This is a genomic window from Barrientosiimonas endolithica (assembly GCF_030296655.1).
Classification (GTDB): Bacteria; Actinomycetota; Actinomycetes; order Actinomycetales; family Dermatophilaceae; genus Barrientosiimonas; species Barrientosiimonas humi.
On record NZ_AP027735.1, the window covers coordinates 2370053 to 2427723 of the forward strand.

Consider the following 57671-nt stretch of genomic DNA (forward strand, 5'->3'; position numbering starts at 1 on the left):
GGGCGACGAACTCGCTCATGCCGAAGACCTCCCGGGCCACGACGTACGCCCGCATCACCTGCTCGGGGTCGGCGGCGGTCTCCTCGAGCGCCCGGTAGGCGAAGGTGATGCCGCCGCGGTTGACCAGCGAGTTGACGACCGAGTTGACGACGATGTCGTCGCGCAGCGGGTGCTCGCGCAGCGCGTCGGCGTAACGCTCGCGCAGCGGCTCGGGGAAGTAGTGCGCCAGGGTGCGGTCGAACCACGGGTCGGAGGTGAGCGCGCTGCCGTCGAGGTCGGCCTTGAGCGCCAGCTTGGCGTAGGACAGCAGCACCGACAGCTCGGGCGAGGTGAGGCCCTTGCCCTGCGCCGCGCGGGCGGCGATCTCGTCGTCGGAGGGCAGGAACTCCAGCTCGCGGTCGAGCTCGCCGCGCTCCTCGAGCCAGTGGATCAGCCGCTGGTGCACGGTGACCATGGCGCCCTCCTGGGCGCGCGCGTTGCCGAGCAGGGTGTTCTGCTCGTAGTTGTCGCGCAGGACCTGCACGGCGACCTCGTCGGTCATCGACTCCAGCAGCTCGTTGCGCTGCTCCAGCGACAGCTCGCCCGAGCGCATCTGCTCGGTGAGCAGGATCTTGATGTTGACCTCGTGGTCGGAGGTGTCGACGCCGGCGGAGTTGTCGATGGCGTCGGTGTTGACGCGCACGCCCGCCTGGGCGGCCTCGATGCGGCCGAGCTGGCTGGCGCCGAGGTTGCCGCCCTCGCCGATGACCTTGACCCGCAGGTCGCGCCCGTCGACGCGGATGGCGTCGTTGGCGCGGTCGCCGATCTGGTCGTTGCTCTCGACGGCCGACTTCACGTAGGTGCCGATGCCGCCGTTCCACAGCAGGTCGACCGGCGCCAGCAGCACCGCCTTCATCAGCTCGGCCGGGGTCATCGAGGTGGTGCCCTCGGCGAGCCCGAGCGCGGTGACCATCTGCGGGCTGACCGGGATCGACTTCGCGGTGCGCGGCCAGACGCCGCCGCCCTCGGAGATCAGGTCCGCGTCGTAGTCGGCCCACGAGCTGCGCGGCAGGTCGAACAGCCGGCGCCGCTCGGCGAACGAGGTCGCCGCGTCGGGGTCGGGGTCGACGAAGATGTGCCGGTGGTCGAAGGCCGCGACCAGCCGGATGTGCTCCGACAGCAGCATGCCGTTGCCGAACACGTCGCCGCTCATGTCTCCGACGCCGACCGCGGTGAAGTCCTCGGTCTGGGAGTCCACGCCCATGTCGCGGAAGTGCCGCTTGACCGACTCCCACGCCCCGCGGGCGGTGATGCCCATGGCCTTGTGGTCGTAGCCGGCCGAGCCGCCGCTGGCGAACGCGTCGTCGAGCCAGAAGCCGTAGTCCTGGGCGACGCCGTTGGCGATGTCGGAGAAGGTCGCGGTGCCCTTGTCGGCGGCGACGACGAGGTAGGTGTCGTCGGGGTCGTGGCGCACGACCTGCTCGGGGGTACGACCTCGCCGGACACCAGGTTGTCGGTCACGTCGAGCAGGCCGGAGATGAACCCCTTGTAGGCCTCGATCCCCTCGGCCTGCCAGGCCTCGCGGTCGCTGGCGTCGGGCAGCTGCTTGGCGACGAAGCCGCCCTTGGAGCCGGTCGGCACGATGACGGCGTTCTTGACCATCTGCGCCTTGACGAGGCCCAGGATCTCGGTGCGGAAGTCCTCGCGCCGGTCGCTCCAGCGCAGACCGCCGCGCGCGACCTTGCCGAAGCGCAGGTGCACGCCCTCGACCCGGGGGCTGTAGACCCAGATCTCGAACATCGGCTTCGGGCTGGGCAGCCCCGGGACGGCCTTGCAGTCGATCTTGAAGCTGACGACCGGACGGTGCGCACCGTCGCCGTCGACCTGAAAAGCGTTGGTGCGCAACGTCGCTCGGATGACACCGACGAACGAACGGATGATCCGGTCGTGGTCGAGGCTCGCGACGTCGTCGAGTGCGGCGTCGATGCGGTCGAGCACCTGCTGCTCGGCGTCGTCGCGACCCTGGTCGGGGCGCTCGGGGTCGAAGCGGGTCTCGAACAGCTCGACCAGCGCGCGGGCCAGGTCGAGGTTGGAGGTGAGCGCCTCGATGAGGTAGTTGTCGCTGAACGTGCTGCCGATCTGGCGCAGGTACTTCGCGACCGCGCGCAGGATGACGACCTGCCGCCAGGTCAGCCCGCCGGCGAGCACCAGCTCGTTGAACCGGTCGCTCTCGGCCCGGCCCTCCCAGACCGCGGAGAAGGCGTCCTGGAACACCTCGCGGATCGCCGCGACGCCCTGCTCGCCGGAGCCCCACACGCGCGCGTCGCGCGCCCGCAGGCCGAAGTCGTAGATGAAGACCGTCTCGCCGTCGGCGCGCTTCATCTCGTACGGCCGCTCGTCGGTGACCGAGACGCCGAGGTCGGTGAAGACCGGCATCACGTCGGTGAGGATCAGCGGCGAGCGGCGGAACAGCTTGAACCGCCGCTCCCGCTCGTCGGCGCCCGGCTCGCGGTAGAGGGTGAGCAGCGTGTCGTCGGCACCCTGCAGCGCCTCGAGCCGCTTGAGGTCGGCCACGCCCTGGCGCGGGGAGAAGTCTTCCTTGTACGCCTCGGGGAACGCCCGGGAGTACAGCGAGGTCATGCGGGCCGCGGCGTCGTCGCCGTCCTCCTTGCGCGACTGCTCGGCCAGCCGCTCGCTCCAGGAGTGGGTGGCCTCGATGATCTTGTCCTGCAGCTTGCTCTCGTCGACCTCGTCGATCGAGGTGCCCGGCTTCACCCGGACGACGAAGTGCAGTCGGGCCAAAGAGGATTCGCCGACCGACGTGGTGTAGTCGACGCTCTCGGCGTCGTACGCGTCGCGCAGGATCTGCTCCATGCGCAGCCGTGCGGCGGTGTTGTAGCGGTCGCGCGGGATGTAGACCATCGCCGAGACGAACCGGCCGTAGTCGTCCCGGCGCAGGAACAGCCGCGACTGCCGCCGCTCGCCGAGCCGCGCCACGCCGGTGGCCATCCGGTGCAGCTGCTCGGAGGAGGTCTGCAGCAGCTCGTCCCGCGGATAGGTCTCCAGCACCTGCATGAGGTCCTTGCCGGAGTGGCTGTGCGGGTCGAACCCGCTGCGGGCGAGCACCTTGTCGACGCGCTCGCGCACGACCGGCACCCGGCGTACGGGGTCGGTGTAGGCCGTCGAGGTGTAGAGGCCGAGGAAGCGCTTCTCGCCGACGACCCGGCCGGCCTCGTCGAACGTCTTGATGCCGACGTAGTCGAGGTAGGCCGGGCGGTGCACGGTGGCCCGCGAGTTGGCCTTGGTGAGGATCAGCAGCTCGGGCTCACGGGCGCGGGCGCGGGCCTCACCGGTGAGCCGGCTGAAGCTCTGCGACTTGTTGGCGCCGTCCCAGCGCAGCACCCCCAGGCCGGTGCCGGGCACCGAGCGCAGCACGTCCTCGCCGTCGACGACGTCGAGGACGTACTCCTTGTAGCCGAGGAACGTGAAGTGGTTGTCGGCCAGCCAGCGCAGGAACTCCTGGGTGCGGTCGGTGATGTCCTGCGGCACCTCGCGCGGCGGGTGCTCGCCCAGGTCCTCGACGATCGACAGCGCGGCCGCGCGCATCTTGGGCCAGTCCTCGACGGCCTCGCGCACGTCGCCGAGCACGCGGCGCAGGTCGCGCTCGAGGCGCTCGTCGGCCTCGTCGTTGAGCGCGAGGTCGATCTCCATGTGGATCCACGACTCCTCGCGCACCCCGGTGTCGTCACCGTCGGTCGCGGGGTCGATCTCGAGCAGCTCGCCGGTCGGGCCGCGCCGCACCCGCAGCTGCGGGTGGACGAGCAGGCGCACGTCGCGGTCGTGCCGGGTCAGCTCGGCCATCACCGAGTCGACGAGGAAGGGCATGTCGTCGGTGACGACCTCGAGCACGGCGTAGGAGTTGGTCCAGCCGTCGGTGCCGCGGGTGGGGCGGAAGACGCGCACCTTGGCCTCGCCGTCGCCGCGCTGCTGGGCGAGCGAGACGTGGCTGCGGACGATGCCGCTGAGGTGCTCGGGGCCCGCCGTGCGCAGCTCGTCGTCGTCGAGGTGGCGGAAGTAGGTCTCGCACACCTGGGAGGCGGGGCCCGGCGGAGACTTCTCGCTGGTGGCCTTGATGATGTCGGACCGGGACTGATCGACAGATGTCATCGAACGCGCTTACCTCAGGGACGCGGAGTGGACAGCCCACGTCGTTGTGGGCCCGCCCCGATGCTACGGCAGTGGCTCGCCGCCCATGACCCGCCCTCGGGTCGCTGTCCGGGATCCCCACGTACGCCCGCCGGCCGCGCCGGGACGACCGCGGGCAGGGCGTGGGCCGGGTTGTGCACAGTGCGCCCGCGCAGTGTCCTGCGCGCGCCTAGGCTGGCCGGATGACCCCCGTGGATCCCGCAGCGCCGACGCGTCTCGCGGGGATCGCCACCCGGCTGCTCTCGGTGCACCTCGACGGTGCCGACCCGCGCACGGCGGAGGCGTTCGCGGGTGCGGTCGAGCGGCTCGCCGGCGCCGTCCTCGACTGGCACGACGCGCTGCGCGCCGGCGCTGGCACGACGGACGAGGTCGCGACGGACGGGGTCCCGGGCGCCCCGGTCCGGGCCGGTGACGACGCGGCCGCTCCCCGCCTCTCCCCTCGCGCGCGACACCGCGGCCGAGCGCGCGTCGGCCGTCGAGCGGCTGCGCGGCGGATCGCTGCCGGCGCTGGCGAGCAGCGCGCAGGCCGCCGCCGGCGACCTCGCCGGAGCCGCACGCGATCTGCGATCGACCGCGAGCAGCGTTGCCGCGCAAGCAGACTCACGCGGCGAGCTCCTCGCTGCGAGCGCCGAGCGGCTGGCCGAGTCCGTCGCCGAGCTCGGCGCGACGGTCGCCGACGAGCGCGACCGGGCGGCGCGCGGCGGGCCGCTCGACGGCGGCTCCGACGAGGACGAGGCGACCCGGGCCGCCTCCGCGCTGCGGCGCGCCGAGCGCGCGGTCGAGCAGGTGGCCCGCACTACGCTGCCCGGATGAAGATCACCGAGACCTGGACCTACGCCGCCACCCCCGACCGCGTCTGGGCGATGATCACCGACCCGGCGTTCCAGGAGCGCAAGTGCGCGGCCTCGGGGGCTCTTTCGTTCGACGTGTCGGTCGAGCAGGCGGCCGGCGACGGCGCCACCGTCGTCACCTCCCGGCGGATGCCGACCGACGGGCTGCCCAGCCAGTTCCAGAAGTTCGTCAAGGACGGCCTGGAGGTCGTCGAGACCCAGACCTGGGAGCCCGCCGCCGGTGACGGCTCGCGCTCGGGCCGCGCCGACGTACAGATCAAGGGCACGCCCGTCACGATGAAGGGCACGCTCACGATGACCCCCGCCGGCGAGGGCACCACGCTGCGCCTCGACGCGGACGTCAAGGCGGGAATCCCGTTGGTGGGCGGGCAGATCGAGAAGGCCGTCGCCCCCGCGGTGGTGCACGGCATCAAGGTCGAGGAGCGCGAGGGCGCGGCCTACCTCACCGGCGCCTGAGCGCCGGTGAGGTAGCGCGCCGCCCGGCTCAGCCCATGTGCGGGTACTCGTAGCTCGTCGGCGGGACGAACGTCTCCTTGATCGAGCGGGTGCTGGTCCAGCGCATCAGGTTCTGCGCGGCGCCGGCCTTGTCGTTGGTGCCGCTGCCCCGGCCGCCGCCGAACGGCTGCTGCCCGACGACCGCACCGGTCGGCTTGTCGTTGACGTAGAAGTTGCCGGCGGCGAACCGCAGACGGTGCGCGGCCTCGGCGATGGCCGCCCGGTCCTGGGCGATGATCGAGCCGGTGAGGGCGTACGGCGCGACGGACTCCATCTGGTCGAGCACCTTGTCGTACTCCCGGTCGGGGAAGACGTGCACCGCGAGGATCGGGCCGAAGTACTCCGTGGAGAACAGCTCGTGGTCGGGGTTGCCGACCTCGAGCACGGTGGGCCGCACGAAGTAGCCGACGCTGTCGTCGTACGTGCCGCCCGCGAGGACCTGCACGTCGCGGTGCGAGTGGGCCATGTCGATCGCGGCCTTGTGCTTGGCGAACGCGCGGTCGTCGATGACGGCGCCCATGAAGTTGCTGAAGTCGGTGACGTCACCCTGGCTGATGGCCTGGGTCAGGTCGACCAGGTCGCCCTTGATCTGCTTCCACAGCGACGCGGGGACGTACGCGCGCGAGGCGGCCGAGCACTTCTGGCCCTGGTACTCGAACGCGCCCCGGATCATCGCCGTGCGCAGCACGTCGGGGTCGGCCGAGGGGTGGGCCATGATGAAGTCCTTGCCGCCGGTCTCGCCGACCAGGCGCGGGTAGGACCGGTAGGCCTGCAGGTTGTTGCCGACCTCCTGCCACAGGTGCTGGAAGGTCGGGGTCGAGCCGGTGAAGTGGATGCCGGCGAGGTCGGGGTCGGCCAGGGCGACCTTGGAGACGTTGAGCCCGTCGCCGGTGACCAGGTTGATGACGCCGTCGGGCAGGCCGGCCGCCTGCAGCAGCTCCATGATCAGCACGGCCGCGCGGGTCTGGGTGGGCGAGGGCTTCCAGACGACCGTGTTGCCCATCAGCGCCGGGGCGGTGGGCAGGTTGCCGGCGATCGCGGTGAAGTTGAACGGGGTGACCGCATAGACGAAGCCCTCGAGCGGGCGGTGGTCGGTGCGGTTCCAGACGCCGCGCGCGTTGGCCGGCGGCTGCTCGGCGAGGATCTGCCGCGCGAAGTGCACGTTGAAGCGCCAGAAGTCGATGAGCTCGCAGGCGCTGTCGATCTCGGCCTGGAAGCAGGTCTTGCTCTGGCCGAGCATGGTCGCGGCGTTGAGCTTCTGGCGCCACGGGCCGGACAGCAGGTCGGCGGCCTTGAGCAGCACCGACGCCCGGTCGTCGAAGGACAGGTCGCGCCAGGCCGGCGCCGCCTGCTTGGCCGCCTCGACCGCGGACTCCGCGTCGGAGACGGTGGCGTTCTTCATGGTCCCCAGGACCAACTTGTGCGCGTGCGGCTGGCGCACCTTGATGCTCTTGCCGCCGCCCATGACCTGCTTGCCGCCGATCGTGTGCGGCAGGTCGACCTGCTCGCTGCCGATCTCGACCAGCGCGACCTCGAGCGCGGCGCGCTCGGGGCTGCCCGGCGCGTAGTCGAGGACCGGTTCGTTGATCGGGGCGGGGACCTGGGTCACAGCGTCCATCGATGGCTCCTTCGGGTGACGTCGTCGGCATCCCTTGTGGGGGTCACCTCATCGTGTCATGCGCCCGCAGGAGGTACGCCCGCCCCACCGCGCGTGGTCACGCGCTCGACGACGGACCGCTCACGCCCCCGACGCGATAACCGGCGAACAGCGCGCCGCCGCAGTGCTCGAGCACCCCGCGCACCGCGGCGTCGAGGGCGGCCGGGCCGGCGGTGAGGCCCTGGGTGAGCCGGGCGCCGAGGTCGTCGCCGAGCGCCCGGTCGCGCGCCTGCAGCGCGCGCAGCAGCCCCTTGCCGGAGCCCTGCCACTGCTGGTCGTGGCCGAGCAGCAGCCGAGCCGCCTGCTCCCACAGCGCCGCGACGAGCACCGCGCGCTCGGTCTCGTCGACGGCGCCCTCGAGGTCGGCCAGCAGGTCGGTGACGTGATAGCGCGCCGCGTCGATCTCGTGCTGCGGCAACGGATCCGGGCCGGCGAGCACCTCGTCGAGGCAGGCCGTCGCGAGGTCGGCCGCCACGTTGTCGCGGTCGACCAGCACCACTCCCCGGCGATCAGCCGCGCCATCGTCGGCTGCCGCCGCGAGCGGTCCTTGGCGCGGTAGTGCGCGATCGAGCCGAGCGTGTGCACGAACAGCTCGACGGGGATGTCCTCGTGCACCAGCGACTCGCGGAACGGCGCCGGCGGCCCGTCGAGCAGCACGACGATGTCGAGGTCGGAGGTGCTGGTCGCCGTGCCGGCGACCACGCTCCCCGCGAGCCAGGCGCACCGGGCGTCGGAGAAGCGCCCGGTCACGAGCCGACGCGCCGTGGCGACGGCCTCGTCGCGGCTGAGCGGGAAGCCCTGGTCAGTCATCGCCCAGCAGCCGGCGGACCTCGTCGAGCTCGGTGATGTCGTACCAGCTGAGCTCGAGCTCCTCACCCGGCTCCGGACGTACGCCCTCGTCACCCAGGTGCAGACTGGCCACCCGCTGACGAGACAGGACGCCGGAAACCGTGACGGCAGAGGCGATCTCGCCGCCGGCGGGCTGAACCTTGTCGTCGGGAACGTCAGCCGCGGCGACGACCACGCGCTGCCCGTCCGCGGTGGCCGCCGCGGCGTCCTGGGTGGCGGTGAACTCCCAACCCTCGTCGTCGTCCTGCGGGGCCGACTCGCGCAGGGCGTCGGTGACTCCGGTCGCGAGGCGTCCGTCGAGCGACAGCTCATGGCTCGTCGCCAGCTCGTCGAGGTCGGCGGCGGTCAGCGGCAGGTAGATGCGGGTCAGCGAGCTCATGAGGCCTCATCCTCGCCCAGCTCGGCCAGCGCGTCGGTGAGGCACTGCCCGAGCACGTCGAGGTCGGGCATCGCGGCCCGGTCGGCGTTGAGCCCGAAGTAGACCCCGCCGTCGTAGGACGTCAGACCGATCGACAGCGCCTGCCCCTTGCCGAGCGGGATCACGGGGTAGCTCGCGACCATCCGCGCGTCACCGGCGTAGAGCGGTTGCTGCGGGCCCGGCACGTTGGTCACGACCAGGTTGGAGATGCGGCGCGTCATGGCGCTGCCGACGCGCGCGCCGAGCGAGTGCAGCGTGGGCGGGGCGAAGCCGGCGATCTCGCGCAGGGCCGCGGCGGTCATCGCCTGGCTGCTCTCCATCTGCTGGTGCATGGAGTAGGCCACCTGGTGCAGGCGCATGGTCGGGCTGGGCTCGCCGACGGGCAGGTCGACCACGAGCGCCGCGACCTGCTCTCCTCGGCCTCCTGCGGCTGGGTGCTGACCGGCACGAGCGCGCGCACCGACTCCCCGCCCGACACCGACTCGCCGCGGGTGAGCAGCCAGTTGCGCAGCCCGCCGGCGATGACGGCCAGCACGACGTCGTGGACGCTGACCTCGATGCCGCCACGGGCGCGGTTCACCCGCGAGCGCACCGCCTGGTAGTCGGCCAGCCTGGTGTCGATCGTGAGCACCCGCCGGTGCGGCCCGATCTCGACGTTGAGCGGGCTGCTCGGCGCCGGGCGCGCGGCCGAGCGGGCGACGGCCTGCACCACGTCGCCGGCGACCTGGCGGGCGCGCCCCGCGACGTGCCAGGCGTCACCGACGCCGGCCTTGACGCCCTCGACGACCTGGCTGGGGCTGCGGACCACGTCGAGCACCGCCTGGGCCATCAGCTCGACCCCGGACGGCTCGCGCTGGGCGTGCCAGGTGTGCGGCACCGGGTCGCCGCGGTCGGCGGCGGTGTCGACGATGACCTGGCCGAGGTCGATGGCGTGGATGCCGTCGACCAGCGCCTGGTGGGTCTTGGTGACGATCGCGAACCGCCCGTGGGCCAGCCCCTCGACGAGGTAGAGCTCCCACAGCGGCCGCGAGCGGTCGAGCGGGCGCGCCTGGATGCGCGCGACGAACTCCTCGAGCTGGGTGGTCGACCCCGGACGCGGCAGCGCCGAGCGGCGCACGTGATAGCTCAGGTCGAACTCGGCGTCGTCGACCCAGACCGGGTTGAGCAGGCCGCCCGGCACGTCCTTGACCCGCTGGCGGTATCGGGGGACGTAGGCGATCCGGCTCGTCACGAGCGCCAGCAGCCGGTCGAGGTCGAAGTCGTCCTTGCCCGGCTTGAAGACCATCACCGAGCCGACGTGCAACGGCGTGCTGGCGTCCTCGAGATAGAGGAAGGACACGTCGAGGGCGCTCAACCGATCGGTCACGGCGCCATCCTGCCAAACGTGCCGGGCCCGGGTCAGTCCGTCGCGGACGTACGCCCGGTGCCGGGGCCTCAGGCCGTCGCCGCGGAGGCGCGTCGGCGGCGGGTCAGCCCCCGCCGGCGCAGCACCACCTCGACCCCGGCGAGCTCGCCCGCGAGCGCGGCCAACGCGCGGCGCGCACCCGATCCGGGAGCCACCTCGCACAGGGCGCGCCCCTCGAGCATCGCCGAGTCGAGCGCGGCGCGGTCGTCGGGCACGAGCGTCGGCGACTCGACCCCCGCGAACCGCTGCAGCGTCTCGGCGACCCGTTTGTCGGCCCCCGCACCCACGGCGGACGCGCGCACCTTGGTGACCACGACCCGTGGCTCGGAGGTGAACGCGCCGACCTCGTCGAGCCCGCGCACCAGGCGCTGCAGCCCGACCGGGTCGGCGCTGCCCACCACGAGGATGTCGTCGGCCTCGCGCAGGCTCGTGGTCGTCGCGACGTTGCGCCGCGGCGCCCGGGTGTCGTAGCTGAGCTCCTCGTCCTCCTCGAGGCAGAAGCCGGTGTCGATCACGACCACGTCGACCAGCAGCCGGGCGACGCGCAGCACCTCGCGCAGGGCGTCCTCACGGATCTCGCTCCACCGGTCGGCGCGGGGCAGACCTGTCAGCACCCGCACGCCCGTGGGGCCGGTGGGCGCCACCGCGGCCAGGTGCGGCAGGTCGAGGTCGCCCGTGTCGGCCAGCCGGGTCGCGGCGGCGAGCCCCGGCGCCTCGTCGAGCAGCGCGAGCGCCTGCCCCACCGATGCGCCGTAGGTGTCGGCGTCGACGAGCAGCACCGAGCGGCCGAGCCGGGCCAGCTCGGCGGCGAGGTTGACCGCCACGGTGGTGCGCCCGGGCGAGCCGGCCGGTCCCCAGACCGCGACCACGCGCGCGGGGGCAGCGGTCCGGTCCTCGTCCGGGCCGGCGCCGCCCGCCCGGTCCGGGTCGGCACCGGCGGGGTCCTCCGCCCCTCCCCGTCGCGACCGTCGCGACCTGTGCGGACGGGTGGACCCGGCGTCCGGACGGAGACGGGCGTCGTCGCCGCCCGGGTCATCGCCACCCGGTGCGCTCGGGGCCCCTCCCGCGGAAGCATCGCCGCCCAGCAGCTCGCGCTCGATCGCCTCGTCGACGGCGCCCTCGCCCGTGTCCGGGAGCCCGTCGCCGGTGGCCGGGGGCGCCGCGGCGGCGCCGGTGTCGGAGCCGCCCAGCCCCGCGACGAGCTCGGACCACTCCTCGGCCGTGGCCTGCGCGGAGATGACCCGGTCTACCCCGAGCTGTCGCAGCCGGCGCTGGGCCTCCTCGTCGCCCGCGGCGTGGACGCCGACGGTGCGCAGCCCGTCGTCGGTGAGCGCGCCGAGCACGCCCCGGTCGAGGCCGGGCAGGTCGGCCGACAGCACCGCCACCTGCGCGATGTGCGCGGCGGCGGCCGACAGCAGGTCCGGCACGTCGGCGCACCGGCGCACCAGGCGGGCGCCGGAGGTCGCCTCGACCCGGACCGCGGCCTGGGCCTCGAGCTGGGGACCGACGGCCGTCAGGACGGTGATCACGACGGCGGCCGCATCGGCGAGTCGGCGGTCGCCACCAGGGTGACCTTGGACTCGGTGTTGACCGCGCCGATGACCCGGTTCACCGAGGCGTCGGGCACCAGCACGTGCACGGCGGCCCGCTGGCCGGAGGCCATGCCGAGGCCGTTCTGCCGTTCCTGCGGCACGCGCGAGACCACGGCCCGCTGCACCATCCGCACCGGCGGGTCGTACTTCGCCGACCCCGCCTGGTCCTTCTTCGCGCTGACCCACACATCGACCACGGAGCCGCGGGTCAGCGTCGAGGCCAGGCTCGGGTCGATCTCGATGGCGACGGCCTTGACGCCCACCTTGCTCGGGGAGCCGACCGCGGACGCGGGCACCAGCTCACCGCCTCGCACCTCCCGCAGGACCCGACCCGTGGGCAGGGCGCGGTCTGCTGGGAGGTAACCCCGACGTACGTCGTCGAGCCGGATCCGCACCGTCGTCACGTCGGCGCGGGTCAGCTGCTGACCCGGGACCAGACTGGTGCGCGCCCGGTAGACCTCGACGCTGTCGTCGAGCTTGTTCACGAACGCCGCTCCCCGAGCGTCGCAGCGGCGATGAGCAGCACGCCGATCACGAGTCGGCTGTCGCGCCACGACGGCTTGCTCAGCCGTTGCGCCGTCGGCTTGGGCAGCTTCTCGCTCGAACCCCTGTCACGCTCCCGCGCCATGTTTCGTTCTCCTCCTGACGGCGGCCCCCTCGGACGCCGGCGGCCTCATGATGAGCGATCCGCGGCGTGTCGGACGGGGTTAGCAACGTAAAGACTTGGCAAGGACTGCATCCTGGTCGCTCGCGCCGAACCGTGCTCCGCGTCATCCACAGGCAGCCCTGGTCCGGACGCCGCGACGACGGTTGTCCACAACCCGTGCGGCGGGACTGGCGCGGGTGCGCGAGAATGACCCCGAGACCGTCGACCGCCGACCCAGCCCGAGGAGGATGAGGTGCCGCGCTTCGTGCCCATCGCCGACGTCGCCGAGACGTTGAACATCTCGGCGCGACAGGCGTACGCCCTCGTCAAGAGCGGGGAGCTCCCGGCCATCAAGGTGCTCGGCGGCTGGCGGATCGAGACCGAGGAGCTGGAGAAGTTCATCCAGCGGCAGTACGCCCAGACCCGCGAAGAGATCCAGCGCGAGAGCTTCTCCGAGTAGCTGGTCGGCGTCGGCTCCTGCACCGGAGCCGACTCGCAGGCTCACCGGCCCCGCGTCGTCGCCGTCGCGTCGTTGCCCTTGCGCCGCTCACACCCGGCGGACGAGCACCAGGCCGGCGAAGGTCACGACCCGCATCCCGGTGATCGAGTCGGGGCGGCGGGGCACGTCGACGGGGTGCTCGGCGACCTCGAGGTAGTCGGCGCCGACCACGTCGATGGTGCCCGCGACGTGCGAGCCGGCGGTGTCGCGCAGCTCCACGGCGGCCCGGTCGCGGCTGACCGCGCGCAGCGCCACCCCGATGCCGAACCGCCGCCCGAGCCCTTCGTCGCCGTCAGCAGCCCGCCCGAGGCCGGAGACACCGAGCACCGCCGCGGCCGGCAGCAGCGTGGCCTGGCGCCCGCGCTCGTCACCCAGCAGCAGCCAGTCGCGCCCGAGGTCGTCGAGCCGCCCCGCGACCGGCCCCACCGCGGTGCTGATCACCAGCGACGCGCCGAGGTTGGCGGCCGCGCGGTCGAGCCAACGCACCTCCGAGCGCTCCCGACGGGTGCGGTCGGACACCTCGGCGTCCAGCTCGCGCTGCTCGGCATGGCGCAGCTGGGCCTCGAGGTCTGCGAACAGGTCCTGCCACCGGTGCACGCGAGCAGGGTAGCCCGATGCGCAGATCTGCACAGATGGTCAAAGATCGACACAGATCGTCATTGATCTGCTTTACTCGGCACATGACGACGTCCACCGCCCCCACGGCTCCCTCCCGCGCGCACCGGCTGCGCGCCGCGGGAGCGGGCCTGCTGCTCGCGGTCGCGCTGCTCACCGCCGCGTGGCTCACCGGCTCGGCCACCTGGCGCGAGCTGGAGCGGTTGCGCGCCGCGCCGCTGCTGCGGGTCGACGACGTCGTGCCGCTCGTCGCGCTCGTGGTGCTGCTGGCCGGTCTGCTGTGGCTGGCGCTGCTGGTCACGGTGTGCAGCCTGGAGCTGGCCCGGGCGGTGCGCCCCAGCCACCCGGCCGTGGTCGACCGCCGCACGCCGCGGCTCTCCCCCGCGCTGGCCACCCGCATCACCGGCCTGCTGCTCGCCGCGACGGCGTTCGGCTCGCTCGGCGGCACGACCACCGCGACGGCGGTGAGCGCGCCCACCGTGACGATCAGCGCGGGCAGCGCCGCTCCTCGCCCGACCTGCTCGCGCCCCGCTCGGCGCCGGCCCCCGACTTCGCGGAGGGTGAGGCGGGCGAGCGCTCCCAGCCCTTCCCCGACCTCGCGCCGCGTGACGAGCGTCCGGCCGGCTCGCGCTCCGCGCCCTCCCCCGACCTCGCGCCCGGCGACCAGCGTCCGGCGGACCCGACCACCGCGCGCGGGTGCGCTCCCCCGACGGCGCCCGAGCCCGGCTGGGTCGGCAGCGGGCCGCGGCTGCAGCCCAGCTCGACTCTCGACCGCGCCGGCCTGCTGGGCCGGTGCGCCCCGGCGTCGGGCGAGATCGTGGTGCACCGCGGCGACACGCTGTGGAGCATCGTCGAGCGCGACCTCGGCCCCACCGCCACCGCCCGCGAGATCGCCGAGGCGTGGCCGCGCTGGTTCGCCGCCAACCGCGAGGCCATCGGGGCCGACCCCGACCTGCTGCTGCCCGGAACCGTCCTGCTCCGTCCCTCCCAGGAGGCTGTCTCATGAGCGCCGTGACCATCGACGACCGTCCGACCACCGTGCGGCGCCTGCAGATCCGGCCGGCCGGCGACTGCGAGCCGCGCCCCCTCACCACCGAGGAGGTGCACGTGCGCTACGCCCAGGCCGCCCGGTCAGGGCTGCGGCTGGGAGCCGAGCCGCGCTACGTCCAGGGCAGCCTGGCGGTGTCGTTCGAGGAGGACGAGCGCCCCGACCCCGACTTCGGCCCGCAGCGCACCACGCGCGACTGCCTGCCCGACCCAGGATGGTTCGCCCAGCAGCTCATCGCCCGCGTGCTCGAGTGCGTGACCGGGGCACGGCCGCCACGGCAGCTGCAGCGCCACCTCGCGCCCGAGCCGCTGCGCCTGCTCACCGAGCGGCACGTGATCGCCCTGCGCCGCGGCGGCGCCAAGCTCGCCCCGCCCCGCATCCGCCGGGTGCACGTGTGCGAGCCCGGCGACGGCATCGCCGAGATCAGCGCCGTCGTGCTGCTCGAGGGCGCGTGCGCGCGCTCGCGCTGCGCCTCGAGGGCACCGACGGCCGCTGGGTCGTCAGCGACGTGCTGTTCGGCTGAGCCCGCGAGACGCGGGCACTCCCGTCACGCGGACAGGCGATTCACGTCAGGGCCGCCGCCACAGACGTACGGCCTGCAGCCGCACCCCGACGCGCCGCGCCGTGCGTCAGCGCCGCGCCTTGGCCTTCTTGCGCTTCTTGGACTTCGAGCCGCCGGTGCCCTTGGGCGAGGCGGTCGCGGCGGCGGAGTCGGCCGCCTTGTCGGCCTTGGCCTTGGCCCGCCGCTCGGCCCGCGGCAGGGACGCGTCCTCGTCGAGCACGCGACCCTCGGCGTCGACCTGGTGCTCCTCGACGGTGCCGTCCTCGCCGGGGGCGGACAGCTGGATGTTCTTCTGCTGCGGGGCCGGCAGCGACGCCTCGACCTCGGCCGGGTCGACCTCGACGTGGAAGAGGTGCTGGACCGACTCCTCCTTGATGGCGTCGTTCATCGCCTCGAACATCTGGTAACCCTCGCGCTGGTACTCCACGAGCGGGTCGCGCTGGGCCATCTGCCGCAGGTGGATGCCCTCCTTGAGGTAGTCCATCTCGTAGAGGTGCTCGCGCCACTGCCGGTCCAGCACCGACAGCACGACGCGCCGCTCGACCTCGCGGATGACCCGCTCGCCGAGCTGCTCCTCCCGGGTGTCGTAGGCGTGCTGGGCGTCGGAGCGCAGCTCCTCCTGCAGCAGGTCGGGCGTGATGCCCGCGCGGCCACCGACCTCGGACTCCACGTCCTCGACGCTGATGCTCACCGGGTACAGGTCCTGCAGCGCCTTCCACAGCGTCTCCAGGTCCCAGTCGTCGGAGAAGCCCTCGGCCGTGGCGCCGTTGACATAGGCGTCGACCGTGTCGTTGATGAAGAAGCGGATCTGGTCCTCCAGGTCCTCCTCCAGGACCCGGCGGCGCTCGGCGTAGATCGTCTCGCGCTGGCGGTTGAGGACGTCGTCGTACTTCAGGACGTTCTTGCGGATCTCGAAGTTGCGGCCCTCGACCTGGCTCTGCGCGCTGGCGATCGAGCGGGTCACCATCTTGGACTCGATCGGGACCTCGTCCTCGATCTTGGCCGTCTGCATGAACCGGTCGACCATCGTGGCGTTGAACATGCGCATCAGGTCGTCCTGCAGCGACAGGTAGAACCGGCTCTTGCCGGGGTCGCCCTGGCGACCGGCGCGACCGCGCAGCTGGTTGTCGATGCGGCGAGACTCGTGCCGCTCGGTGCCGAGGACGTACAGCCCGCCGAGCTCGAGGATCTCCTCGTGCTCCTTGGCCACCGACTTCTCGGCCTTGGCGAGCGCCTCGTCCCACTGCGCCTCGTACTCCTCCGGGGTCTCCTCCGGGTCCAGGCCCTTGGCCTTGAGCGCCGCCACGGCCATGAACTCGGGGTTGCCGCCGAGCATGATGTCGGTGCCTCGACCGGCCATGTTGGTCGACACGGTGACCGCGCCCTTGCGACCGGCCTGCGCGACGATCGTCGCCTCGCGCTCGTGGTGCTTGGCGTTGAGCACCTCGTGCGGGACGCCCTTGCGGCGCAGCTGGTCGGAGAGGTACTCGCTCTTCTCGACCGAGGTCGTACCGATCAGGACGGGCTGGCCGTCCTTGTGGCGCTCGACGATGTCGTCGACGACGGCGGCGAACTTGGCCTTCTCGGTGCGGTAGACCAGGTCGCGCTGGTCGTCGCGGATCATCGGCTTGTTCGTGGGGATGCTGACGACGCCCAGCTTATAGATCTGGTAGAGCTCGGCGGCCTCGGTCTGGGCCGTTCCGGTCATGCCGGAGAGCTTGTCGTACATGCGGAAGTAGTTCTGCAGGGTGACCGTGGCGAGCGTCTGGTTCTCGTTCTGGATGTCGACGCCCTCCTTCGCCTCGATCGCCTGGTGCATCCCCTCGTTGTAGCGACGGCCGGCGAGCATGCGGCCGGTGTGCTCGTCGACGATGAGGATCTCGCCGTTCATCGCGACGTAGTCCTTGTCGCGCTTGAACAGCTCCTTGGCCTTGATGGCGTTGTTGAGGTAGCCGATGAGCGGGGTGTTCTGGGCCTCGTAAAGGTTGTCGATGCCGAGCAGGTCCTCGACCTTCTCGATGCCGCTCTCGAGCAGGCCGACGGTCTTCTTCTTCTCGTCGACCTCGTAGTCGCCGCTGCCCTGGACGACCTTGTTGTCGGAGTCCTTCTTGGCGCGCTTGAGGTGCTGCACGATCTTGGAGAACTCGACGTACCACTTGGTGGCCTCGTCGGCCGGGCCGCTGATGATCAGCGGGGTGCGGGCCTCGTCGATGAGGATCGAGTCGACCTCGTCGACGATCGCGAAGTTGTGGCCGCGCTGGACCATCTCCTCCAGCGACCAGGCCATGTTGTCGCGCAGGTAGTCGAAGCCGAACTCGTTGTTGGTGCCGTAGGTGATGTCCTTGGCGTACTGCTCGCGGCGCTGCTCGGGGGTCATCGACGCCAGGATCACGCCGGTCTCGAGGCCGAGGGCGCGGTGGATGCGGCCCATCAGCTCCGACTGGTACTCCGCGAGGTAGTCGTTGGTCGTGACGACGTGGACGCCCTTGCCGGACAGCGCGTTGAGGTAGGACGGCAGCGTCGCGACGAGCGTCTTGCCCTCACCGGTCTTCATCTCGGCGACGTTGCCGAGGTGCAGCGCCGCGCCGCCCATGAGCTGCACGTCGAAGTGCCGCTTGCCGATGGTGCGCACGCTGGCCTCGCGCACCGCCGCGAACGCCTCGGGCATCAGGTCGTCCAGCGTCTCGCCGTCGGCGAGGCGCTTCTTGAACGCCGCCGTCTCGGCCTTCAGCTCGGCGTCGCTGAGCTTCTGGAAGTCCTCCTCGAGGATGTTCACCTGCTCGGCGATCCCCTCGAGGCGCTTGAGCAGGCGCCCCTCACCGGCACGCAGGACCTTCTCGACGATCTTCGGCACGCTCAGGGCTCCTGGTCTCACCCGCGTCGCGGGCGTCGGTCGAACTGCTCGGGTACGCCGCCGCGGGCACACGTCATCGACGTCGCCGTGGCAGACCAACCCAGGTTAGACGGTCAACGTCCTTCCGGGTGCATCCGTGCCCGCGGCGGCCGGCTCTTATCCCTCTTGGGCTCGGCTCCTCCTCCGGCAGCCCGTCGCAAGCTCCGGCCTGCCGGCATCGTCGCCGAACCGCAGCAGAACTCATCCGTCGCAAGCTCCGGCCTGCCGGCATCGTCGCCGAACCGCAGCAGTACTCAGTGCCTCGGCTACTCGACCGGCTGCTGCAGGTCGACGTCCCAGCCCGAGCCGGCGCCGTCGTACGGCGTGGCGAGGTAGATCTCCCGCGCGGTGCCCGCCGGCGTCAGGTCACGCCGCTCCACCTCGCGCACCAGCCCCTGCCAGGCCTGCGGCAGACCGACCAGGTCGGGGGCGGTGTAGCGCACGGTCAGCGCGCGGGGCGCCGCCGCGAGCCGGACCGGCTCGAGACCGTCGGGGGTCGGGGCGTCGCCGACCTGCTCGGCAGCGGCGGCGACCAGCTCGTCGCCGTCGCCGGTGTAGTGGGCGACCCCGGGGCCGACCCGGGTGGCGCCGGCCCGCTCGACCGCCTCGTTGACCCGCTGGAACATGGGCCCGATCTCGGACTCGATCTGACTCATCTCGGTGACCCGCGCCGACAGCTGCACCAGGCGCAGCTCGGGCAGGTCGGTCTCGACATAGGTGTGCTCGGACATGGGGACTTCCTTCTCGATCAGTCGGAGCCTCGCCTCCACCTGCCGCACTCGTTGCTCGTCCGTGCGCATCTGCTCCAGCAGCGCCGTCCGACGCTCCCGCAGCATCTGCGCGACCAGGTCGGAGCTCTGCGGCTCGGCCAGCAACCGCCCGACGTCGTCGAGCGAGAAGCCGAGATCCTTCAGGGCCACGAGCTGGTTGGCACGGTCGAGCTGGTCCGGCGAGTAGTAGCGGTAGCCGCTGAACTCGTCGACCCGCGCGGGCACGAGCAGGCCGAGCCGGTCGTAGTGCCGCAACATGCGGACGGACACTCCGACCAGCCGGGCGAATGCTCCGATGCTCAACATGACGACCCCCACACGACCGGCTGACATCGTGTCAGGGTCAAGCGTTCCTAGGTCGTGCCCCTTGTGGGCTCGACGCGCGCGAAACCCGGTTGAGGGCGGTGGCCGCTGCTGGTGGGATGCCAGGCATGGCGACCGCGAGCGTGCCCGAGCTGACCGATGGCGACGTGCGGTTGCGCGGGCACCGCGCGCAGGACGCGGCGCGCGTCGTGGAGCAGGTGAGCGACGAACGGTCGCGGCGCTGGACCACGGTGCCGACGCCGTACGGGCCCGCCGAGGCCGACGCGTTCCTCGCGCAGGTCGCCGCGGAGTGGACCGACGGCTCCGGCCGGTGGTGGGCGGTCGAGGTGGACGGCCGGTTCGCCGGGACGGTGAACTACTCCGTGCGCGGCGCCGGAGCCGCCGAGATCGGCTTCGGCCTGCACCCGGACGCGCGCGGGAAGCAGGTGGCGACGCGGGCGGTCGGGCTGGTGCTGGCGTACGCCTTCGCGCAGGACGGCGTCGAGACCATGGGTTGGCGCGCGGCTCGCGGCAATCTCGCCTCGTGGCGGGTCGCGTGGGCCAACGGGTTCAGCCTCGACGGCACCTGGCCCGGGCAGCACGTCACGCCGTCCGGGATGCGCGACGACCTGTGGGTCGGGCACCTCGACGCCGACGCGGCGCGCGAGCCGCGACTCCCCTGGTGGGAGCCGGCACCGTTGCAGGGCAACGGGATTCGGCTGCGGGAGTGGCGCGACTCGGACCGCCCGGACGCGGGGCCCGACGAGACCGCTCGGCGCTACGTCGTCACCCAGACGATGGTGCCGGCGCCCGAGTCGTTCGACACCTGGCTGCTCGACACTCGCACGTCGATGGCGGCCGGGGAGGGCGTGCACTGGTGCGTCGCCGACGCGCAGACCGACGAGGTGCTCGGCGGCATCCAGATCGACCAGCTCGACTCGCGCGCGACGCGCGGCAGCGGGATGGTGGCCTACTGGCTCACGCCCGGCGCACGCGGCCGCGGCGTGCTCGCCACGGCGCTGGACCTGGTCGTGGACCACGCGTTCGCCGAGCGGACCGACCCGGCCGGGCTCACCGGCCTCGGGGTGCACCGGCTGTGGGCCGGCACCGACGCCCGCAACCGGGCCTCGCAGCGCGCGCTGCGGCGGGCCGGCTTCCGCGAGGTGCTGCTGGAGAAGCAGGTGCTCACGCACGCCGGGCAGGACCCGAAGGAGGCGTTCGACGCGGTCTCGTTCGAGCTGCTGGCCTCCGACGACCGAGCGGCGACCCGGGTCGAGCCCGCGCCCGACACGGTCATCGAGACTGCCCGGCTGCGGCTTCGCCCGTGGCGGGAGTCGGACCGCCCGGCGCCGGGGGCCGGCCCTGACGAGGCCGCGCTGCGCGGCATGCCCGCCGGCGTGGTGCCGACCGCAGAGACGTTCGACGAGTTCCTCCGGCGGCGAGGGCACTACCGCGACAAGGGAACTCACGACTTCGCGATCGCGGACAGGGTCACGGACGAGGTGCTCGGTTCGATCGCCGTGTTCGGCATCGACCGCGAGGTCGGGCACGGCGAGGTCGGCTACTGGCTCCACCCCGGCGGCCGCGGGAAGGGGTATCTCGACGAGGCCCTCGCGGCGGTCGTCGAGCACGCCTTCCGGCCGACCGACGACGATGGCGCCGGGCTCGACCGGCTGCACGCGGGCACGGTGCTCGACAACTACGCGTCGCGAGCTGTGCTGCTGCGCAACGGTTTTCGGCTGTGGGGCGAGGATCACCAGGCCTACGTCGCCGCCGACGGGGAGCGCTCCGACGGCGCCTACTACGAGCTGCTGCGCGAGTGGGTCGACCGGCCCGTCGCGGTGGAGATCCCGGCGGTCGACGGCGAGCGGGTCCGGTTGCGGCCGTGGCGCGCGGCCGACGCGGCAGCGATCGTCGACGCCTGCACCGACCCCACGACGCGGCACTGGCTCGCCGGGCTCCCCGAGCCGTACGACGAGAAGGCCGCGCTGGCGTACGTCCACCAGGCCCGGGAGGACGCGGCGGCGGGGACGTCGATCACCTGGTGCATCGCCGATGTCCGCACCGACGAGCCGCTCGGCTCGCTGCAGCTCTCCGGCCTGCGCGGCCCGCGGCCGAGGACGGCAGCGGTGGGCTACTGGGCGCTCCCGCAGGCGCGCCGGCGGGGCGCGGTGACCGAGGGCGTACGACTCGCGGTGCGGCACGCCTTCCTGCCGTCCGAGGAGGGCGGGCTCGGACGACACCGCACGGTCTTGATCGCCGCCGACGGCAACGCGGCCTCGCAGTCGGTCGCCGAGCGAATCGGGTTCAGCCGCAACGGGATCGAGCACCAGGCCGAGACGCTGGGCGACGGCTCGACCGTCGACCTGGTGCGTTTCGAGCTGCTCGAGAGCGACTGGAGGAGCTGAACCAGTCGCCCCCGAGCGGCTCGTGGCGCGCGGCACGTGGCGCGCGGGTCAGGAGATCTTCCAGAAGACCGACCCGACCTGCTGCCCGGGATCGACCCCGGGTCGCCAGGCCACGCCGTCGCTGGTCGGCGTCGCCGCCCCCGAGGAGTTGCGCGACTGCGGCCAGACCAGCAGCTTGTAATAGCCGGGCGAGTCGAGCGAGAAGCTGCCGAGCTCGGTGAGCAGCGCGCCCTCCACGCCGGAGCCGTGGTTGGTGATGCTGATCCGCACCGGGGTCGGCGTGACGCTGGCGGCGGCGCCGTTGTCGCCCCGGACGAACTGGTAGTACAGCTCGTCGGTGACGTCGTTGCCCGTCGCCGCGTCCCGCCCGGAGTTGACGGCGTCGACGTGGAACTTCGCCCCCTGCAGCGTGTCCGTGCTGCCGGCCGGGACGACGTTGCCCCAGCCGGTCTGCGAGTTGGGCCCGACATACCCCGGCAGGCCCGAGGTCGTGGTGTCCCAGGCGTTCACCGAGACGGGACGACCCTCGTTGTTGCGCGAGGTCACGAGCATCGGGAACGACGTGCGGGTGGTCGTGCCGTCCTGCCAGGTGATCTGGATGGTCTCCTGATAGGTGCTCGGGGTGCTCGGCGAGCTGACGTCGAGGTCTCCGCGCGCGGAGATGTAGAGCTTCTGCAGCCCGTTGCCGAGCTCTTCGGTCGCGACGATGCCGTACACCTGGTCGACCGACGCCTGCACGTCCGGCACCCGGGTGAGCGTCAGCATGTCGGTGCTGCCGGTCGGGTTGTAGCGGTACTGGATCTGGGCCGGCAGCTCCCCGGTCTGCACGACGATCGTGAAGTCGGCCCGGAACTCGGAGTTGCTCACGTCGAGGGCGTTGTTCCAGCCGAGCAAGGTCACCTCGTGGTAACCCGCAGGTGGTGGACTGGCGCTCATGGCCGGCGCGCGGGCGCCGATCGCGATGACGGGCACGCTCCACGCGATGCCCTTGCCGACGGTTCGGCGGGAGATGTGGCCCGTCTGGTTCCGGGCAGGATTGGATGGCAGGTACTGCTCGTTCACCGCTACCCCCACGGTGCTTGTCGGAGACACATTTCGGACAGCCGACCCCGTACTGCGTGCCAACGATTCTCGCGCTAACTAGGCCAGACGGATAGGTCCTTTCGGGTGATATGCCCATCCTGGAAGATCTCTTGGACTCGGGGCGCCGTGGCCGGACGCATGCCCCCTGAGGCCGCCGTGGATGACACAGACTTGCTCGCATGGACGCACCGTGGTCCGCACAGGCGGACGCCGTCACGCGGTTGTGCCAGGACAGGCTGCCCGGCCTGGTCGGGGTGTACGTCCACGGCTCGGCGGCACTGGGCGGGTTCGGACCGGGTTCTGACCTCGACGTGCTCGTGGTCGCCGAGGAGTCGGGGTGCGACGCCCACCTGGGGCAGGCCCTGCTGGCGGTGCCGGGCCGGCCGCTGGAGCTCTCGGTGGTGACGCCCGCCGCGGCAGCGCGGCCCGCGGCGCCGTGGCCGTTCGTCCTGCACGTGGCCGGCCCCGACCGGGTGATCACCGGGCTCGGCGCGGGCGACGAGGACCTGATCGCCCACTACGCCGTCGTCCGGCAGTCCGGGCTGCGCATCGCCGGTCCGCCCCCGGCCGAGGTCGTGGGGGCGGTCGCGCGTGAGGTGCTGCTGGCGTACGTCGGGCGGGAGCTGCGCTGGGGGCTCGCCCAGGCCGACGAGCGCTACGCGGTGCTCAACGCGTGCCGGGCGGTGGCGTACGTCCGCGACGGGGTGCTGCTCTCGAAGCTCGCCGGCGCCGACTGGTGGGCGGATCGCGAGAAGCCCGGCGAGGTCGTACGGCGGGCGCGGGCGGCGCAGCTGGCCGGCACCGATCTGGGCCCGGCGGACACCGCCGCGCGGGCGTTCGTGACGGCCGCCATCGCCGAGGTCGACAGCGCCCTCGGGTGAGGTCTGATCGCCGGATATCCTTGGTTTGGCGGGGTTTTCGAGGGCTTGTCAGTGGTCGGTTCTAGGTTGTGTCGCATGGTCGATCTGGATGCTGCGGAGCACACCACGGGCGAGCTGCTCGCGGTGGCCTCGGCTGCGTTGCAGGCGGCCTACACGCGGGCCTCGGGTGGCATCGCGCCGGAGGCGGACCGGTCCGGGGAGGGTGAGCTGGACCCGGCGACGGTGCTGGCCCAGGTCGGGGCGCTGCACGAGCTGATCAACACTGCTTCGGCGGTGCAGACCCACCGGTTGGCCGAGCACGCCGCGACCGAGACGCACACGGTGTACGACCCGGAGTCCGGCCGGTCGACGTACACGCTGCGCAAGGGCCCGACCGGGCGGGTGCGCGACACCGCCGCGGCCGACCTGCAAGGGTTGCTCGCGCTGGGGCCGGTCACCGCCCGGCGGGTGCTGGCCCAGGCGGTCGAGGCGGTCGCGTTCTTCCCCCAGCTGGTCGATGCGATGGCCACCGGCGCACTGTCCCGGGCCCAGGTCGAGGCCGTGGGTGATGCGCTGGTCGACGTCGAACCCGCCCACCGGCGCAGCACCGCCCAGGGAGTGGAGCACCAGCTGCTGCTGCGCGGGATCGAGGACCTGCCCCCGTCCCGGCTGGGCAAGGTCGCCAAGGCCGCGGTCTACGCCGCCCGCCCCGAGGCCGAACCCGTCGCCCGGGAACGCGCCACCCGCGACCGGCTCGGGGTGTGGTTCTCCCCGGCCCGCTGCCCGGGCTGAGCGTGATGAACGCGACCCTGCGCACCCACGACGCGGTCACCATGCAACAAGCCCTGGAAGCCCTCGCCTGGCGCTACCACACCACCGCCCGCAAGACCCACCACGAACAGCAGCAGCAGGACGCGCAACAGCGGGACGCGCGCCAGGAGCAGCGGACCGGTGAGTGTGGCTGCTGCCCGCGCACCACCCACCGCCAGCCGTGCTGCGCATCGGGCGGGTTCGGCGCCGTGCACGACGCCGACTGCGACCCCGCCCGGCGCGCCGCCACCCAGGCCGCCGATGCGGCCGAGGACGTCCCGGTCGGCGCGCAGGGGAGAGAACCCCTTGCCCAAGCTCGGCGAGTGCCGCACCGATGCGCTGCGCGACCTGCTCATGGCCCAGGCCAGCATCGAGACCACCGCCACCCTCCTGGTCCCGATCATCCCCTTCCCCGCCACCCCGGCCGCAGAACCGAAACCGCCGGCAACACAGGCGCCTGCGCCGGTGGCAGAACCGCAGCCGGAGACCCAGGGTCCCAGCGTCCAGAAGACGACGGCACCGCCCGAGACGGTCACGCCGCGACCGGCCACGGACCCGTCACGGCCGCCGAAACCTGTTGCCAAACCTACGGATTCGCCCTCGACCCCGGGTGACGGCGCCGACGCTGCCCAGGCCGGACCGCCCAGGACAGGATCGGGCTGGATCCCTGCGACACCCGGCAGTGCTGGCGTGCCTGGAGTGCCCCCTGGCCCGCGGGAGCTGGTGTCTCGCGACCGGGTGGATGAGCTGCTGGCCGACCTGACCGACAAGGTCCCCGACCGTGTCCCTACCGCGTGGATGCACCGCGTCGCCGACCAGCTACGCCGCGCAGAACGCACCCGCTCCGTCGTCGAGGAAAGCCTCATCCGGCTCCTCGACCACCACGACATACCCACCGACCGCCCCGACAGCGACCCGCCGAGCAGCAACCACGCGCAGAACCTCGACGGCCTCGACCTCGCCGGCCTCGACAAGCAGGCCCCTGCCCCGGGGCCGAGCCGTGGACCCGACACGCGTCCCGCGCCCTCCGGCGCCCCGCCCGCGGGCCTCGCGCCGCGCGACGCCAGGCTGACCATCGCCCACGTGCCCGGCACGGTGCTGCTCGACCTCACCACGTCCAGGACACCCGACGCCGCCGGGGCGACGCAGCTGCGGCCCGAGTCCGAGGCGGCTGCCGCTGCCGAGCCCGGCGTGGTTTTCCCTGCCGATCACGGGGCGGCGGTCCCTGACGAGCATGATGAGTCGTTGCCGCCGATCCGCGACGTGCTCCACCGCCCCGGCAGCATCGACCACGTCCAGATCCCCGGCCTGGGCGTCATCCCCGCCGACGTCATCACCGCCATCCTGCGCGCCGGCAGCCTGACCCTGAGCCGAGCCCTGCTCGACACCACCACCGGCGCCCTGCTCACCGGCCCCTCCCCCGCCCGCACCCCCTACAAACCCAGCCACGCCCTGGCCGAGGCGATCCGGCTCCGCGACGGCACCTGCCGCTTCCCCGGCTGCACCCGCCCCGCCGAGCACGCCGACATCGACCACGTCAACCCCTACGACGCCGACAACCCCGACGCCCAGACCACCGGCAGCAACCTGCAGTGCCTGTGCCGCACCCACCACCGCGCCAAACAGTCCGGCGCCTGGACCGTCACCATGACCCCCGACGGCATCTGCACCTGGACCGCCATCACCGGCGAACAACGCTTCACCTACCCCCAGCACGCCGACCTCCTCGACGCCCCGCCACCCTTCTGAGCACCGACACCCTCTGGGCGCAGCCACCCTCTGGGCCCCGCCACCCTTCTGAGCACCGACACCCTCTGGGCGCAGCCACCCCGCTGAGGGACAGCAACGCCCCGGCAGAGGGGCAGCAAACGCCCTGACGGGGACAGCACGCCCGGACGGGCCGGACGACGGGGCGCCCGGGCGTCCAGCCCTGAGCTCCCTCAGCTGACGACGTCGGTGAGCTCCAGCCAGTCGGCCATCAGCCGCAGCTGCTGGGCCAGGCCGGCGTGGGCGGCTGCCGGCGCGTCGGGTTCCCAGGTCACCTGCAGCGCCCGGAGCGTCGACGCCTTCCGGTCGGCCTTGAGATCGACCCGCGCGGCGAGCGAGTCGCCGTAGAGGAACGGCAGCACGTAGTAGCCCTCGGTCCGCTGGTGCGCGGGCGTGTAGATCGAGATGCGGTAGCGGAAGTCGTACAGCATCTCGGTGCGCTCGCGCTGCCACACCAGCGAGTCGAACGGACTGAGCAGCGCCTCCGCGTGCACGGCGCGCGGCCTGGCGGCGTCGGCATGCAGATAGGCGGGCCTGCTCCACCCCTCGACCTCGCACGGGATCAGCTCGCCGTCGGCCACCAGCTGCGCGATCGCGGGGCGGGCCTGGGCCGACATGATCCGGAAGTAGTCGCGCAGGCACAGCTCCGTGCCGACCCCGTGGGCCCGGGCGGCGATCCGCACCAGCTCGAGGCACGCCTCCTCGGGCGAGGGGCGAGCCTCCGCCGAGACCGCTTGCGCAGCAAGGTGTCTCGGCAGCACCTGCTCCGGCAGGGCGTAGCGGCGCTCGAACTGCGCCGTACGCCCCGCGCTGCTGATCTCGCCCGACCAGAACAGGAACTCCAGCACCCGTTTGACCTCCGACCAGTTCCACCCCCAGTGCTCCTTGGCGCGGGGCTGGTCGTGCGCCAACCGACGCTCGCACTCGCGAGAAGTCAGCGGTCCGTGCGCCGCGACCTCCTCGCGCACCAGCGGGATCAGGTCGGGGCGCTCGTGCACGATGCTGCGCATCCCGCCCCACGCCCGTTCCCGTGCCCACTGCATCCGGAAGTCCAGCAGCGGCCAGGTGTCGGGCGGGACCAGGCTGGCCTCGTGCGCCCAGTACTCCACCAGCCGCCGCGGCGCCCGGTCGCGGGCGCGGTCGACCAGGGCGGTGTCGTAGGGCCCGAGCCGGGAGAAGAACGGCAGGTAGTGGCTGCGGCACACCACGTTGACCGAGTCGATCTGCACCACGCCCACCCGGTCGATCAGGCGCTGCACCTGGCGCATCGTGGCAGCGCCAGGATCAGGTTTCTGGTCGCGAAAACCTTGTGCTGCCAACGCAATACGGCGTGCGGCAGCCTTGGACATGCGGAGCGGACGGGTCATCGGGCCTCGTCGTCGACGGGCTCGTCGGGCACGAGGCCGGCGCGGACGGCGTACATCGCCGCCTCGACGCGAGAAGACAGCTCGAGCTTCTCGAGGATGCTGCGCACGTGGTTCTTCACGGTGTTCTCCGAGATGAAGAGCTCGTCGCCGATCCCCTTGTTGCTCAGCCCGCGCGCGACGAGGACGAGCACCTCACGCTCACGCTCGGTGAGCGCGCCGTGCGGCTCCGGCGGCTCGGGTCGTGGCGGCTCGCTGCGCAGCAGGCTGGCGTAGCTCGACATGAGCCGTCCGGCCATCGCCCCGGACAGCTGCGACTCGTGCCGGCTGGCCCCGCGGATCGCGGCGACCAGCTCGTCGGGGCCGACGTCCTTGAGCAGATAGCCGGTGGCCCCGGCGCGCACCGCGTCGGTGAGGTCGTCGGCGTCGTCGGAGGCGGTGATCATCAGCACCTGCGACAGCGGCGAGGACGCCTTGACCGCGGCGCACGCCTCGATGCCGCTGCCCCCGGGCAGGTAGATGTCCATCAGCACCACGTCGGGGCGCTGCTCGGCGGCGAGCCGCACCGCCTGCTCGGCGGTCTCGGCCTCGCCCACGACCTCGATGTCGGCCTCGAGCTCGAGCACCGTGGAGATGCCGCGTCGGTAGAGATTGAAGTCGTCGACGACCAGGACCCGGATGAGCCCGGTGTCCTGGCCGTCGACGGCGGGTCCGCGGTGCGCCATCAGCGACGCCGTGAGCGCATCGCGCGAGACCCTGGGCGCCAGGGTGGCGTCATGCGGTCTCGCTCTGCTGCGGCTCGGGACGCGAGGACTCGTCGACCTCGAGGTGGATCACGCCGTAGCTCCAGCCGCGGCGGCGATAGACGACGGAGGCCCGGTCGGTGTCCACGTCGTGGTAGAGGAAGAAGTCGTGCCCGACGAGCTCCATCTGGCTCAGCGCCTCGTCCAGGCTCATCGGGTGACTCTGGTGCACCTTCTCGCGCAGTCGCACGGGGCAGTCCTCGTCACCCCCGACCTTGGCGGCATCCGGGCGTACGGCCGGCTCACCATCGGCCTGCGCCGGATCCGGCTGGGCGAGCGCGGCGGTGGCCTCGGCCACCGAGAGCGGCGTCTGGCGGCCGCGGTGCACCCGGCGCTTGTCGTGCTGGCGGCGCAGACGCTCCAGCAGCTTGGTCATGGCGAGGTCGAGCGCGGCGTACTCCTCGTCGGCGCTCGCCTCGGCGCGCACCACGGCGCGCCTGGCCCGGCAGGTGATCTCGACCCGCTTGGCGGCCTTGGCCTGCCGGGGGTTGGGTTCGTGGGTCACCACCACGTCGCATCGGATGACCCGTGAGTCGAGCTGGCCGACCTTGGCCAGCTTGTCCTCGATGTGTCGGCGGAATCGATCGGGGACCTCAGCGTGACGTCCCGTGACCGTGATCTCCATGGGCAACCTCCTGGTGCGAACGCATGATTGACGAAAGGGCTGTCCAGGCCCGGTCAGAGTGAGCGGGCGGCACCCTCCAGCGTCGGGAGGAGGGGGTGGTCACCGGGCACCTCCCAAGGCGGAACCGGTTGCGGCTCGACACCTCGGGGACCGCTGCGGGCTGGCAGCAGGTGCTCCATGACGTCACGGTAGTCGACCCGGAGCAGAGCGTCCACGAATCACCCCGACGGGCGTCCGCGACGCACGGTGGAGGCGATCACGGCGGCGTGCACGGAGGCCGCGCCGGCGGCCCGGACGGCGCGCGCGGCCTCGGTCAGCGTGGCTCCGGTCGTGACGATGTCGTCGGCGAGCACGACCGCGCACCCGGTCAGGTCGCGCGTCACCGCGAGCGCCCCGGCCAGGTTGCGCGCCCGCGCGCTCGCGCCGAGACCGGCCTGGTCGCGCACGGCACGCCGCACCCGCAGCGCGCGCCGCGCCACGGGCAACGACTCCCCCGCGAGCGCGTGCCGCACCACCTCCTCCCACGGGTCCCGGCCCCGTTCGCGCCAGGCACGTGCCGACGACGGCGCAGGGATCACGACCACGCGCCGCTCGAGCAGCGCCGCGCGCAGCACCGGGTCGCCCTCGACCGCACCCGCGAGCGACCGCCGCCACAGCCCCGCGAGCAGCGGCAGCAGCGCGAGCCGGCCGTGGTCCTTGTGGGCGACGATCGCCTGGCGCACCGCCCCGTCGTACGCCAGCAGCGTCCACACCGGCGGCAGCCCCGCCGGCGGCGGGCACACCCGAGCCAGGTGCGGCCCGGCCCGCGCCGCGCGGGCGATCTCGGCGCGGCACCCCGGGCACAGGTGCGCCCGCCGCGCCCCGCACCCGACGCAGTCGACCGGCGCGACCAGGTCGGCCAGCTCGCGCAGCACGGGTCGAGTCCAGCGGGCGCGCGCCAGGTGCGCGAGGACGTACGGCGGGCCTGTGGACGGGCGCGGGAGCGGCGGCGGGGGTGTGGACGACGGCGCGCAGGGCGTACGAAGGACTGGCGCGCGCTCGGGCGGCGCGGGTGTGGACGACGGCGTCCGCGGGGCGTACGACGGACTGGCGCTGGCGAGCAACCACCCGGGCGCGCTACGGCGCGGGCGCCACCACGTCGTCGCCCTGGTCGAAGACCTCCCAGCTGCGCCCCTCGCGGGCCAGCACGGTGCCGCGGTCGGTGACGACGAAGACGCGGTCCTGCGGGATCGAGCTGCCCACCACGGCGGTCGCGCCGGGCGCCGGGCCGAGCGGCTGGGCGAGCCCGCTCAGCGGGACCATGATCGGCTCGACCCGCTCCGGGCTGGAGGGCATCCGGCCGAGGACGCCGAGGGTCGTCTCGTCGGCCCAGGTGACCGACGACAGGTCGCTGATCGCCGGGTTGACGACGACGGGCGTGCCGAGGCTGTCGACCTCGCCGCTGCTGTCGCGCACGATGCCCGACAGCAGCAGGCTGGTGCGCCGGGTGGAGCGGTCGCGCACCACCAGCGCCAGCCGCGCGCTCTCCGGCGAGACCGCGAGCGCGACCACGTCGCGCTGCCCGAGCCAGGGCGCGGTCACCGGCTGCGGCTGCGCCTGCTGCACGGGCTGGCGGGTGTCGATCACCCAGATCGTCGGCGGTCCCGTCGTGGGGTTCTCCGCCGCCGGCCGGCCGCCGGACTGACCGGGTCCGGCGGCGGTCAGCGCCTGCCCGGCGACCCACAGGTCGTTCTGCCCGTCGTACGCCGGCCGCACCAGCTGCGTCCCGAACGACGGTCGCGACGTCAGCTTCCCGGCGATCCACCGGCCCAACGTCTTGCGGTCGCCCGCGATCGCCGCGATCTCCCGGCCGCGGGAGTCGCCGGCGAGCTGGTACCACTGCGACGGGATCGTCGGCAGCGGTTCGCGGTCGGTGGGGGTCGGGGCCGGGCGCCGAGAGTCGTTGTCGTTGTTGTTCCACACCAGCTTGGCGTCCTTGCGCACGATCACCGGGCCGCTGGGAGCCGGGACCACGGAGTAGTCGAGGTCCTCGACGGAGGAGTCGGGCCCCATTCCGGGCGCCTCGAGGCGGGCACTGCCCACCATGAGCTGCACCCGGCTCACCCCCGGCGCCTGGCTCAGCGTCTGCAGCATCGCGGCCCACAGCGCCTCGCGATCCAGCGGGCTGGCGCCGAGCGCCTCGCGCGACAGCGTCACCGTCGCCGTGCGGTCGGTGGCCGAGACGGGCACCGCGTTGGGCTGCAGCCGCGTGCCCGCGGGCAGCCGGTTGCGCACGACCCCGGTCAGCCAGGTGGGCGGCGCACCGATGACGGCGCGCGCCAGCGCGGTGGTCATGCCGGCCTCGGGGAACCAGCGGACGTCGGGCAGCAGCACCTTCGGGCCGTTCTGCGAGGCGAAGTAGACCCGCTTCGGCTGATAGAGCCGTTCGAAGTCGGCGACGCTCAGCCACAGCCCGAGGTCGTCGGGCACCGAGGTCACCCGCCAGGCGCCCCCGCCACCTGCGACACCCCGAGCTGCAGGGTGCGGCGCTCCTCGGTGGGCAGCTGCGTCACGTGCCCCTCGGGGTCGACCTGGGCCTCGGCGACGGCCGTCACGACGACGCGGCCCCCGGCGATGCGGCGGGCGCTGAGGTTGCTGCTGCTCAGCAGCAGGATGCCCTGGTCGGGGCTCCACCCGTCCAGCGCGGTGCCGGCGAGGTACTGCCGCGCCGTCGCGAACCCCTCCGGCACCCCGTTGTGTGCCCGGATGAACCCGGCCGCGATCTCCTCCGGCCCGGCGTCGACACCCGGCGGCTCGGGCTCGACGACGATCGCCGGACGCTGGTCGGCGTTGTCGACGGTCAGGCGCGGCTCGACCTCGCTGTCGCGCGGCAGGCCCGTGCACCCGGTGAGCAGCAGGAGCACCGCGGTGAGCGCGGCCAGGAGCGCACCGCCGGGACGGCCGAGGGGCGTACGTCCGCGGCCACTCCCCCAGGCCCGGCGGCCTCGGGAAGGCCGAGGGGCGTACGTCCGCGGCGGCTCATCGCAGACGCACCTCCTCGGGGATCACGATCGGGCCGGTCGCGTCGCCGTCAGGGACCAGCCGCACCGGGGAGCGCTTGATCGGCTCGCCCTTGGTGCGCGGCAGCGTGAGCCGGAAGCAGGAACCCTCGCCCAGCTCGCCCCAGGCCTGCAGCCACCCGTCGTGCAGCCGGGCGTCCTCGAGCGCGATCGACAGCCCGAGGCCGGTGCCGCCGGTGGTGCGCGCCCGCGCGGGGTCGGCCCGCCAGAACCGGCTGAACACCATCGACGCGTCGCCCGGCTTCATGCCGACGCCGTGGTCGCGCACCGCGACGGCGACGGCGGTGGCGCCGGCCGCGACGGTGATCTCGACGGGTTTGCCCTCGCTGTGCTCGATGGCGTTGGTGACGAGGTTGCGCACGATGCGCTCGACGCGGCGCTGGTCCATCTCGGCCGTGGCCGGGCGCGGGGCGTCGACCGTGATGGAGGTGCCGGCGCGCTCGGCGAGCGTCGCCGAGGCGTCGACGACCCGGCCGACGATGTCGCGCAGGTCGACCTGGGTGAGCTCGAGGTTGGCGGCGCCGGCGTCGAACCGGCTGATCTCGAGCAGGTCGGTGAGCAGCGACTCGAAGCGGTCGAGCTCCTTGTGCAGCAGCTCGGCGGACCGGGCGGCCGGGGCGGTGAAGTCGTCGCGGCTGGCGTGCAGCAGGTCGGCGGCCATCCGGATCGTGGTGAGCGGGGTGCGCAGCTCGTGCGACACGTCGGAGGTGAACCGCTGCTGCACGACCGACAGGTCCTCGAGCTGGCGGATCTGCTGCTGCAGGTTGCCGGCCATGCCGTTGAACGAGGTCGCCAGGCGGGCCAGGTCGTCCTCGCCCTGCACCCGCATGCGCTCGTTGAGCGCACCCGCCGACAGCCGCTCCGCGACGTGCCGCGCCTGCCGGACGGGGCTCACGACCATCCGGGTCACCATGTACGCCAGGCCACCGAGGATCGCGACCAGCGCCACGCCACCCAGGAAGAACGAGCGCCGCACGATGTCGAGCGTCTCCAGCTCCTGGTCCATCGGGTAGATCAGATAGAGGTCGTACGCCCCCGAGTTGGGGATGCTGACCCGCGAGCCGATGAGCACGGCCGGCACCTGGCGCCCGTCGACGTCGATCGTGATGATCTTCGACTGCTGGTGGGTCGGGTCGGCGCGCAGCGCCTCCCGGATGTCCTGCGGCACGACGCTGGTGGAGGTGCTCTCGCTGGCGACCGGCGGCACCGACTGGGTCGTGTTGTCGAGCGCCCGGATGAGCACCGCCCGCCGCGACAGGTCGTCGGCCGACGAGACGTCGCTGACGCTGTCCTCGGCGGCCTGGCCGAGCGTGCTCGCGTCGGTCTTCTCGACCTCGGCGAGGATGCGCTGGGCGTCGCCGCGACGGGCCGCGGCGTCCTGCTCGGAGGTGCGCAGCTTGGCGCTGACCAGCCCGTCGGCGACCCGTTGGTACATGAACGAGCCGAGCGCGAACGTCAGCAGCATGCCGAGCAGCATGGTGATCGTCATGACGCGCAGGTGCAGCGAGCGACGCCAGGGGCGCAGCAACGAGCGCAGGGCGCGACGGACGTACCAGCCCGTGCGCATCCGGGTCAGGCGCAGCCGGTCGCCGAGGGTGGGGTCGGGCAGCGGCGGTGACGCGGGCCGAGAGCCGACCGGGGCGCCGGCCGCGGCGCCCTCGTCGGTCTCAGCGGTGGACATGGGCTAGCGCGACCCCGCCTTGTAGCCGACCCCGCGCACGGTCAGGACGATCTCGGGGTGCTCGGGGTCGCGCTCGATCTTGGAGCGCAGCCGCTGCACGTGCACGTTGACCAGGCGGGTGTCGCCGGCGTGGCGGTATCCCCAGACCTGCTCCAGCAGCACCTCGCGGGTGAAGACCTGCCACGGCTTGCGGGCGAGCGCGACGAGCAGGTCGAACTCCAGCGGCGTGAGCGAGATCGGCCGCCCCTCGCGGGTGACGCTGTGGCCGGCGACGTCGATCGACAGGTCGCCGATGGTCAGCTTCTCGGGCTCGGGCTCGTCGCCGCGGCGCAGCCGGGCGCGCACCCGCGCCACGAGCTCCTGCGGCTTGAACGGCTTCGTGACGTAGTCGTCGGCGCCGGACTCCAGCCCCAGCACCACGTCGACGGTGTCGGTGCGGGCGGTCAGCATGATGATCGGGGTCAGTGCCTCGGCCCGGATGCGACGGCACACCTCGACCCCGTCGATGCCCGGCAGCATCACGTCGAGCAGCACCACGTCGGGCTTGCTGTCGCGGAAGGCCTGCACCGCGAGCGAGCCGTCGGCGACGTGGGTGACCTCCAGCCCCTCGTTGTGCAGGATGATGCCCAGCATCTCCGCGAGGGCGGGGTCGTCGTCGACGACGAGTACGCGACCGTTCACGTGGCGTTCCTTCCCAGACTGTCCGTGAGCCGTTGCCCGGATATCTTCACACGCGCCGCTGGGGATCCCCGGCACCAGCAGGCCGTGCCGTGAGTGTGCACGAGTGGCCCATGCCGTACGCACCCGGTGGGCGCATCGCGCACTCTCACCAAGAACCACGGGGAGACCCGACCCGTACGCCGGCGGCCGGCGGCGGAGCCGACGACCAGCACGGGAAGAGCCCGGCCAAGGACGAAGTCCGGGCCGGGCTCTTCCGAGCTGCGAGGAGGCGCAGCAGAGGATTCAGTACCGGTAGTGCTCGGGCTTGTACGGGCCCGCCACGTCGACACCGATGTAGTCGGCCTGCTCCTTGGTCAGCTCGGTGAGGCGTACGCCCAGCGCGTCCAGGTGCAGCCGGGCCACCTTCTCGTCGAGGTGCTTGGGCAGGACGTAGACCTGCTTGTCGTACTCGCCCGGCTTGGTGAACAGCTCGATCTGGGCGATCGTCTGGTTCGCGAACGAGTTGGACATGACGAACGACGGGTGGCCGGTGGCGTTGCCCAGGTTCATCAGGCGGCCCTCGGAGAGCACGATGATCGAGTGCTCGGGGCGGTCGCCGCTGGCCGGGAAGGTCCACTCGTGCACCTGCGGCTTGATCTCGGTCTTCTTGACGCCCTCGATCTTGGCCAGGCCGGCCATGTCGATCTCGTTGTCGAAGTGGCCGATGTTGGCGACGATCGCCTTGTCCTTCATCTGCACCATGTGCTCGGCGGTGATGACGTCGAAGTTGCCGGTGGTGGTGACGAAGATGTCGCCCTCGGCGAGCACGTCCTCCAGCCGGGCGACGCGGTAGCCCTCCATTGCGGCCTGCAGCGCGCAGATCGGGTCGATCTCGGTGACGACGACGCGGGCGCCCTGGCCGGCGAGCGACTGGGCGCAGCCCTTGCCGACGTCGCCGTAGCCGCACACCACGGCGACCTTGCCGCCGATGAGCACGTCGGTGGCGCGGTTGAGGCCGTCGATGAGGCTGTGGCGGCAGCCGTACTTGTTGTCGAACTTGGACTTGGTGACCGAGTCGTTGACGTTGATCGCCGGGAAGAGCAGGTCACCGGTCTTGGCCAGCTCGTAGAGCCGGTGCACGCCGGTGGTGGTCTCCTCGGTGACGCCCTTGATGCCGGCGCCGATCTTGGTCCACTTCTGCGGGTCGTCGGCCATGGTGCGGCGGACGAGCTCCTTGAAGACGGCGAACTCCTCGGAGTCCTCGTCGGTGGTGGGCGGCACCTGGCCGGCCTGCTCCCACTCCATGCCCTTGTGCACGAGCATGGTGGCGTCGCCGCCGTCGTCGAGGATCATGTTCGGCCCGTCGCCGCCGGGCCAGGTGAGGATCTGGTTGGTGCAGTCCCAGTACTCCTCGAGCGTCTCGCCCTTCCAGGCGAACACCGGGACGCCCTGCGGGTCCTCGGGGGTGCCGTCGGGGCCGACGACCGCGGCGGCCGCGGCCTCGTCCTGGGTGGAGTAGATGTTGCACGAGGCCCAGCGCACCTCGGCGCCCAGCGCGGTGAGGGTCTCGATGAGCACCGCGGTCTGCACGGTCATGTGCAGCGAGCCGGCGATCTTGGCGCCCTTGAGCGGCTGGCTCTCGGAGAACTCCTCGCGGATGGACATCAGGCCCGGCATCTCGTGCTCGGCCAGGCGCAGCTGGTGCCGGCCCGCCTCGGCGAGCGACAGGTCGCGGACCTTGTGGTCGAAGGACATGTGAAAAGAACTCCTCGTGTTCCGGGTCCCCGGCGCGCCCTTCTGGGCCATCCGCGGGTTATCACCCACGCCGGCGCCCTCCAGGTTAGCGAGTTCGTACGTCCGCGCCGACTCCGCGGTCACGCTCACCCTGCGTGGGGTGGTGGAGGTGGTGGACTAGCGGCGAGAGTGATCGGCATCGCAGCCCGACCCGAGGAGAGCCATGAGCGAGCAGGACCCGCAGCAGCCCACGTCGGAGACGCAGGCGCCCGAGCAGGAGCCGCCGGCGACGCCCGAGCAGGACGCGCGGAACGAGGAGGCGCGCGAGACGCAGGACGCGCCGCGCGACGACGTGCCCCAGCAGCCGGTGACCGACCGCGAGCCCACCCGCCAGGAGCGCGCCGGCGACATGGACGAGGAGCTCAAGGTCGACGTCGACCGCGACAAGATGGCCGAGTGGGACAAGGTGCGCGACGAGTACTCCACCGACTCCGGTCAGGAGCCCGCGCGACCGATCTTCAGCGACGAGGGCACCCCGCGGCGCGACGAGCGTGACGATGACGAGGGCGACGGCGACGCCGGCCCGACCGCGGGCGAGCGGCAGTCCTCCGGCGCCGACCGCGCGGCCGACGAGGAGGCCCAGTCCGACGCCGGCGACGCGCCGACCGAGACCGCGCCGGGCACGGGCGGCGACGACGCCCGCTGAGGCAGCGGCGCCTCAGCCGCGGTGGTACGCCGGAGCCAGCCCCCGGCGTACGTCACCGCGGTAGCGGCGCTCGCGCAGCTCGGCGACGTAGAGGTCGTGCTCGGGGGCGCCCAGCCGGCGCGAGACCTCGAGCTCGGCCTCGACGTCGTAGGGCACCCGCACGAACTGGATGCCGAACGGCGCGGGGTCGGGGCTGTCGAGCACGCCCTCGAGGACGACGTACAGCGGGACGCCGTCGTCGAGCGGGTTGCCCACGCTGCCGGTGTTGAACAGCGTCTTGCCGAGGTCGACCTCGAGGAAGCTGTCGTGGGTGTCGCCGTAGCCCACGACGTCGGGCTCGGGGCCCGCGCCGGTGGCCTCGGTGGCGGCGAACATGCCGAGGAACTCCTCGCCGTCGTGGTCGAAGCGCACCCGGCGGTGCACCGAGCCGGCCGAGGCGTGGAAGAGCCGGACGCGCCGGCCGCTCATCGTGAAGTCGTGGCAGAACGGCAGCCCGCGCAACCACTCCCCTGCCCCGGCGCGAGCTGGTCGAGCCACCAGCGCAGCGACGGGTCGGCCGGGTCGCCCCACATCTGCGGCGCCGGGAGGAAGTCGTCCCAGTTGCCGAGCAGGTTGACCTCGCAGACCTCCTGGCAGCGCTGCACCACCTCGCGGCCGCGCGGACCCTTCCCGACGTAGTCGCCCAGGTTGAAGATCCTGGTCAGCCCGCGCGCCTCGATGTCGGCGAGCACCGCCTCCAGCGCCGTCAGGTTGCCGTGGACGTCGGAGATCAGCGCGACGCGGTCGAGCGGCACGCTCAGTGCGCCCCGGCCTCGGCCTTGGCCCCCGCTTGGGGATGAAGTGCATGATCGTCACGATGATCGCGCCGACGATGACGCCGAGGATCGCCGAGCCGATGGTGTTGACGATCCAGCCGAGGATGCCGCCGATCCCGCCCACGCCCTCGGCGGCGACCTGCACGTGGTGCACGAGGTCGTACGGCAGGGTGAAGCCGAGCTCGTCGAAGCCGACCAGCAGGATGTGCCCGCCGACCCAGATCATGGCGGCGACACCGACGACCGACAGGGTGGTGAGCAGCTTCGGCATGGCGGCGACGAGGCCGGCGCCGAAGCGCTGCTGCAGCCGGGAGGACTTCTGGCTCATGCTCAGGCCGATGTCGTCCATCTTCACGATGAACCCGACGACGCCGTAGACCAGCGCGGTGATCGCGATCGCGACGATGACCAGGGTGATCGCGCGGCGCACGAACGGCTCGTTCGCGATGGTGTTGAGCGAGATGACCATGATCTCGGCCGACAGGATGAAGTCGGTGCGCACGGCGCGCGCGACGATGGTGTCCTCGTCGGTCTCGGCCGCCTCGGACTCCTTGGCCTCCTGGTGGCCGGCGATCCGCTCCCAGATCTTCTCGACGCCCTCGTAGCACAGGTAGGCACCGCCGAGCATGAGCAGCGGCGTGAGCAGCCACGGCAGGAACTGGCTGAGCAGCAGCGCCACCGGCGTGATGATCAGCAGCTTGTTGCGCAGCGAGCCCTTGGCGATCCGCTTGATGATCGGGAGCTCGCGCTCGGCCGCGAGGCCCTGGACGTAGCGCGGCGTGACGGCGGTGTCGTCGACGATGACGCCGGCGGCCTTGGCGCTGGCGCGGCCCGCGGCGGCGCCCACGTCGTCGATCGAGGCCGCGGCCGCCTTGGCGAGCACGGCGACGTCGTCGAGCAGCGCGAACAGTCCCCGGCCATCAGCGCACCACCGGGCGGGCCGGGCGGGTGCTGGACGGGAGGGAGGACGAGAGGTCGGTCAGTGCCACGGCGCTCAGCCTAGCCAGCCGAGGGCGTACGCCGCGCGCACCGACCGCGCGTGCGTCCGGTCCGCGCGGGGCGGGTGTGGTCGGGTCGGGCGGGGCCGGGCCGGGGGCGCGCGCTCGGGTCAGACCGGGTGCTGCGGCAGGTCGAGCCCGAGCAGCGCGTTCTCCAGCACCTCGGCCATGGCCGGGTGGATCCAGTACTGCCCGCGCGCCATGTCGGCCGCCCTGAGCCCGAAGGTCAGCGCCTGGATCGCCGGCTGGATCACGGTGGTCGCGTCGGGGCCCATGATGTGCGCGCCGAGCAGCAGCCCGGAGCGCTGGTCGGCGACCAGCTTCACGAAGCTCGTGGTGTCCTCCATCGCCCAGCCGTAGGCGGTGTCGCCGTACATCTGGGTCTTGGTGGTCACCGCGAAACCCTGGTCTCGCGCCTGCTGCTCGGTGAGCCCGACCGTCGCGATCTGCGGGTGGCTGAACACGCCGGACGGGACGAAACGGTGGTCGAACGGGCGCAGGTCGTCGGGGTGGGTGAGGTTGTACGCCACTCGCCGCGCCTCGTGGTTGGCGACGTGCTTGAGCTGGAAGTCGCTGCTGACGTCGCCGAGCGCCCAGACGCCCTCGGCGGTGGTGCGGCCGTAGGCGTCGACCCGGACCCGACCGTCGTCGGTGGTCGCGACCCCGGCGGCCTCGAGGCCGAGGCCGAGGGTCGACGGCTCGCGGCCGGTCGCGACGAGCAGCAGGTCGGCCTCGACCTCGGTGCCGTCGTCGAGCCCGAGCCGCACCTGCGTCGCGTCGCCGCTCGCCTGCACGACGTGGCGGCCGAGCCGCACGTCCCACTGCTTGACCGCCAGCTCGGTGAAGGCCGTGGCGATCTCGTCGTCGAGGTGGCGCAGCATGCGGTCGCCGCGCGCGACGATCGTGACCTCGACGCCGAGGAGGAGAAGACGTGGGCGAACTCCGAGGCGATGAAGCCCGCGCCGACGATCGCCATCCGCCGCGGCAGCCGGTCGATGCGCATGATCGTGTCGCTGGTGTGGAACGGCACGCCCGACCGCAGGATCACGTCGGGCGCCACCGCGTGCGAGCCGGTGGCGATGACCACCTGGGTGCCGGTGATCGTCTCGGCGCCGCCGGGGAGGTCGACCGAGACCTCCCGCGGCCCGGTGAAGGTGCCCCGGCCGAGGTAGGCCGTGGTGTTCGGCCCGTTGACGCGGTAGTCCTTGCCCGCGTCGGAGATCGGGTCGATGCGGCCGAAGATCCGGTCGCGGATGTCGCGCCAGCGCACGTCGTCGAGCGTGGAGTCGACGCCGTAGCGGTCGGAGTCACGCACCGTCGTCGCGACCTCGGCGGCGTAGACGAACATCTTGGTCGGGATGCATCCGACGTTGAGGCAGGTGCCGCCGAAGATGCCGTCCTCGACGATCGCCACCTTCTTGCCGTCGAAGGCGGGGGTCACCAACGAGTTGCCCGAGCCGCTGCCGATGATGACCAGGTCGTAGTGCGTCACGCCCTTCAGGGTAGAGACCGAGCGGGCGTGGTGATGCGCGCGGTGACCTCGTGTCCCAGATACTGCTTTGCGTGATCAGGGAGGATCGCCATGACACTGCCGCAGGAAGAGTTCATCGCTCGTGCGTCCGAGGTCTTGGGTGCTGACGACCGCGTCAGAGGGCTGTGGCTGACCGGGTCTCTCGGCGACGGCACGGCTGATGAGTTCAGTGACGTGGACTCGCTTGTCGTCGTTGAGGATTCGTCGTACGACGACGTGCTGGCCGAGTGGGACGACCTGGCTCGCGAGGTCGCGCCGTTCGTTCTGGTCAAGCAGCTGTTCCCGGGCGCGCCGATCTTCAACCACATCACGCCGGAGTGGCTGCGCTGGGACGTCGTGCTGGTCAGGCCGCAAGATGCGGCGGAGCGATTCGAGCTCGGTGCGGTGCGCGAGCTGTTCGATCGCGACGGGATGACCGTGCCCGATCCAGAGCCGGCCGGGCCGGCCGACCAGCGCGCAGCGCGCGGGATCGTCGAGGAGTTCATCCGGGTGCAGGGCCTGCTGCCCGTGGTGCTGGGTCGCGGTGAGCTGGTGACGGCTGCGTCCGGTGCCGGTCTCACTCGGCAGCACCTCACGTCGTTGCTGCGGTTGCGCGCCGAGGGCTCGCGGCCCAGCGGCGCCCTGCACCTGTCCCGGGTGCTGCCCGCAGAGCTGATCGCCGAGCTGGCGGCCCTGCCGCCGGTCAGCGCTGATCGGGACAGCGTGGTGGCGCTGCACCGGCGCACCTGGGAGCTGTTCATGCCGGTCGCGCGCGAGCTGCTGGGTCAGGACTTCCCGGACGCGCTCGCGACGGCCTGCGCGAACCGGCTGTCGTCCTGCCTCGCGGAGCCCTGGCCGGCCTGATCACCCCCACCGGCCACGTACTGGGGCCGAGCCGGCTCAGGCGCGCTCGCGGGCCACCTGGGCGCCGGCGCGCTGGAGCTCGGCGACCACCCGGCGGACCACCGCGCGCTCGGCGCGGTCGCGCCGGGACATGGCGACCACGAGGCGGGCCGAGTCGATGTCGCGCAGCTGCAGCAGACGTACGTCGGCGCGGGGGCGGGTGGTGAAGCGCGGCAGCAGCGCGATGCCCTCGCCGGCCACCACCAGCGCCTCGACGACCCGGTTGTCGCGCACCTCGTGGCGCACGTCGGCGCGCTCGCCGGTCACCCGTTCGATGGTGTCGACCAGGGTGCGGAAGGGATAGCCGCGGGGTGGGGCGATCCACGGCTCGCGGATCACCTCGGCGGGCCGCAGCGTGCGCCGACGGGACCAGCGGTGCCCGGCCCCGACGACGACGTCGAGCGGCTCGCGCACGACGGGCTGGACGGACAGCCCCTGCCGACGCGGCGGCCGGGCGCGCATGGTGTGCCCGACGACGACGTCGTAGTCGGTCGCCAGCTGCGCGAAGTCCTCCTCGGAGACGTCGACGTCGTCGAGCTCGATGTCGATGGGCTCGTCGGCCAGGGCGGCGAGCACGAGCGGCACGAGGTACTCGGCGGCGCTGGGCAGGGCGGCCAGGCGGACCCGACCGGCGACCGCGCCACGGAACTCGTCGAGCCGGGCCTGCGCCCGTTCGAGGGCGGTCTCGACGTCGGAGGCGGCATCGGCGAGCAGCAGCGCCTCGTCCGTGAGCCGCACCCCGCGACCGTGCGGCCGCACCAGCGCCACCCCCAGGTCGCGCTCCGCCGAGCGCAGCTGCTGCGAGACCGCCGACGCGGTGCGGAAGCCCGCCTCGGCGACGGCCGCCACGCTCCCCCGGTCACGCAGCTCGCGCAGCAGGACGAGGTGCCGATGCTCCATGCAGACAGCCTAAAGAGTCGGTGCAGAAATGCTCAGTAGACCTGGACGGTGGCGAGCCGCACCATCGACGTATGCCCCTCCGTCACCGCCTCCTCGCCGCGCTGGTCGCCGCTCTGTGGGGCGTCAACTTCCTGGCGATCCACGCCTCGCTCGAGCAGTTCCCGCCGTTCCTGCTCGTGGCGATGCGCTGGACCCTCATCGCGATCCCGACGCTGCTGCTGGTGCCCCGCCCCGAGGTGCCGCTGCGCTACCTGCTCGGTTACGGCCTCGGGTTCGGGGTGCTGCAGTTCACGTTCCTCTACTGGGCGATGGACAGCGGCATGCCGACCGGGCTGGCGTCGCTCGTGCTGCAGAGCTCCGCACCGTTCACCGTGCTGCTCGGCGTGCTGGTGACGCGCGAGAAGCTCACCGGCGCAAGGGCGTTCGGCGTCGCGGTCGCCGTGGTCGGCCTGGCGATCGTGGGCTCCCAGCGCGCGGGCGGGGCCACCTGGTGGCCGTTCGTGCTCACCCTCCTCGGAGGCCTGGGCTGGGCCCTGGGCAACATCGCGAGCCGGCAGGCCAAGCCGCCCAAACCGCTGCACCTCACGCTGTGGATGTCGGTGATCCCGCCGATCCCGATGCTCGCGCTGTCGCTCGCGGTCGAGGGCCCCGACCGGATCGTCGACGCGTTCGCGACCTCCGGCGACGCGTGGGGCGCGTGGGTGGGGCTGGCGTACACCGTGGTGCTGGGCACCGTCGTGGGCAGCGGCATCTGGACCTGGCTCATGGCGCGTCACCCGGCCAGCACGGTCGCACCGTTCTCGATGCTCGTGCCGGTCGTTGGCATCAGCGCCGCCTGGCTGGCGCTCGGCGAGCGCCCGAACGCGGTCGAGCTGGCGGGCAGCGTGGTCGTCGTGGCCGGGGTGCTGCTCACCTCGGGCACCCGCCGCCGGATCAGTGGTGTCCGTCGGCGAGGTCGAGGTCGCGCGGGGTCAGCAGCCACACCGCCGCCGCCGCAACCAGCATCAGCAGGCCACCCAGCAGTCCGACCTTCGTGAACGCGTCGGTGAAGGCGGTGCGCGCCAGGTCGGCGACCGCCTGACCCGCCGGCCCGAGCTGCTGGGCGACGGTGAGCGCGCCGCCGATGGAGTCCTGCACCGCCGGCAGGGCAGCATCGGGCAGGCCGGCCTCGCGCAGCTGGGCCACGGGCAGGTCACCGCGGTAGACACCCGCCGCGGCACTGCCGAGCGTGGCCACGCCCAGCGCGGCACCGACCTCGTAGCTGACCTCCTCGATCGCCGCGGCGTTGCCCGCGCGGTCTGCCGGCGCGCTGCCCATGATGAGCGCCGAGGCGATGGCCAGCGATCCCGTGGAGATCCCGACCAGCGCGAAAGCGACTGCGGCCCAAGGGATCTCGAGCGGTTGCGGCGCCCAGAAGAGCAGGCTGAACCCGAGGCCGCCGACGGCGAGACCGCCGGCCAGCACCGGACGTACGCCCACGCGCGCCGCGAGGCCCGGCGCCAGCGGCGCCGCCACCGCCCCGCCGATCGCGGCAGGCAGCAGCGCCACGCCGCCGCGGATCGGCGAGAGACCCTCGACCAGCTGCAGCCACTGGGCCCCGAGCAGCATGGCGCCGGCCATCGCGAACGAGGTCAGCAGCGCGGCCAGGACGCCGGCCGTGAACGGGCGACGGGTGAACAGGCGCACGTCGAGTACGGGCTCGGGCCGACGCAGGCACCGGCGCACGAACCAGGTGAGCGCGACGACGGCGACCACGGCGGCGGCGACCGAGGGCACGGTGAGGCCCTCCTTGCTGAGGTGCTTGATCGCGTAGACCAGGGCGACCAGACCGACGCCGGCGCCGGCCGCGGCGGGCGCGTCGAGCGGGGCGGGACGGTCGGCGCGGCTCTCGGGCAGCAGGATCCAGGCGGCGACGATCGCGACGAGCATCACCGGGACGTTGACCAGGAACGCCGCGTGCCAGGAGAAGTTCTCCAGCAGCAGACCGCCGACGATCGGGCCGAGCCCGCCACCCACACCGGCGGTCGCGCCCCACAGGCCGAGCGCGGTGGCCCGCTCGCGCGGGTCGGGGAACAGCGTGCGGATGCTCGCGAGGGTCGACGGCATGATCATCGCGCCACCGACGCCGAGCAGCGCGCGCACCGCGACGACCGCCCACGGGGTGCTCGCCACGAGCACCAGCAGCGACGCCGCAGCGAACACCGCGTACCCGGTGAGCAGCATGCGCCGCCGCCCCCAGCGGTCGCCCAGCGCCGCGACGGTGACGAGCAGGCCGGCGATCACCAGCGAGTAGGAGTCGACGATCCACAGCAGCTGGGTCGAGCTGGGGCGCAGGTCGGCGGCCAGCGCGGGCACGGCGACGTTGAGGATCGTCATGTCCATGACGACCACGAGCAGGCTGCCCGCCAGCACGGCGAGGCCCGCCCAGCGGCGCGGGTCCGCCTGGGGCTGCGGACGTACGTCCTGGGTCTGGTGACTGGTCACGGTGCGGACCTTCCTTCGACGAAGCTGGTGAGGACGAGGGACTCGACGGCGCGGAGGCCGACCTGGCCGCGGCGGGTGGCGTCGCGCGCGGCGACGAGCAGGCCGAAGATCCACGAGCTGAGCCAGGCGACGGGCACGTCGCGGCGCAGCAGCCCGAGCTCCTGCGCCCGGGCCAGCAGCGCCTGCTCGCGCCCCTCGAGCTCCTCCCCTGCTCGACGAGCCCGGGGGCGTCCTCGAAGAACGGGTCGGTGAGGGTGAAGCCGAACAGCTCGACCGAGCGCACGTAGCTGCGCACGAGGGCCTCGACCGCCGCGCGCACGACCGCTGGGTCCTCGCTCGTCGCCGCCTCGTCGGCCCGCGCCTCGGTCAGCGAGTCGTCCCACAGCCGCAGGCTGTGCTCGCCGAGCTGCTGCATGAGGTCGTCGCGGTTCTCGACGTGCCGGTGCAGCGTGGCGCGGCTGATGCCGGCCTCGCGCGCGATGTCGGCGAGCGTGGCGCGCGGACGGGCGTTGAGCGTACGGCCGGCCGACTCGATCAGCTGCTCCCTGCTGAGCATCGGGTCCTCCTGGTGCGGGCGCGGCGGTCGGCGCACCGGGCGCCGACCGTGAGACATAAATGTCTCACATGAGACATCGCAGTGTCACATCGGGCGGCCGCAGTCGTCTCTCCACGCGGTCCACGCGCTCCCCGCCCGCCGTCCGGCGGCTGCGAGCATGGCGGCATGAGCCGACCGCGCGGTCCCGTCCGCTACCTCTCCCAGGTCTCGCCGCACTGGGGCGTGCGCGCGGTGGGCCTCGTCGCGTGCCTGGCGCTGCTCGGCGTCGTGGCGTCGCTGGTCCTGAACCCCGACGGCGTCCCGTTCGCCGTCTTAGGCCTGATCGGCGTGCTCGCGCTCCTCGGCGCCGCAGCGGGACTGTGCCTGGCCCTGGTCAAGGTGACGCTCGAGGTGACCGAGTGGCAGGTGCACGTCGCCTACCCGCCGTTCACCCGGGTGCTCAACGCGGAGTTCATCACCGGCGCCCGGCCCGGCGACCGCGACGACGGCGTGGGGTTCGGCTACGGCATCCGGTGGGAGGGCCGGGGGAAGATCGCCCTGCGGGTCGGCGGGCCGGCCGTCCTGATCGAGCACTCCCGCCCGCCCGGCAGCACCGTGGTGAGCGTGGACGACCCGGAGCGGGCGGTGGCCGCGATCAGGCAGGCCGTCGAGGCAGCAGCTCGGCCATCACCTCGAGCGCGTCGACGACCTCGGCATGCGACGTCGACAGCGGCGCGAGGCCCAGCCGGATCCCGTCGGGCGAGCGGAAGTCGGGGATGACTCCGGCGTCCCACAGCTCGCGGGTGACCTGCTCGAAGCCGGGGCCGGCGATCGTGACGTGCCCGCCGCGGCGCTCGGGGTCGCGCGGTGAGGCGACGCGCACGCCCCACTCGCCCGGCCAAGAGTCGACCACCTCGATCGCGAGCGAGGTCAGCGCCACCGACTTGCGGCGCACGGCCTCGATGCCGGCGCGCGACAGCTGCTCGACGCCGAGCCGCACCGGGAGCATCCCGACGATCGGCGGCGTGCCCGAGACGAAGCCCCGGATGCCGGCAGCGGGCTCGTAGCCCGGGCCCATCGTGAACGGGTCCTTGCGGCCCATCCAGCCCTGGATCGGTTGACGAGCCTTGTCCTGCAACGACTTCCGGACGTAGGCGAACGCGGGCGCGCCCGGGCCGCCGTTGAGGTACTTGTACGTGCAGCCGACCGCGAGGTCGACCTCCCACGCGTCGAGCTGCACCGGCACCGAGCCGGCCGAGTGGCACAGGTCCCACAGCACGAGCGCGCCCGCGTCGTGGGCGATGCGGGTGATCTCGGGCGCGTCGGCGAGCCAGCCGGAGCGGTAGGCGACGTGGCTGAGCACGACGAGCGCGGTGCGCTCCCCCACAACCTGCTGCACCTGGTCGGGTGTGATGCCCGCCTCGGGATCGGTCTCGACCCAGCGCAGCCTCATGCCCAGCTCGCGCGAGATGCCTTCCAGCACATAGCGATCCGTCGGGAAGTTGTCCGTGTCGAGCACGATCTCGTCGCGCCCCGGCCGGGCGCCGATGCCCGCCCGCGCCAGCTTGTAGAGCAGCACGGTCGTGGAGTCGGCGACGACGGTCTGACCGGGCGCGGCCCCCAGGGCGGCCGCCGCGATCTCGTCGCCGACGCGCTCCGGCCACGTCATCCACGGGTCGTCGCCGTCGGTCCACGAGCGGATCAGCTCGCTCCCCAGGAGCCCTCGACCAGGTCGGTGAGCGCCGGGGCCGTGCGGCGCAGCGGACGGCCCAGGGAGTTGCCGTCCAGATAGGCCCGCAGCCGACCCGGCCGTGGCTCGACGAACTCCGACCGGAACCCCGCCAGGTCGTCGCTGCCGTCGAGCTCCGTTGCCCGAGAGCGGAACTCGCTCATCCGATCACTCTCCTTGCGCGATGCGGCCGCGGACGGCGTACAGCTCGGGGAAGAAGGTGAGCTCCAGCGCCTTGCGCAGGAACGGCACCCCGCTGCTGCCGCCCGTGCCGGGTGCGGAGCCGATGATCCGCTCGACCGTCTTCAGGTGCCGGAAGCGCCACAGCTGGAAGTTGTCCTCGAGGTCGACGAGCTCCTCGCAGGTCTCGTAGACGTCCCAGTGCTGGTGCGGGTCGGCGTAGACCAGCCGGAACACCTCGACCAGGGCGTCGCTGCGCACCCACGGCTGCGACCAGTCGCGCTCGAGCAGCTCGCCCGGCACGTCGAACCCGCGCCGGGCCAGCAGCGCGACGAACGCGTCGTAGAGCGACGGCTCGTGCAGCAGCGTGCGCAGCATCTCCTGCGCCTGCGGGTCGTGGTCGAAGACGGGGACCATCGCGGCGTTCTTGTTGCCGAGCAGGAACTCGACCGCGCGGTACTGATAGCTCTGGAAGCCCGACGAGGACGCGAGAAAGCTTCGGAACTGGGCGTATTCGCTCGGCGTGAGGGTCGCGAGCACCGACCACTGCTCGGTGAGGGTGGACTGGATGTGCTTGACCCGGGCGAGCTGCTTCAGCGCCGCCCCCAGCTCGTCGGCCTGCAGGTTGGCCCGGGCCGCGCGCAGCTCGTGCAGCACGAGCTTGAGCCACAGCTCGCTGGTCTGGTGCTGGATGATGAACAGCAGCTCGTCGTGCTGCGGCGGCTGCGCCAGCGGGTGCTGGGCGCTCAGCAGCTGGTCCAGCCCGAGGTAGTCGCCGTAGGACATCGCCTGCCGGAAGTCACGACGTACGCCGTCCTCCAGCGGTCGTTCGCTGGTCACCTGTCGCTCAACCCCGTTCGGTGCGGTCGCGCAGGTCGGCGACGTGCGGCGAGATCGACGGATCCAGCCCCAGTCCGAGCGCGAGATACGTTGCGGCATAGTCGGATCCGGCCATCAGCTCGGCGAGTCGGGCGACCGGGTGCCCGTCAGTGGCCACCTGCTCGACGACCTTCACGCCGGCCTCGCGGGCGGTCTCGACGAGGGCGTCGGCGAGGGCCTCGGCCTGCGCGCGCTCGGGCGTCGGCTCGGCCGGGCTGGCGTCGCGCAGCATGAGCAGCCCGAGCGTCGGCTGAGCGGGGGCGTCGAGGAACGGGTCGGCGAAGATGTCGCCGTTCATCGCGCCCTGACCGCCCCCAGCGGTGAACGGCCCGTCGAAGCAGGCGACCACCTGCGAGGCCGCGTCGGGCAGCTCGCCCCAGGTCGCCGGCATCCGCGCGGTGCGCGCGAGCATCGTGCCGGCCCGCTGCGCCGCGACCCCCGACAGCGGGTTGTCGCCGAGGGTCATCGGCACCGTCTCGGCCAGGGTCAGCGCCGCGAGCTTCGCGGGGTTGACGAAGCTCTCGGACGAGGGGCGGCAGGTCTCGGCCACCTCGTCGAGCCGGTCGGCGACGGTCGCGAGGGCGGCCGCGTCGGCGTCGAGGAGACCGAGCTGGTCGGCGGCCAGGAGCACCGGCGTGAGCAGGGTCCACAACGACGTACGGCTCGAGGTGCGGTCGCGACCCACGCCGATGTGCACGCCGCGCGCCTGGCGCGTGACGCCGGCCAGCGGGGAGTCGTCGGCGCCGACGGTGAGCAGCGCGCAGCCGCGGCGGGCGGCCTCCGCGGCGAGGGCCACCGGGCCGGGCGCGCGGCCCGACAGCGACACGGCGACGACCAGGTCGAGCGGCCCGACCCAGCCGGGCAGCGGCAGGTCGCGGCGGGCGGTCACCGGCACGGGCGAGCCCGGCTCGGCGAGCAGGTCGAGCACGTCGCCCACGACGGCCGAACCGCCCAGGGCGCCGACGAGCACCGAACGCGGCCGCTCGCCGTACGACACCCGCTCGACACCGGCCTCCTCGGCCAGGGTCAGTGCCTCGCGCACCTGGGCGCCGGCCGTGGCCAGCGCGCGCAGGGTGTCCCGCGAGTCGCGGGCGCTCAGCAGGTCGACGTCGTCGAGGGCGGCCTCTTCGATGAACGGCATGGCGTGCCCCTCAGGCGGCGAACGTGCGAGCTTCCTCGGCGAGCAGCACCGGGATGCCGTCGTCGACCCGATAGGCGCGCCGCTGCCCCTCGCCGGCGCAGGTGCCGGTGCAGTGCAGCTCGGGCGCCCCGCCCGGACCGGTGCCGTCGACCAGCTCGTAGTGGCAGACGGGGCAGCGCAGGATCTCGCGCAGCCAGGGCTCGATGGTGCTCATGCGTCCTCCTCGGTCGGCGCGTCGGCGCGCACTCGCTGCAGCGCCGCGTCACGCACCCGCTCCATGGTCGCAGCGTCGGCGGCCTCGACGTTGAGCCGCAGCAGCGGCTCGGTGTTGCTGGCCCGCAGGTTGAGCCACCACATCGGCTCGCCGTGGTGCACCAGGGTCAGCCCGTCGAGGGTGTCCTCGGACACCGGCCCCTGCTCCAGCGCCCAGGCGCGCACCCGCTCGACCGCGGCCGGCACGTCGTCGACGCGCGAGTTGATCTCGCCGGACGCGGTGTAGCGGGCGTAGCTCGCCATCAGCTGCGACAGCGGCTCGTCGGACTCCCCCAGCGCGGCCAGCACGTGCATCGCGGCGAGCATCCCGGTGTCGGCGAACCAGAAGTCGCGGAAGTAGTAGTGCGCGGAGTGCTCACCGCCGAAAACCGCGTCGGCAGAAGCCATCTCGGCCTTGATGTACGAGTGCCCCACCCGGGTGCGCACGGCACGCGCCCCGTGCTCGGCGATGATCTCGGGCACCGCCTGGGACGAGATGAGGTTGTGCACCACCGCGACGTCGGCGGGGTCGGCGCCGTCGGCGACCGCGCGGTCGATCTCGCGGGTCGCGACCAGCGCGGTGATGGCCGACGGGCTCACCGGTTCGCCGCGCTCGTCGACGACGAAGCAGCGGTCGGCGTCGCCGTCGAAGGCCAGCCCGATGTCGGCGCCGTGCTCGAGCACCGCGGCCTGCAGGTCGCGCAGGTTCTCCGGCTCCAACGGGTTGGCCTCGTGGTTGGGGAAGGTGCCGTCGAGCTCGAAGTAGAGCGGGATCACGGTCAGCGGCAGGTCGGCGAGCACCGCCGGGACGGTGTGCCCGGCCATGCCGTTGCCGGCGTCGACGACGACGGTGAGCGGGCGCGTGTCGGACAGGTCGACCAGGCCGCGCAGGAACTGGGCGTAGTCGGCGAGCAGGTCGCGCTCGACGATCTGGCCGGACGCGGGCTGCTGCAGCTCGTGCGCGGAGCCCCGGTCGAGGAGCCACTGGGCGAGGTCGCGCACCTCGGCGAGACCGGTGTCGAGGCTGACCGGGCGGGCGCCGGCGCGGCACAGCTTGATCCCGTTGTACTGCGCGGGGTTGTGCGAGGCGGTGAACATCGCGCCGGGCACGTCGAGCGCGCCGCTGGCGTAGTAGAGCCCGTCGGTGGAGCAGAGCCCGATGAGCGTCACGTCGACCCCCTGCGCGGCGGCACCGCCGGCGAAGGCCGCGGACAGCTCGGGCGAGCTGGGGCGCATGTCGTGACCGACGACGAGACCGGTGGCGCCCTCAGGACGCACGATCACCTGCGCGAACGCCGAGCCGAGGGCGTACGCCACGGCCGTGCTCAGCTGCTCGGGGACCAGCCCCCGCACGTCGTAGGCCTTGACGAAGTCCTGCAGGCGGGGCGGCGGGGTCACAGGACGCGACCTTACCTCCCGGGGGTCAGCCCTCGGGCAGGAGTCGCAGGTGCCGGCGACGGGTGCCGAGCAGCTCGGGGTCGGGCTGCGCCGGCGCGGGTCGCGGGGCCTGGCGCGGCGCCTGCTGGGCCGCCGCGGCCGCCTGCTGCTGCGGCTCGGGGCGGGCGGCCGCGCGCACCGCCTCGGCCAGCGCCACGAGGTCGTCGGGGGTCGGCTCGGGCTCGGTGAGGTCGATGTCGAGGCGCACGACGTCCCAGCCACGCGGGGCGGTGAGGCGGGTGGTGTGGTCGGCGCACAGGTCGTACGTGTGTGGCTCGGCCAGCGTCGCGAGCGGCCCGAGCACGGCGGTCTGGTCTGCGTAGACGTACGTCAGCGTGGCCACCGCCGGACGGGCGCAGGCGGCGCGCGAGCAGGTGCGGGAGCGGGGCCGGGTCGTCACGTCGAAGGACTCTAGGTCAGCGCACCGACACCGCTCGCGGGGCGCGCCGAGCGACCCCCGACGGATTCCCCGAACCGGGGCGCCGCCGGGCCGCGCCGCCTGTGCCGCCCGCCCCACCGCCCGTGAGAGTGCGCGAGTGGCCCCTTCCGGCGCGCTCGGGTGGGCGTGTCGCGCACTCTCAGCGGCGGGGTCGGCTCCCGGCGAACCGCTCCGGCCGCGGCCGCGCTCCCCTAGCCTCGGGGTGACGGCGGAGGAGGGGCGGATGGCGCTCGTACGGTTCAAGGATCTGTGCATCGACGTGCGCGACGTGGAGTCGGCGGCCGACTTCTGGGGCGCGGCGCTGAGCCTGGAGCAGAACGACCCGCTCGAGGTGCACCCCGGCGTGGGCATGCTGCGCGGCGCCACCCCGCAGCAGACCGTGTGGCTCAACGCGGTGCCCGAGCCGAAGACGGTCAAGAACCGGGTGCACCTCGACCTGCGCGCGCCCTCGCTCGACCTCGACGTCTTCGCCGGCCTCGCCCGGGTGACCGAGCCGGGCGACCTGCCCTGGACCGTGCTGCGCTCCCCGAGGGCGACGAGTTCTGCGTGTTCGTCGACGAGTCGGTGGCCGCGCCCCGGCTGAAGGACCTGGAGGTCGACGCGGTCGACCACGCCCGGATCGGCCGGTGGTGGGCCGAGCTGCTCGGCGGCGAGGCGGTGCGCGACGAGACGCCGCACGGGACGTACACCTTCGTGACCGGCGTGCCGGACGCGCCGTTCGAGGACCTCGACTTCGCGCCGGTGCCCGAGCCCAAGCTGGTGAAGAACCGGCTGCACTGGGACGTCACGCTCGAGCCCGGCGTCGAGGTCGCCGACCTCGTCGACCGCGGGGCGCACCTGCTGCGCAGCCCCGACGGCACGATCAGCTGGTCGGTGCTGACCGACCCCGAGGGCAACGAGTTCTGCGTCTTCGCCACGCCCGAACGCTGACCCGGCGAGCGGCGCCCACGCCTCCGGGGGCGCCGCACCCGAGGCGGCTAGGGTCGAATCGTGGTCCCCTCACCCGACAGCCCGCCCCGCGGCACCGTCGTACGCCATCGCGGCCGACGCGCGCGGCACGGCCGTGGTCCGCGCGGACCCATCGCCTGGCCGCGCGTGCCCGCGATGGTCACCCGCCGCGACGCGTTTGACGAGCTGGTGCTCGACGCCCTGGAGCGCGTGGAGAGCCGCCTCGGCCGAAGCCTCGACCCGCTCGAGGTCGCCGTGGAGGACATCCCGCCGAGCGACCCGGCCTCGTGGGAGGAGGCGGTCCCGCTGGGCCGGCTGTTCCCCGCCGACGGGCGCACTCCCCCGCGCGTCGTGGTCTACCGCCGGCCCGTCGCCAGCCGCGTCGACCGCGAGTCCGAGCTGGCGATGCTGGTCGAGGCGGTCGTCGTCGAGCAGGTCGCCAGCCTGCTCGGGATGTCGCCCGAGGACCTCGAGGGCGACCGATGACCCAGCCGACCGACGCCCCGACCTTCGTCGAGGGGTTGCCCGGGGTTGGCCGCACCCCCGTGCTGGTCACCGGCGGCACCGGCACCCTGGGCAGCGCGGTCGTGGAGGAGCTCGTCCGCTCGCAGGTGCCCGCGCGGGTGCTCACCCGCACGCCCGACCCCGCGCGGCCAGAGCAGGTCGGCGGCGACCTCGCCACCGGTGCCGGCCTCGCCGAGGCGGCCGACGGCGTACAGGCCGTGATCCACTGCGCCACCGACCCGCTGTACGCCCGCGAGGTCGACGTCGAGGGGACCCGGCGGCTCACCGAGACGCTCGCCGAGGTGGCTCCCGAGGCGCACCTGCTGCACGTGTCGATCGTCGGCGCGCACGCGAACCCGCTGCGCTACTACCGCGCCAAGGTCGCCGCCGAGAGCATCGTCACCGCGAGCGGTCTCCCCGTCACGATCCTGCGCGCGACGCAGTTCCACCACCTCGTCGAGCAGCTCACGCACGCCTCGATCGGACCCCTGAGCCTCGGCATCAAGGGGTTGCGGTTCGCGAGCATCGACCCGGTCTACGTCGCCGTGCGCGCCGTCGACCTGGCGCTGTCGCCGCCGCGCGCCGAGCCGCTCGACGTCGCCGGACCGGAGATCCTGAGCGGGCGCGACCTGGCGATCCTCAGCGCCCGCATCCGCGGCCGGTCCAACCCGCGCCTGCTGCCGGTCCCCGCGGTCGGCTCGGTGCTGTCGGCGTTCGCCCGCGGCTCGAACCTGCCCGGCCCGCAGGCCGAGCGCGGCGGCACGACGTACGGCGAGTGGCTGGCGGCCCGGGAAAGCGCCACGGGCGTTCACGGCTGAGCGCCCGCGCAGCCAGGCCGCACACCCCGCAACAACCCCCGATATCGGCCGCTGTGACGGTGCCGGAACGCCAGACCCGCGCAACAACCCCCGATATCGGCGACTGTGACCGTGCCGGGGACGCCACACCCCGCAACAACCCCCGATATCGGCGACTGTGACCGTGCCGGGGACGCCACACCCCGCAACAACCCCCGATATCGGCGACTGTGACCGTGCAGGCCGCAGCTCTCGTCAGCGCTGGGGCGCCTGCGCGGCGTCGACGACCGAGCTGACGCCGGTGGCCTCGACCAGCGGCACCCCGGCGAGGAGCGGCTGGTCGCCGTCGCGACCCGACACCACCAGCGCGGCGCCCACCTCTCCGCCGCTCGGGCGCACCCAGACGGCGCGGGCGGTGCTCACGTCGAGGGTCGTCGCGCCGCCGGCGGGCACGGTGACCGACCGGGTCGAGAGCTTGCCCGCGGCGTCGACGGTGCCGAGCGTGACGCGGCGCTCCCCTCCGGCGCGCTGAGCACGAGCTCGGCCCGGCCCTGCGGCACCTGCGGGACCGCGACCCCGACCAGACCGCGCACGGGCGCCGCGGCGGGCAGCCACATCGAGTCGGTCGGCTTGCTGCGGTCGCTGACGCCGACCGAGTGCGACGCGGCGACGACGGGGGCGTCGGCGCGCAGGCGTACGGCATAACGCCCCGGCGCGAGCCCCGGCAGCCGGATCGTCGCCGCGCTGCCGCCGGGGACGGTCTGCACCACGTCGTCGTACGTCTGCGCACCCGACCCCAGGACGCTCACCCGGACCACGGCGTCCTCTGCGCCCGGCACCCCCACGCGCAGGCTCGCCGCGCCGTCGCGGGTCACGACCGTGGCCGGGACCAGCTGGTCGGTGGCCGGCGCCGCCGCGGCCGGCGTGACGTCGGAGCCGCGCGGCACGGCCCCTGCGAAGTCGGTCTCGACCAGCGCGGCCGACACCGTCCCGCGGTCTGCGGTGACCTTGACGACCGGGTCCTGGGCACGGTCGTCGATGCTGCCCAGCACCACGACCTCGCGCGACCGGGCGGGGACCACGACGTCCTGCGGGGCCGCGCCACCGAGCACGGACACCCGGGCGGTGACCGGGTTGGGCGCGGGGTTGGTGAGCACGAGCCGCTCGGAGCGCCCCTCGTCGGGGCTGCCGGCCAGCAGGTAGCTCTCGGCCGTCGGGGTGGTGCACGGGACCAGGCCGAGCCCCCGCACCGACTGCGCCCGGTCGAGCCCGACCTGGACGGCGGAGTAGCCGGTCACGACCGGCCCCTGCGCCATCAGATCGACGCCGCGCGGGCCGTCGAGCGCGACCGGGCTGGTGGCGCCGGGCCGGGTGGTCGCGCCGCGCAGGGCGGCGGCGCCGGGCACCGACAGCGCCTCGACCGAGCTCGCGCCGGGAGCTGACCGGTCGCCGGAACCCGTTGCGCCCGAACGGTTCTCATCGACGAGCTCGCTCGGTGCGGCCGCCGTGATGACGGTGACCGCCTGGTCGGCGTCGGGCAGCCCGGGGACGCCCGGGCGGTCGGGTCCGGGGCAGCTCAGCGCGACACGCGCGGTGGGTGCCGCCTCGGCGGAGGCGGCCGGGGCGTCGGACGCCTCGGCCAGGTCGACCGTGGGCAGGGTGCCGCCGGCGGCGACCACGAGCCCGGCGCCGGCGGCGGTCGCGGCGACGATGCGCGCCAGCCCGCCGCCCCTCATCCCCGCCTCCGCGAGCGGGCGTTGCCGAACGGCACCGCGAGGAAGGCCACGACCGCGAGGGCCGCGCCCTGCGCCCAGGACCATCGCGGGTAGGCCACCGCCGGGCCGACCTGCAGCTCGCCGCCGGTGGTGGGGAGGGCGTACGTCGGGACGTCGCCGGCGACCCGGCGCAGCGGCTCGCCGTCGAGGCTGACCTCAGCGAGCCGCGCCCAGTCGGGCGCCTCGGAGACGGCCAGCACGCGGCCCTGGGGTCCGGCCGGGATGCGCGCGGTCGTGCGCGCGTTGGGGTCGTCGGTGCCGACCGCGGACAGCACCTGCCCGTCGCGCTCGATGCGCAGCCGCGACATCGGCACGGTCTCGGGCCGCGGGAGCACGCGGAAGAGCGTGAGGTCTGAGCCGGCGGCCATCGGCGAGAGCCCCTCGACCACGGCGAGCTGGCGCGCGACGGTCGAGGAGTCGCCGGGGCCGGTGAGCCCGACGAACCCGACCGCAAGCCGGGACAGCTGGTCCTGCACCCCGCTGTCGCGCCCGGAGTCGGTGAGCAGCGCCCGCACGGTGCGGGCCACGAGCGGGTCGGAGCTGGCCGGCACGTCGAGGTCGCGCACCGGCCGCCCGGTCTCGCGCCCGTCGAGGCGGTAGGTCACGTCGCCGTCGCGCTCGACGGTGAGGGTCAGCATGCGGGTGGCGCGCTGCCCCTGCGCCTGGTTGGCGGCGACCGCCGGGACGGGCTCGGGCGCGGTCCGCAGGGTGCGGATCGGCCGGTCCCAGGCGACGGCGCCCACGACGACGACGGCCGCGACGATGCCCGTCACGAGCAGGGCGACCGAGGCGGCGCGCACCCCGGCGCCGCGCGGCCGGCGGCCGGCCCGGAAGGTGTCGCCGAAGGCGACGAGCGCCAGTCCGAGCAGCGCGGCACCGGCGAGGTCGAGCGGGAGGCCGGGCCAGGGAACGCGGGCCTGGCCGGCGAGGTCGGTGACCGTCACCTGCTGCGCGGCGAGGCCGGCGGCGAGCCCGAGCAGCGCGGTGAGCGCGAGACCGACGACCAGCCGGACGCGGCCGCGGGCGCGCGCACCGAGCGCGAGCAGCCCGACGGCGATCACGGGGGCGGTCCACCACGCCGGGTAGGAGCCGGCGCCGCCGGGGTGCAGCAGGGCCAGCTGCCACGGCTCGGGTGCCGCGGCCGAGGTGAGCCCGCCCGGACCGGCGAGCAGGGCGCGCGGGTCGTCGAGCAGGCGTACGCCCGTCCACGGCCCGAGCAGACCCCACGGGCCGACGGCGACGACGAGGCCGCGCAGCCGCGCCCAGCCGCTGCCGACGAGCACCACGCCGAGCGCGACGACGGCGGTGAGCGCGAGCAGCACGGGTGCGAAGGCGCCCATGACGGCGGCGGCCAGGACCGTCCCGAAGGTGCTCGGCACCCCCGCGCGGCGGCGCGCGACGCTGAGCGTGCCCGCGAGGACGACCGGCAGCAGCACGTGCCCGACGACGGGACCGAGCCGGCCCTCGGCGGTGGCGACGCTGACCGTGGCCAGGCCCGCCCACGCGAGACCGGCGGCGGCCCGCGGCCAGGCCGCCCGGGTCGCCGCGCGGCCGGCGAGATAGGCGCTCAGCCCCGACAGCGGCACGCCGAGCAGCAGCAGCCAGCCGACGACGGTGGCACCGGAGGTCGCGTCGTCGACCCAGGGCAGCAGCTCGGCCCCGCGGGCGAGCCCGGCCAGCACCGGCAGATAGGGGTGCTCGGTGCCCAGCTCGCCCAGGCCGGGGCCGGACCAGCGGTCACGCCACAGCCGCCAGATGCCCTCGGCGTCGGTGCTGAACGGCAGCAGCTGGCCGCCGGCGAAGCCCTGCGCGGTGCCGCGCAGCGCGCCCGACCCGACGTGGTCGCGCCAGCGCACCAGCGTGGCCGCGAGCAGCGTCACGAACAGCCACAGCCCGGGGTTGAGGACGATCCGGGCCGCGAGGCTGCGGCGCTGGCTGACGACCGACTCGTGCGCCGCGTCGGGGTCGTCGGGCGCCGGCGTGAGGGCGGCCCGCGTCTGGTCGAGCGCGTCACGGGCGGCGGCCCCCGCCGGGACGAAGAGGGCTCCGAGGTGCCGTCGGCGCGTACGTCCGCGGCCGCCGAAGCGCGAGCGCGCCCCGAGGATCCGGCCGACGCCGAGGGGTGCCGTCGCCTGGGCCAGCTCGGTGAGCGAGCGCCGCGGCCGCTTGAGCACGAGCATGAGCAGCGCGAGCAGCAGTCCGCTGAGGCCGACCCACAGCGCCATGAACGGCAGGGCGAGCGGGGAGCAACGGGCCAGGGCGACCTGGCGGTGCCGGCGCAGGGTGCGGGCGGAGCGGGGCGCGGGCTGATCGGCGTCGGTGCGGCCGGCGCGGCGCAGCGTACGGCCGGCCTCGGGGTCGTGGATCTCCTGGCGCACGACGGCCTGCGGGACCACGACGACCTGGTGGCCGAGCAGGTGGGTACGCCAGCACAGGTCGAGGCCGTCGCCCTCGCCGTCGAAGGCCGGGTCGAACCCGCCGAGGCCGAGGTAGACGTCGCGGCGGATCAGCATGCCGGCGCTGCTCACCGCGAGCACGTCGGAGCGGGTGTCGTGCTGGCCCTGGTCGGGCTCGCCCTGCATGTGCGTGCCGACGTGGCGGCCGGTGCGGGTCAGGTCGAGGCCGACGTTGACCAGCAGGTCGGGCTGCTGGGCCTGCACGACCTTGCAGCCCGCGACGCCGACGCGCTGCGAGCGGCCCGCGACCTGCAGCAGGGCGCGCAGCGAGCCGGGGGCGGGCTGGGAGTCCTCGTGCAGCAGCCAGAACCACTCGTCGCGGTCGCGCACCCGGGTCTCGCGCGCCCGCGCGCGCTGGCGGGGGCGGCGGGCGACGACGAGATCCTCGCCGGGGCCGGGCAGCGCCTCCACCGCGGTGTCGACGATCTCGGCGAACGGTGCGCCGGGCGGCACGGCCACGACCGAGACCTCGGGGTACTGCTCGCGCCACGGGGCGTGCGCCTGGTCGTCGACGAGGTCTCGCACCGCGCGGTCGGCGGTGGCGTCGACGACGACGAGCCGCTGCGGGCGCTGCTGGAGCTCGGCGAGCGCCGCGAGCGTGTGCTCGAGATAGGGGTTGTCGGGGTCCTGGACGACGAGCA

49 protein-coding genes and 6 pseudogenes (2 of these 55 running past the window's edge) are annotated in these 57671 nt (G+C 73.4%); 17 read left to right on the plus strand and 38 right to left on the minus strand.

What is annotated here, in order from left to right:
• Positions 1-4146 (minus strand): annotated as a pseudogene (locus QUE40_RS12010) (NAD-glutamate dehydrogenase); it reaches 700 nt to the left of the window's first position.
• Between the two features lie 447 nt (positions 4147-4593).
• Here QUE40_RS12010 and QUE40_RS12015 point away from each other — a divergent pair.
• Positions 4594-4998 (plus strand): hypothetical protein, encoded by a 405-nt coding sequence (locus QUE40_RS12015; RefSeq protein ID WP_289231102.1) that lies wholly within the window; start codon positions 4594-4596, stop codon positions 4996-4998.
• Entirely contained in the window at positions 4995-5492 is a 498-nt protein-coding gene (locus QUE40_RS12020) for a DUF2505 domain-containing protein (protein ID WP_142005849.1), read from the plus strand. Before QUE40_RS12015 ends, QUE40_RS12020 begins: the two co-directional genes overlap by 4 nt.
• A 28-nt stretch (positions 5493-5520) precedes the next feature.
• Here QUE40_RS12020 and pruA read toward each other — a convergent pair whose 3' ends face one another.
• The 9 genes and pseudogenes from pruA to QUE40_RS12060 form a co-directional block, all read right to left on the minus strand.
• Positions 5521-7149, minus strand: a complete 1629-nt coding sequence (gene pruA, locus QUE40_RS12025) for an L-glutamate gamma-semialdehyde dehydrogenase (RefSeq protein ID WP_289231103.1) — start codon at positions 7147-7149, stop codon at positions 5521-5523.
• 97 nt (positions 7150-7246) lie between these two features.
• On the minus strand, positions 7247-7684 hold the full coding sequence (locus QUE40_RS12030; RefSeq protein ID WP_289231104.1) for a hypothetical protein: 438 nt from the start codon (positions 7682-7684) through the stop codon (positions 7247-7249).
• Between the two features lie 176 nt (positions 7685-7860).
• Positions 7861-7998, minus strand: a pseudogene (locus QUE40_RS19265) (hypothetical protein); the annotation flags it as partial.
• Complete coding sequence (locus tag QUE40_RS12035) at positions 7991-8416, minus strand: DUF6912 family protein (protein ID WP_142005852.1); 426 nt, start codon at positions 8414-8416, stop codon at positions 7991-7993. The pseudogene QUE40_RS19265 and the gene QUE40_RS12035, both read right to left, overlap by 8 nt.
• A complete protein-coding gene (locus QUE40_RS12040; protein ID WP_289231105.1) occupies positions 8413-8814 on the minus strand; it encodes a WS/DGAT domain-containing protein in 402 nt (133 codons plus the stop codon). Before QUE40_RS12040 ends, QUE40_RS12035 begins: the two co-directional genes overlap by 4 nt.
• Entirely contained in the window at positions 8754-9821 is a 1068-nt protein-coding gene (locus QUE40_RS12045; RefSeq protein WP_289231106.1) for a wax ester/triacylglycerol synthase domain-containing protein, read from the minus strand. Before QUE40_RS12045 ends, QUE40_RS12040 begins: the two co-directional genes overlap by 61 nt.
• 68 nt (positions 9822-9889) lie before the next feature.
• Complete coding sequence (locus QUE40_RS12050) at positions 9890-11389, minus strand: CpaE/TadZ family protein (RefSeq protein WP_289231107.1); 1500 nt, start codon at positions 11387-11389, stop codon at positions 9890-9892.
• Complete coding sequence (locus QUE40_RS12055; protein ID WP_289231108.1) at positions 11386-11937, minus strand: SAF domain-containing protein; 552 nt, start codon at positions 11935-11937, stop codon at positions 11386-11388. Before QUE40_RS12055 ends, QUE40_RS12050 begins: the two co-directional genes overlap by 4 nt.
• Entirely contained in the window at positions 11934-12080 is a 147-nt protein-coding gene (locus QUE40_RS12060; RefSeq protein WP_289231109.1) for a hypothetical protein, read from the minus strand. The genes QUE40_RS12055 and QUE40_RS12060 overlap by 4 nt, the downstream gene beginning before the upstream one ends.
• A 271-nt stretch (positions 12081-12351) precedes the next feature.
• On the opposite strand from QUE40_RS12060, the gene QUE40_RS12065 reads away from it, so the two are divergent.
• A complete protein-coding gene (locus QUE40_RS12065) occupies positions 12352-12558 on the plus strand; it encodes a helix-turn-helix domain-containing protein (RefSeq protein WP_142005855.1) in 207 nt (68 codons plus the stop codon).
• A gap of 87 nt (positions 12559-12645) precedes the next feature.
• On the opposite strand, the gene QUE40_RS12070 is transcribed toward QUE40_RS12065, so the two are convergent.
• Positions 12646-13194, minus strand: coding sequence for a hypothetical protein (locus tag QUE40_RS12070; protein ID WP_142005856.1), 549 nt, complete (start codon positions 13192-13194; stop codon positions 12646-12648).
• 322 nt (positions 13195-13516) lie between these two features.
• Here QUE40_RS12070 and QUE40_RS12075 point away from each other — a divergent pair, with 322 nt between their 5' ends.
• Both QUE40_RS12075 and QUE40_RS19270 read left to right on the plus strand, forming a co-directional pair.
• Positions 13517-14218, plus strand: a complete 702-nt coding sequence (locus QUE40_RS12075; RefSeq protein ID WP_289231110.1) for a LysM peptidoglycan-binding domain-containing protein — start codon at positions 13517-13519, stop codon at positions 14216-14218.
• Positions 14215-14640: pseudogene (locus QUE40_RS19270) on the plus strand (Rv3235 family protein); the annotation flags it as partial. The gene QUE40_RS12075 and the pseudogene QUE40_RS19270, both read left to right, overlap by 4 nt.
• 249 nt (positions 14641-14889) lie before the next feature.
• On the opposite strand, the gene secA reads toward QUE40_RS19270, so the two are convergent.
• Positions 14890-17676, minus strand: coding sequence for a preprotein translocase subunit SecA (gene secA / locus QUE40_RS12085; protein WP_289231112.1), 2787 nt, complete (start codon positions 17674-17676; stop codon positions 14890-14892).
• A gap of 305 nt (positions 17677-17981) precedes the next feature.
• Positions 17982-18788: a MerR family transcriptional regulator gene (locus tag QUE40_RS12090; protein ID WP_289231113.1), complete on the minus strand. Its 807-nt coding sequence runs from the start codon at positions 18786-18788 to the stop codon at positions 17982-17984.
• A gap of 128 nt (positions 18789-18916) precedes the next feature.
• Between QUE40_RS12090 and QUE40_RS12095 the strand changes: the two genes are divergently transcribed.
• Complete coding sequence (locus QUE40_RS12095) at positions 18917-21196, plus strand: GNAT family N-acetyltransferase (RefSeq protein ID WP_289231114.1); 2280 nt, start codon at positions 18917-18919, stop codon at positions 21194-21196.
• Between the two features lie 48 nt (positions 21197-21244).
• On the opposite strand, the gene QUE40_RS12100 is transcribed toward QUE40_RS12095, so the two are convergent.
• Complete coding sequence (locus QUE40_RS12100) at positions 21245-22168, minus strand: hypothetical protein (protein WP_289231115.1); 924 nt, start codon at positions 22166-22168, stop codon at positions 21245-21247.
• Between the two features lie 290 nt (positions 22169-22458).
• Between QUE40_RS12100 and QUE40_RS12105 the strand changes: the two genes are divergently transcribed.
• The 3 genes from QUE40_RS12105 to QUE40_RS12115 all read left to right on the plus strand — a co-directional run bounded on the left by QUE40_RS12105 (position 22459) and on the right by QUE40_RS12115 (position 25698).
• Positions 22459-23160, plus strand: a complete 702-nt coding sequence (locus QUE40_RS12105; protein WP_289231116.1) for a nucleotidyltransferase domain-containing protein — start codon at positions 22459-22461, stop codon at positions 23158-23160.
• Positions 23161-23235: 75 nt separating this feature from the next.
• Positions 23236-23931: a hypothetical protein gene (locus tag QUE40_RS12110; protein ID WP_289231117.1), complete on the plus strand. Its 696-nt coding sequence runs from the start codon at positions 23236-23238 to the stop codon at positions 23929-23931.
• Between the two features lie 756 nt (positions 23932-24687).
• Complete coding sequence (locus QUE40_RS12115) at positions 24688-25698, plus strand: HNH endonuclease signature motif containing protein (protein WP_289231118.1); 1011 nt, start codon at positions 24688-24690, stop codon at positions 25696-25698.
• A 191-nt stretch (positions 25699-25889) separates the two neighbouring features.
• On the opposite strand, the gene QUE40_RS12120 is transcribed toward QUE40_RS12115, so the two are convergent.
• From QUE40_RS12120 to ahcY, 9 genes are all read right to left on the minus strand, one after another.
• Entirely contained in the window at positions 25890-27083 is a 1194-nt protein-coding gene (locus tag QUE40_RS12120; RefSeq protein ID WP_289231119.1) for a winged helix-turn-helix domain-containing protein, read from the minus strand.
• Positions 27080-27805, minus strand: a complete 726-nt coding sequence (locus QUE40_RS12125) for a response regulator (protein ID WP_289231120.1) — start codon at positions 27803-27805, stop codon at positions 27080-27082. The genes QUE40_RS12120 and QUE40_RS12125 overlap by 4 nt, the downstream gene beginning before the upstream one ends.
• Before the next feature lie 49 nt (positions 27806-27854).
• Positions 27855-28508 carry a ribosome hibernation-promoting factor, HPF/YfiA family gene (gene hpf / locus QUE40_RS12130; protein ID WP_289231121.1) on the minus strand — a complete coding sequence of 218 codons (654 nt, stop codon included), beginning with the start codon at positions 28506-28508 and terminating at the stop codon, positions 27855-27857.
• Positions 28509-28726: 218 nt separating this feature from the next.
• Complete coding sequence (locus QUE40_RS12135; RefSeq protein ID WP_142005866.1) at positions 28727-29422, minus strand: ComF family protein; 696 nt, start codon at positions 29420-29422, stop codon at positions 28727-28729.
• A gap of 202 nt (positions 29423-29624) precedes the next feature.
• Positions 29625-30977 carry a GerMN domain-containing protein gene (locus QUE40_RS12140; protein ID WP_289231122.1) on the minus strand — a complete coding sequence of 451 codons (1353 nt, stop codon included), beginning with the start codon at positions 30975-30977 and terminating at the stop codon, positions 29625-29627.
• A gap of 5 nt (positions 30978-30982) precedes the next feature.
• On the minus strand, positions 30983-31411 hold the full coding sequence (locus QUE40_RS12145; RefSeq protein ID WP_289231123.1) for an LpqB family beta-propeller domain-containing protein: 429 nt from the start codon (positions 31409-31411) through the stop codon (positions 30983-30985).
• 115 nt (positions 31412-31526) lie between these two features.
• Positions 31527-33248: an MtrAB system histidine kinase MtrB gene (gene mtrB / locus QUE40_RS12150; RefSeq protein WP_236022364.1), complete on the minus strand. Its 1722-nt coding sequence runs from the start codon at positions 33246-33248 to the stop codon at positions 31527-31529.
• Positions 33249-33251: 3 nt separating this feature from the next.
• The gene (gene mtrA / locus QUE40_RS12155; protein ID WP_142005868.1) at positions 33252-33929 is read right to left on the minus strand and encodes an MtrAB system response regulator MtrA; all 678 of its coding nucleotides are present in this window, start codon (positions 33927-33929) and stop codon (positions 33252-33254) included.
• Positions 33930-34211: 282 nt separating this feature from the next.
• Positions 34212-35663: an adenosylhomocysteinase gene (gene ahcY, locus QUE40_RS12160; RefSeq protein WP_142005869.1), complete on the minus strand. Its 1452-nt coding sequence runs from the start codon at positions 35661-35663 to the stop codon at positions 34212-34214.
• Positions 35664-35865: 202 nt separating this feature from the next.
• Between ahcY and QUE40_RS12165 the strand changes: the two genes are divergently transcribed.
• Positions 35866-36348 carry a hypothetical protein gene (locus tag QUE40_RS12165; protein WP_289231124.1) on the plus strand — a complete coding sequence of 161 codons (483 nt, stop codon included), beginning with the start codon at positions 35866-35868 and terminating at the stop codon, positions 36346-36348.
• Between the two features lie 825 nt (positions 36349-37173).
• Here QUE40_RS12165 and QUE40_RS12175 read toward each other — a convergent pair.
• From QUE40_RS12175 to QUE40_RS19720, 3 genes and pseudogenes are all read right to left on the minus strand, one after another.
• Positions 37174-38073, minus strand: a pseudogene (locus tag QUE40_RS12175) (DUF808 domain-containing protein); the annotation flags it as partial.
• 198 nt (positions 38074-38271) lie between these two features.
• Entirely contained in the window at positions 38272-38691 is a 420-nt protein-coding gene (locus tag QUE40_RS19715) for an oxidoreductase dimerization domain-containing protein (RefSeq protein ID WP_433997085.1), read from the minus strand.
• Between the two features lie 66 nt (positions 38692-38757).
• Positions 38758-39653, minus strand: a pseudogene (locus QUE40_RS19720) (FAD-dependent oxidoreductase); the annotation flags it as partial.
• A gap of 90 nt (positions 39654-39743) precedes the next feature.
• On the opposite strand from QUE40_RS19720, the gene QUE40_RS12185 reads away from it, so the two are divergent.
• Positions 39744-40535 (plus strand): nucleotidyltransferase domain-containing protein, encoded by a 792-nt coding sequence (locus QUE40_RS12185; RefSeq protein WP_289231125.1) that lies wholly within the window; start codon positions 39744-39746, stop codon positions 40533-40535.
• 36 nt (positions 40536-40571) lie between these two features.
• Here QUE40_RS12185 and QUE40_RS12190 read toward each other — a convergent pair whose 3' ends face one another.
• On the minus strand, positions 40572-41474 hold the full coding sequence (locus QUE40_RS12190) for a LysR family transcriptional regulator (RefSeq protein ID WP_289231126.1): 903 nt from the start codon (positions 41472-41474) through the stop codon (positions 40572-40574).
• A gap of 71 nt (positions 41475-41545) precedes the next feature.
• On the opposite strand from QUE40_RS12190, the gene QUE40_RS12195 reads away from it, so the two are divergent.
• The gene (locus QUE40_RS12195; RefSeq protein WP_289231127.1) at positions 41546-42511 is read left to right on the plus strand and encodes an EamA family transporter; all 966 of its coding nucleotides are present in this window, start codon (positions 41546-41548) and stop codon (positions 42509-42511) included.
• On the opposite strand, the gene QUE40_RS12200 is transcribed toward QUE40_RS12195, so the two are convergent.
• The gene (locus QUE40_RS12200) at positions 42408-43958 is read right to left on the minus strand and encodes an MFS transporter (RefSeq protein ID WP_289231128.1); all 1551 of its coding nucleotides are present in this window, start codon (positions 43956-43958) and stop codon (positions 42408-42410) included. The two genes, QUE40_RS12195 and QUE40_RS12200, sit on opposite strands and share 104 nt — an antisense overlap.
• Complete coding sequence (locus QUE40_RS12205) at positions 43955-44095, minus strand: hypothetical protein (protein ID WP_289231129.1); 141 nt, start codon at positions 44093-44095, stop codon at positions 43955-43957. The genes QUE40_RS12200 and QUE40_RS12205 overlap by 4 nt, the downstream gene beginning before the upstream one ends.
• A 257-nt stretch (positions 44096-44352) precedes the next feature.
• On the opposite strand from QUE40_RS12205, the gene QUE40_RS12210 reads away from it, so the two are divergent.
• Complete coding sequence (locus QUE40_RS12210) at positions 44353-44586, plus strand: hypothetical protein (RefSeq protein WP_289231130.1); 234 nt, start codon at positions 44353-44355, stop codon at positions 44584-44586.
• Between the two features lie 562 nt (positions 44587-45148).
• On the opposite strand, the pseudogene QUE40_RS12215 reads toward QUE40_RS12210, so the two are convergent.
• The 6 genes and pseudogenes from QUE40_RS12215 to QUE40_RS12240 form a co-directional block, all read right to left on the minus strand.
• Positions 45149-46386: pseudogene (locus tag QUE40_RS12215) on the minus strand (kynureninase).
• 4 nt (positions 46387-46390) lie between these two features.
• Positions 46391-47188 carry a tryptophan 2,3-dioxygenase gene (kynA, locus tag QUE40_RS12220; RefSeq protein WP_433997086.1) on the minus strand — a complete coding sequence of 266 codons (798 nt, stop codon included), beginning with the start codon at positions 47186-47188 and terminating at the stop codon, positions 46391-46393.
• A gap of 61 nt (positions 47189-47249) precedes the next feature.
• A complete protein-coding gene (locus tag QUE40_RS12225; protein WP_289231132.1) occupies positions 47250-48422 on the minus strand; it encodes an SIS domain-containing protein in 1173 nt (390 codons plus the stop codon).
• Positions 48423-48432: 10 nt separating this feature from the next.
• The gene (locus tag QUE40_RS12230) at positions 48433-48636 is read right to left on the minus strand and encodes a Trm112 family protein (protein WP_289231133.1); all 204 of its coding nucleotides are present in this window, start codon (positions 48634-48636) and stop codon (positions 48433-48435) included.
• Complete coding sequence (locus QUE40_RS12235) at positions 48633-50072, minus strand: phosphomannomutase/phosphoglucomutase (protein ID WP_289231134.1); 1440 nt, start codon at positions 50070-50072, stop codon at positions 48633-48635. The genes QUE40_RS12230 and QUE40_RS12235 overlap by 4 nt, the downstream gene beginning before the upstream one ends.
• Before the next feature lie 25 nt (positions 50073-50097).
• Positions 50098-50511, minus strand: a complete 414-nt coding sequence (locus tag QUE40_RS12240; protein WP_289231135.1) for a DUF3499 domain-containing protein — start codon at positions 50509-50511, stop codon at positions 50098-50100.
• Positions 50512-50773: 262 nt separating this feature from the next.
• On the opposite strand from QUE40_RS12240, the gene QUE40_RS12245 reads away from it, so the two are divergent.
• Genes QUE40_RS12245 through QUE40_RS12260 form a run of 4 tightly spaced genes read left to right on the plus strand, consistent with a single transcriptional unit; the run spans position 50774 to position 52820 of the window.
• On the plus strand, positions 50774-51133 hold the full coding sequence (locus tag QUE40_RS12245; protein WP_289231136.1) for a VOC family protein: 360 nt from the start codon (positions 50774-50776) through the stop codon (positions 51131-51133).
• Entirely contained in the window at positions 51097-51480 is a 384-nt protein-coding gene (locus QUE40_RS12250; protein WP_289231137.1) for a VOC family protein, read from the plus strand. The genes QUE40_RS12245 and QUE40_RS12250 overlap by 37 nt, the downstream gene beginning before the upstream one ends.
• 60 nt (positions 51481-51540) lie before the next feature.
• A complete protein-coding gene (locus QUE40_RS12255) occupies positions 51541-51984 on the plus strand; it encodes a metallopeptidase family protein (RefSeq protein WP_236022365.1) in 444 nt (147 codons plus the stop codon).
• Entirely contained in the window at positions 51981-52820 is an 840-nt protein-coding gene (locus QUE40_RS12260; RefSeq protein ID WP_289231138.1) for an SDR family oxidoreductase, read from the plus strand. Before QUE40_RS12255 ends, QUE40_RS12260 begins: the two co-directional genes overlap by 4 nt.
• 234 nt (positions 52821-53054) lie before the next feature.
• Here QUE40_RS12260 and QUE40_RS12265 read toward each other — a convergent pair whose 3' ends face one another.
• The 3 genes in view from QUE40_RS12265 to QUE40_RS12275 are tightly spaced (each overlapping or abutting the next) and all read right to left on the minus strand, a layout consistent with a single transcriptional unit that may run on beyond the window.
• Positions 53055-53222, minus strand: coding sequence for a hypothetical protein (locus QUE40_RS12265; protein WP_289231139.1), 168 nt, complete (start codon positions 53220-53222; stop codon positions 53055-53057).
• Entirely contained in the window at positions 53219-54535 is a 1317-nt protein-coding gene (locus QUE40_RS12270; protein ID WP_289231140.1) for a DUF5719 family protein, read from the minus strand. The genes QUE40_RS12265 and QUE40_RS12270 overlap by 4 nt, the downstream gene beginning before the upstream one ends.
• Positions 54532-57671, minus strand: the 3' portion of a protein-coding gene (locus tag QUE40_RS12275; protein WP_289231141.1) for a glycosyltransferase family 2 protein. The gene runs 16 nt beyond the window's last position; the window shows 3140 of its 3156 coding nt (coding positions 17-3156); the start codon falls outside the window, past its right edge; it ends in the stop codon at positions 54532-54534. Before QUE40_RS12275 ends, QUE40_RS12270 begins: the two co-directional genes overlap by 4 nt.

Coding starts and splice junctions, on each gene's coding strand:
- QUE40_RS12120 (WP_289231119.1), bottom strand. CDS start 27,083: ATGACCCGTCCGCTCCGCATGTCCAAGGCTGCCGCACGCCGTATTGCG.
- mtrB (WP_236022364.1), bottom strand. CDS start 33,248: ATGTCCACCGCTGAGACCGACGAGGGCGCCGCGGCCGGCGCCCCGGTC.
- QUE40_RS12020 (WP_142005849.1), top strand. CDS start 4,995: ATGAAGATCACCGAGACCTGGACCTACGCCGCCACCCCCGACCGCGTC.
- QUE40_RS12190 (WP_289231126.1), bottom strand. CDS start 41,474: ATGGAGCATCGGCACCTCGTCCTGCTGCGCGAGCTGCGTGACCGGGGG.
- QUE40_RS12245 (WP_289231136.1), top strand. CDS start 50,774: ATGGCGCTCGTACGGTTCAAGGATCTGTGCATCGACGTGCGCGACGTG.
- QUE40_RS12165 (WP_289231124.1), top strand. CDS start 35,866: ATGAGCGAGCAGGACCCGCAGCAGCCCACGTCGGAGACGCAGGCGCCC.
- QUE40_RS12185 (WP_289231125.1), top strand. CDS start 39,744: ATGACACTGCCGCAGGAAGAGTTCATCGCTCGTGCGTCCGAGGTCTTG.
- QUE40_RS12270 (WP_289231140.1), bottom strand. CDS start 54,535: ATGAGGGGCGGCGGGCTGGCGCGCATCGTCGCCGCGACCGCCGCCGGC.
- QUE40_RS12040 (WP_289231105.1), bottom strand. CDS start 8,814: ATGCGCCTGCACCAGGTGGCCTACTCCATGCACCAGCAGATGGAGAGC.
- QUE40_RS12105 (WP_289231116.1), top strand. CDS start 22,459: ATGGACGCACCGTGGTCCGCACAGGCGGACGCCGTCACGCGGTTGTGC.
- QUE40_RS12035 (WP_142005852.1), bottom strand. CDS start 8,416: ATGAGCTCGCTGACCCGCATCTACCTGCCGCTGACCGCCGCCGACCTC.
- QUE40_RS12225 (WP_289231132.1), bottom strand. CDS start 48,422: ATGCCGTTCATCGAAGAGGCCGCCCTCGACGACGTCGACCTGCTGAGC.
- QUE40_RS12230 (WP_289231133.1), bottom strand. CDS start 48,636: ATGAGCACCATCGAGCCCTGGCTGCGCGAGATCCTGCGCTGCCCCGTC.
- QUE40_RS12110 (WP_289231117.1), top strand. CDS start 23,236: ATGGTCGATCTGGATGCTGCGGAGCACACCACGGGCGAGCTGCTCGCG.
- pruA (WP_289231103.1), bottom strand. CDS start 7,149: ATGGACGCTGTGACCCAGGTCCCCGCCCCGATCAACGAACCGGTCCTC.
- QUE40_RS12195 (WP_289231127.1), top strand. CDS start 41,546: ATGCCCCTCCGTCACCGCCTCCTCGCCGCGCTGGTCGCCGCTCTGTGG.
- QUE40_RS12125 (WP_289231120.1), bottom strand. CDS start 27,805: ATGGCGCACCGCGGACCCGCCGTCGACGGCCAGGACACCGGGCTCATC.
- ahcY (WP_142005869.1), bottom strand. CDS start 35,663: ATGTCCTTCGACCACAAGGTCCGCGACCTGTCGCTCGCCGAGGCGGGC.
- kynA (WP_433997086.1), bottom strand. CDS start 47,188: ATGTCCTACGGCGACTACCTCGGGCTGGACCAGCTGCTGAGCGCCCAG.
- hpf (WP_289231121.1), bottom strand. CDS start 28,508: ATGGAGATCACGGTCACGGGACGTCACGCTGAGGTCCCCGATCGATTC.
- QUE40_RS12095 (WP_289231114.1), top strand. CDS start 18,917: ATGGCGACCGCGAGCGTGCCCGAGCTGACCGATGGCGACGTGCGGTTG.
- QUE40_RS12060 (WP_289231109.1), bottom strand. CDS start 12,080: ATGGCGCGGGAGCGTGACAGGGGTTCGAGCGAGAAGCTGCCCAAGCCG.
- QUE40_RS12260 (WP_289231138.1), top strand. CDS start 51,981: ATGACCCAGCCGACCGACGCCCCGACCTTCGTCGAGGGGTTGCCCGGG.